General features: G+C 68.9%; 50 protein-coding genes, 1 tRNA gene and 1 other RNA gene (1 of these 52 only partly in view). 22 read left to right on the forward strand and 30 right to left on the reverse strand.

The window, feature by feature from the left end; translation table 11 throughout:
• Positions 1-201: 201 nt before the first annotated feature.
• The 5 genes from J7U37_RS18355 to J7U37_RS18375 form a co-directional block, all read right to left on the reverse strand.
• Positions 202-480 carry an exodeoxyribonuclease VII small subunit gene (locus J7U37_RS18355; RefSeq protein ID WP_056186867.1) on the reverse strand — a complete coding sequence of 93 codons (279 nt, stop codon included), beginning with the start codon at positions 478-480 and terminating at the stop codon, positions 202-204.
• A 187-nt stretch (positions 481-667) separates the two neighbouring features.
• Entirely contained in the window at positions 668-1195 is a 528-nt protein-coding gene (locus J7U37_RS18360) for a protein tyrosine phosphatase (protein WP_247636615.1), read from the reverse strand.
• Positions 1195-1797 (reverse strand): HD family hydrolase, encoded by a 603-nt coding sequence (locus tag J7U37_RS18365; RefSeq protein ID WP_056186873.1) that lies wholly within the window; start codon positions 1795-1797, stop codon positions 1195-1197. The genes J7U37_RS18360 and J7U37_RS18365 overlap by 1 nt, the downstream gene beginning before the upstream one ends.
• Positions 1794-2414: a DNA-3-methyladenine glycosylase I gene (locus J7U37_RS18370; RefSeq protein ID WP_247636616.1), complete on the reverse strand. Its 621-nt coding sequence runs from the start codon at positions 2412-2414 to the stop codon at positions 1794-1796. The genes J7U37_RS18365 and J7U37_RS18370 overlap by 4 nt, the downstream gene beginning before the upstream one ends.
• Before the next feature lie 70 nt (positions 2415-2484).
• Entirely contained in the window at positions 2485-3339 is an 855-nt protein-coding gene (locus J7U37_RS18375) for a folate-binding protein (protein ID WP_247636617.1), read from the reverse strand.
• 99 nt (positions 3340-3438) lie between these two features.
• Here J7U37_RS18375 and J7U37_RS18380 point away from each other — a divergent pair, with 99 nt between their 5' ends.
• Positions 3439-4776 carry a dihydroorotase gene (locus J7U37_RS18380; RefSeq protein ID WP_247636618.1) on the forward strand — a complete coding sequence of 446 codons (1338 nt, stop codon included), beginning with the start codon at positions 3439-3441 and terminating at the stop codon, positions 4774-4776.
• 133 nt (positions 4777-4909) lie between these two features.
• On the opposite strand, the gene J7U37_RS18385 is transcribed toward J7U37_RS18380, so the two are convergent.
• The 6 genes from J7U37_RS18385 to pdxH all read right to left on the reverse strand — a co-directional run bounded on the left by J7U37_RS18385 (position 4910) and on the right by pdxH (position 8934).
• On the reverse strand, positions 4910-5164 hold the full coding sequence (locus J7U37_RS18385) for a hypothetical protein (RefSeq protein WP_056186885.1): 255 nt from the start codon (positions 5162-5164) through the stop codon (positions 4910-4912).
• 161 nt (positions 5165-5325) lie between these two features.
• Positions 5326-5751 carry a TIGR02301 family protein gene (locus J7U37_RS18390; protein ID WP_247636646.1) on the reverse strand — a complete coding sequence of 142 codons (426 nt, stop codon included), beginning with the start codon at positions 5749-5751 and terminating at the stop codon, positions 5326-5328.
• Positions 5752-5813: 62 nt separating this feature from the next.
• Positions 5814-6290 carry an NUDIX hydrolase gene (locus J7U37_RS18395; RefSeq protein WP_247636619.1) on the reverse strand — a complete coding sequence of 159 codons (477 nt, stop codon included), beginning with the start codon at positions 6288-6290 and terminating at the stop codon, positions 5814-5816.
• Positions 6287-7432: a hypothetical protein gene (locus tag J7U37_RS18400; RefSeq protein WP_247636620.1), complete on the reverse strand. Its 1146-nt coding sequence runs from the start codon at positions 7430-7432 to the stop codon at positions 6287-6289. The genes J7U37_RS18395 and J7U37_RS18400 overlap by 4 nt, the downstream gene beginning before the upstream one ends.
• Positions 7425-8147 carry an SDR family oxidoreductase gene (locus J7U37_RS18405; RefSeq protein WP_056186898.1) on the reverse strand — a complete coding sequence of 241 codons (723 nt, stop codon included), beginning with the start codon at positions 8145-8147 and terminating at the stop codon, positions 7425-7427. Before J7U37_RS18405 ends, J7U37_RS18400 begins: the two co-directional genes overlap by 8 nt.
• Positions 8148-8331: 184 nt before the next feature.
• The gene (pdxH, locus tag J7U37_RS18410) at positions 8332-8934 is read right to left on the reverse strand and encodes a pyridoxamine 5'-phosphate oxidase (protein WP_280138740.1); all 603 of its coding nucleotides are present in this window, start codon (positions 8932-8934) and stop codon (positions 8332-8334) included.
• 199 nt (positions 8935-9133) lie between these two features.
• On the opposite strand from pdxH, the gene J7U37_RS18415 reads away from it, so the two are divergent.
• From J7U37_RS18415 to fabI, 3 genes are all read left to right on the forward strand, one after another.
• Positions 9134-9691: an RT0821/Lpp0805 family surface protein gene (locus tag J7U37_RS18415; RefSeq protein ID WP_247636621.1), complete on the forward strand. Its 558-nt coding sequence runs from the start codon at positions 9134-9136 to the stop codon at positions 9689-9691.
• A gap of 200 nt (positions 9692-9891) precedes the next feature.
• Positions 9892-10827 carry a DnaJ C-terminal domain-containing protein gene (locus J7U37_RS18420; protein ID WP_247636622.1) on the forward strand — a complete coding sequence of 312 codons (936 nt, stop codon included), beginning with the start codon at positions 9892-9894 and terminating at the stop codon, positions 10825-10827.
• 204 nt (positions 10828-11031) lie between these two features.
• On the forward strand, positions 11032-11874 hold the full coding sequence (fabI, locus tag J7U37_RS18425) for an enoyl-ACP reductase FabI (RefSeq protein WP_056186907.1): 843 nt from the start codon (positions 11032-11034) through the stop codon (positions 11872-11874).
• Between the two features lie 24 nt (positions 11875-11898).
• Here fabI and J7U37_RS18430 read toward each other — a convergent pair whose 3' ends face one another.
• Complete coding sequence (locus tag J7U37_RS18430) at positions 11899-12960, reverse strand: polyphosphate kinase 2 family protein (protein ID WP_247636623.1); 1062 nt, start codon at positions 12958-12960, stop codon at positions 11899-11901.
• 122 nt (positions 12961-13082) lie between these two features.
• Between J7U37_RS18430 and J7U37_RS18435 the strand changes: the two genes are divergently transcribed.
• The 4 genes from J7U37_RS18435 to J7U37_RS18450 all read left to right on the forward strand — a co-directional run bounded on the left by J7U37_RS18435 (position 13083) and on the right by J7U37_RS18450 (position 18453).
• Positions 13083-13670 carry a histidine phosphatase family protein gene (locus J7U37_RS18435; RefSeq protein ID WP_247636624.1) on the forward strand — a complete coding sequence of 196 codons (588 nt, stop codon included), beginning with the start codon at positions 13083-13085 and terminating at the stop codon, positions 13668-13670.
• 143 nt (positions 13671-13813) lie between these two features.
• Positions 13814-17902, forward strand: coding sequence for a Pls/PosA family non-ribosomal peptide synthetase (locus J7U37_RS18440; protein ID WP_348773005.1), 4089 nt, complete (start codon positions 13814-13816; stop codon positions 17900-17902).
• 60 nt (positions 17903-17962) lie between these two features.
• Positions 17963-18175: a DUF5397 family protein gene (locus J7U37_RS18445; protein WP_056186918.1), complete on the forward strand. Its 213-nt coding sequence runs from the start codon at positions 17963-17965 to the stop codon at positions 18173-18175.
• Positions 18175-18453, forward strand: coding sequence for a virulence factor (locus J7U37_RS18450; RefSeq protein ID WP_247636625.1), 279 nt, complete (start codon positions 18175-18177; stop codon positions 18451-18453). The genes J7U37_RS18445 and J7U37_RS18450 overlap by 1 nt, the downstream gene beginning before the upstream one ends.
• A gap of 120 nt (positions 18454-18573) precedes the next feature.
• Here the strand turns inward: J7U37_RS18450 and J7U37_RS18455 are convergent, their stop codons facing one another.
• The gene (locus tag J7U37_RS18455) at positions 18574-19230 is read right to left on the reverse strand and encodes an alpha/beta hydrolase (protein WP_056186925.1); all 657 of its coding nucleotides are present in this window, start codon (positions 19228-19230) and stop codon (positions 18574-18576) included.
• A 332-nt stretch (positions 19231-19562) separates the two neighbouring features.
• Between J7U37_RS18455 and J7U37_RS18460 the strand changes: the two genes are divergently transcribed.
• The 6 genes from J7U37_RS18460 to J7U37_RS18485 all read left to right on the forward strand — a co-directional run bounded on the left by J7U37_RS18460 (position 19563) and on the right by J7U37_RS18485 (position 26369).
• Entirely contained in the window at positions 19563-20723 is a 1161-nt protein-coding gene (locus J7U37_RS18460; protein ID WP_247636626.1) for a cysteine desulfurase family protein, read from the forward strand.
• Between the two features lie 67 nt (positions 20724-20790).
• A complete protein-coding gene (sufB, locus tag J7U37_RS18465) occupies positions 20791-22260 on the forward strand; it encodes a Fe-S cluster assembly protein SufB (protein ID WP_056186931.1) in 1470 nt (489 codons plus the stop codon).
• Positions 22261-22542: 282 nt separating this feature from the next.
• Entirely contained in the window at positions 22543-23295 is a 753-nt protein-coding gene (gene sufC / locus J7U37_RS18470; protein WP_056186935.1) for a Fe-S cluster assembly ATPase SufC, read from the forward strand.
• 2 nt (positions 23296-23297) lie between these two features.
• The gene (sufD, locus tag J7U37_RS18475) at positions 23298-24620 is read left to right on the forward strand and encodes a Fe-S cluster assembly protein SufD (RefSeq protein ID WP_247636627.1); all 1323 of its coding nucleotides are present in this window, start codon (positions 23298-23300) and stop codon (positions 24618-24620) included.
• A gap of 67 nt (positions 24621-24687) precedes the next feature.
• Entirely contained in the window at positions 24688-25932 is a 1245-nt protein-coding gene (locus J7U37_RS18480) for a cysteine desulfurase (protein ID WP_247636628.1), read from the forward strand.
• Between the two features lie 56 nt (positions 25933-25988).
• Positions 25989-26369, forward strand: a complete 381-nt coding sequence (locus J7U37_RS18485; RefSeq protein WP_055954150.1) for an SUF system Fe-S cluster assembly protein — start codon at positions 25989-25991, stop codon at positions 26367-26369.
• Positions 26370-26380: 11 nt separating this feature from the next.
• Here the strand turns inward: J7U37_RS18485 and J7U37_RS18490 are convergent, their stop codons facing one another.
• Positions 26381-26977 (reverse strand): Uma2 family endonuclease, encoded by a 597-nt coding sequence (locus J7U37_RS18490; RefSeq protein WP_247636629.1) that lies wholly within the window; start codon positions 26975-26977, stop codon positions 26381-26383.
• 177 nt (positions 26978-27154) lie between these two features.
• Here J7U37_RS18490 and J7U37_RS18495 point away from each other — a divergent pair, with 177 nt between their 5' ends.
• On the forward strand, positions 27155-27532 hold the full coding sequence (locus J7U37_RS18495) for an iron-sulfur cluster assembly accessory protein (protein WP_056481384.1): 378 nt from the start codon (positions 27155-27157) through the stop codon (positions 27530-27532).
• Between the two features lie 47 nt (positions 27533-27579).
• Here the strand turns inward: J7U37_RS18495 and J7U37_RS18500 are convergent, their stop codons facing one another.
• The gene (locus J7U37_RS18500) at positions 27580-28662 is read right to left on the reverse strand and encodes a GGDEF domain-containing protein (RefSeq protein ID WP_247636630.1); all 1083 of its coding nucleotides are present in this window, start codon (positions 28660-28662) and stop codon (positions 27580-27582) included.
• Between the two features lie 177 nt (positions 28663-28839).
• Positions 28840-30432 (reverse strand): DEAD/DEAH box helicase, encoded by a 1593-nt coding sequence (locus J7U37_RS18505; RefSeq protein WP_247636631.1) that lies wholly within the window; start codon positions 30430-30432, stop codon positions 28840-28842.
• A gap of 364 nt (positions 30433-30796) precedes the next feature.
• Between J7U37_RS18505 and J7U37_RS18510 the strand changes: the two genes are divergently transcribed.
• On the forward strand, positions 30797-31537 hold the full coding sequence (locus J7U37_RS18510; protein WP_247636632.1) for an aspartate/glutamate racemase family protein: 741 nt from the start codon (positions 30797-30799) through the stop codon (positions 31535-31537).
• A gap of 575 nt (positions 31538-32112) precedes the next feature.
• Positions 32113-32979 (forward strand): porin family protein, encoded by an 867-nt coding sequence (locus J7U37_RS18515; protein ID WP_247636633.1) that lies wholly within the window; start codon positions 32113-32115, stop codon positions 32977-32979.
• A gap of 192 nt (positions 32980-33171) precedes the next feature.
• Here J7U37_RS18515 and parE read toward each other — a convergent pair whose 3' ends face one another.
• The 7 genes from parE to J7U37_RS18550 form a co-directional block, all read right to left on the reverse strand.
• Entirely contained in the window at positions 33172-35232 is a 2061-nt protein-coding gene (parE, locus tag J7U37_RS18520; protein ID WP_247636634.1) for a DNA topoisomerase IV subunit B, read from the reverse strand.
• 254 nt (positions 35233-35486) lie between these two features.
• Positions 35487-37454 carry a PhoX family phosphatase gene (locus J7U37_RS18525; protein WP_247636635.1) on the reverse strand — a complete coding sequence of 656 codons (1968 nt, stop codon included), beginning with the start codon at positions 37452-37454 and terminating at the stop codon, positions 35487-35489.
• Positions 37455-37546: 92 nt separating this feature from the next.
• Positions 37547-38665 (reverse strand): CocE/NonD family hydrolase, encoded by a 1119-nt coding sequence (locus J7U37_RS18530; RefSeq protein WP_247636636.1) that lies wholly within the window; start codon positions 38663-38665, stop codon positions 37547-37549.
• Between the two features lie 446 nt (positions 38666-39111).
• Positions 39112-41904 (reverse strand): type I DNA topoisomerase, encoded by a 2793-nt coding sequence (gene topA, locus J7U37_RS18535; protein ID WP_247636637.1) that lies wholly within the window; start codon positions 41902-41904, stop codon positions 39112-39114.
• 158 nt (positions 41905-42062) lie between these two features.
• Positions 42063-43970, reverse strand: coding sequence for an AI-2E family transporter (locus tag J7U37_RS18540; protein ID WP_056183026.1), 1908 nt, complete (start codon positions 43968-43970; stop codon positions 42063-42065).
• A 124-nt stretch (positions 43971-44094) separates the two neighbouring features.
• A complete protein-coding gene (locus J7U37_RS18545) occupies positions 44095-44478 on the reverse strand; it encodes a response regulator (protein WP_056183028.1) in 384 nt (127 codons plus the stop codon).
• Between the two features lie 204 nt (positions 44479-44682).
• Positions 44683-44910 carry a hypothetical protein gene (locus J7U37_RS18550; RefSeq protein WP_056183242.1) on the reverse strand — a complete coding sequence of 76 codons (228 nt, stop codon included), beginning with the start codon at positions 44908-44910 and terminating at the stop codon, positions 44683-44685.
• Between the two features lie 259 nt (positions 44911-45169).
• Here J7U37_RS18550 and J7U37_RS18555 point away from each other — a divergent pair, with 259 nt between their 5' ends.
• The 4 genes from J7U37_RS18555 to ssrA all read left to right on the forward strand — a co-directional run bounded on the left by J7U37_RS18555 (position 45170) and on the right by ssrA (position 47421).
• A complete protein-coding gene (locus J7U37_RS18555) occupies positions 45170-46342 on the forward strand; it encodes a zinc-dependent alcohol dehydrogenase (RefSeq protein ID WP_247636638.1) in 1173 nt (390 codons plus the stop codon).
• Positions 46343-46525: 183 nt separating this feature from the next.
• Positions 46526-46717: a hypothetical protein gene (locus J7U37_RS18560; RefSeq protein ID WP_056183034.1), complete on the forward strand. Its 192-nt coding sequence runs from the start codon at positions 46526-46528 to the stop codon at positions 46715-46717.
• Positions 46698-47048 (forward strand): hypothetical protein, encoded by a 351-nt coding sequence (locus J7U37_RS18565; RefSeq protein WP_200935904.1) that lies wholly within the window; start codon positions 46698-46700, stop codon positions 47046-47048. The genes J7U37_RS18560 and J7U37_RS18565 overlap by 20 nt, the downstream gene beginning before the upstream one ends.
• A 5-nt stretch (positions 47049-47053) precedes the next feature.
• Positions 47054-47421: a transfer-messenger RNA gene (gene ssrA, locus J7U37_RS18570) on the forward strand.
• Positions 47422-47604: 183 nt separating this feature from the next.
• Here ssrA and J7U37_RS18575 read toward each other — a convergent pair.
• Positions 47605-48285, reverse strand: a complete 681-nt coding sequence (locus tag J7U37_RS18575) for a hypothetical protein (RefSeq protein ID WP_247636639.1) — start codon at positions 48283-48285, stop codon at positions 47605-47607.
• Positions 48286-48365: 80 nt separating this feature from the next.
• Positions 48366-48752: a hypothetical protein gene (locus tag J7U37_RS18580; RefSeq protein WP_056183249.1), complete on the reverse strand. Its 387-nt coding sequence runs from the start codon at positions 48750-48752 to the stop codon at positions 48366-48368.
• 469 nt (positions 48753-49221) lie between these two features.
• On the opposite strand from J7U37_RS18580, the gene J7U37_RS18585 reads away from it, so the two are divergent.
• Positions 49222-49298, forward strand: a tRNA-Arg gene (locus tag J7U37_RS18585).
• Positions 49299-49763: 465 nt separating this feature from the next.
• Here J7U37_RS18585 and J7U37_RS18590 read toward each other — a convergent pair.
• From J7U37_RS18590 to J7U37_RS18610, 5 genes are all read right to left on the reverse strand, one after another.
• Positions 49764-50018, reverse strand: a complete 255-nt coding sequence (locus J7U37_RS18590) for a hypothetical protein (protein ID WP_247636640.1) — start codon at positions 50016-50018, stop codon at positions 49764-49766.
• 163 nt (positions 50019-50181) lie between these two features.
• Positions 50182-50547: a hypothetical protein gene (locus J7U37_RS18595; protein ID WP_247636641.1), complete on the reverse strand. Its 366-nt coding sequence runs from the start codon at positions 50545-50547 to the stop codon at positions 50182-50184.
• A gap of 97 nt (positions 50548-50644) precedes the next feature.
• A complete protein-coding gene (locus J7U37_RS18600; protein WP_056486789.1) occupies positions 50645-53791 on the reverse strand; it encodes an efflux RND transporter permease subunit in 3147 nt (1048 codons plus the stop codon).
• Between the two features lie 25 nt (positions 53792-53816).
• Complete coding sequence (locus J7U37_RS18605; protein WP_247636642.1) at positions 53817-55538, reverse strand: efflux RND transporter periplasmic adaptor subunit; 1722 nt, start codon at positions 55536-55538, stop codon at positions 53817-53819.
• A 90-nt stretch (positions 55539-55628) separates the two neighbouring features.
• Positions 55629-56067, reverse strand: partial view of a hypothetical protein gene (locus J7U37_RS18610; protein WP_156633937.1) — the 3' portion only. It continues 77 nt past the right edge of the window; 439 of the gene's 516 nt are visible here — the last part of the coding sequence; its start codon lies beyond the right edge, outside the window; its stop codon occupies positions 55629-55631.

A 56067-nucleotide genomic window follows, 5' to 3' on the forward strand; every position in this document is an offset into this window, starting at 1 on the left:
GGCTCTCCGGCAACAGCCGCAGAGCCGCGGGCTCGGACAGACCGTCCAGGATCGACGGACCCTCCGACAGCCCCGACGCGGAGGACGCTGGCGAGGTTTCGCCCGTGGTTTCTTGCCGTGACACCGAACCAACCTCACGTCCGGAGGGAAAACATGCGCGCAATTGCTTGGCGCCAATGAAGAAGATCGACTTGCGCCAGGCTAGTCGACATCAAGCGGTGCGACGCCGGCCGCCTGACCGTCGGCACCGAGGGTGATCTTCTGAATGCGGGCCTCGGCCTTCTGCAGAAGGCCCTCGCAGTGGCGCTTCAGCGCCTCGCCGCGTTCGTAGATCGCCACGGATTCGTCGAGCGGCACATCACCCTTTTCCAAGCGACGCACGATATCCTCGAGTTGCTCCAAGGCTTTCTCGAACGGCAGGTCGAGGGCCGGCTCACCGGCACTGGCCGTCGACGCAACGGCGGGTCGCGTGACACTCATCCTAAACTACCCCTTGATTCTGTCGGTCTAAGCCGGTCGCCCCGAAGCCGGCAACCCGATCCCAGGAATCCGGCTTCGTTTCATGGTCCGGGCGGCCTTTGCGCCACACTCCCGCACAAGCCCGCAAAGATCCCGCCATGCGACACCAATGAGAAAATATTTTTGTACCCCTCTCAATGGCTTAGAATCATATCCGGACATTCGACATCAGGTTCAGGCTGAACGGCTCGCCCTCGAACGCATCGGCTCCGCGCCCGATCTCCGCGATGGCCGCGACCATGCGCCCGTCACGGCCGAGCAGACGATCGGCGATCGACACGAAAAGCGCATTCGGCGTCGCCGAGGGCGAGGCGATCCGCAGGGCGCGGGCGATCTCAGCCTCGTCGCGCTCGGGCGCCAGCGCACAGGCCGCGATGTAGGCCGCCGCTGTCGAGCGGCTGATCCCCGCATAGCAGTGGATCAGCAGGGGCTCCTTCCGATCCCAAGCTTCGGCGAAAGCGAGGATCGCGGCCACATGCCCGTCACCGGGCGTCACGTGTCCGTCCATCGGCGCGACGATGTCGCTGACCTCGACGACGCAGTGGCGTCCCTCCGCGATGCCGGCGGGCCGGGAAATTGCGGTTCCGACCTTCATCAGAGTCATCAGATGCCGGGCGCCAGACCCCCCGAGCGTCTCCGGCAACCGTGACAGGGGGCAGACCCGAAGGTACGGCATCAGGCGACCTCCGGCCCGACCAGGACGTCAAAGCGGGCGAGGAAGCGCGCCTGCGCCACGTCGCTCGACCACGGATCGAGCAGCGCATCAGCCTCCGGGGAGAGGGGCGCGCAAGCGTCGAAGATGGCATCGGCCTCGTCGCGAGAAAAGCCGGCGAGCCGGATGGCCTCGTGATAGGCCGCGCTGCCGTCCGCTCGCTTGACCAGCATGACCAGGTCTCGGCCAGGCTCAGGCAGGCCGAAGCGCTGCCGGATCGCGGCCAGGAGCCGACGCTCGACGGCCTTGTAGGAATCGCCGATGGCCGCTTTGAACGGCGAGATGATGTCGCCGACCACGTATTCGGGTGCGTCGTGCAGCAGGAGTTCGAGGCATGCGCCGGCGCCCAGGTCCGGTGCGAGGGCGCGGCCGATGGCTTCCACCAGCAGGGCGTGCTGGGCCACCGAGAAGACGTGCGGCCCCGCGGTCTGCCCGTTCCAACGGGCGACGCGGGCGAGCCCGTGGGCGATATCGGCGATCTCGATGTCGCGCGGAGACGGATCGAGCAGGTCGAGACGGCGCCCGGATAACATCCGCTGCCAGGCGCGCCCGCGATCGGCGCTCATGCCCGGCCTCCGAGGGTCGCGCAGGGTCCGTGGCGATGGCAGCCGACGAGGTGATCGTTGACGAGGCCCACCGCCTGCATGAAGGCGTGAACGATGGTGGGGCCACAGAACGCGAAGCCCTCCGCCTTCAGGGACTTCGCCATCGCCCGCGAGACCTGCGTCTCGGTGGCGATGGCGCTCCGGCTCGCGGCGCAGCCCTGGATCGGCACGCCATCGACGAAATCCCACAGGAAGGAGGCGAAGCCGGGTCCCCGGGCCTCGATGGCGAGGTAGGCACGCGCGCCCGCGATGGTGCCGACGATCTTGGCCCGGTTCCGGATGATGCCGGTATCCTGCATCAGGCGCTCGACATCGGCGTCGGTGAAGCGCGCGATGACCTCCGGATCGAAGCCCGCGAAAGCGCGGCGGAACCCCTCGCGGCGGCGCAGAATGGTGATCCAGGACAGACCGGCCTGGAAGCCGTCGAGGATGAGCTTCTCGTACAGGGCCCGGCCGTCGCGCTCGGGTACACCCCACTCGGTGTCGTGATAGGCCACATAGACGGGATCGAGCCCGGCCCACCAGCAGCGGGCGCAGCCGTCGGGATGATCAATCAGGCCGGAAACATCGGTGCGCATCGCCGAGGGTTTAGCCGGGTGACGGCTGCGCGTCGATGTCGGCCCATCAGCCCAGGGGGCAGGCCACACCTCAGCCGGCTTGGGCGACCTCGGGAAAACCGAAGGTGGCGAAGGCCGGCTTTTCCACGCCGATCAGGGCATGACCGGCGCGCAGAGGCTCGCCGGCCGCAAGGGCATCGGCGAGGCGGTCGAGGCGCAGAAGGCCGAGGCCACGCCGTCCGGCGACGCTGCCCACCGTGCCGAGCGTCCGCTGTCCGGCACTGATCTCAGCCCCCGTCTCCAGCCCATGGTCTGAGACCGCCACAAGGGGCACGATCCGGGTGCGGGCGGTGCCGCGATGCTGCATGCGTGAGACCACCTCCTGCCCGACATAGCAGCCCTTGCGGAAGTCGACGCCGCCGAGCTGATCCATCAGCGCCTCGTGCGGAAAGGCGTCGGACCAGGGAAAGTCGCGCCCACCCTCGGGGATGCCGCGGGCGATGCGATGCGCATGATAGTCAGCCTCCGTGGCATCGGCCGAGAAGGCCCCGGCTGCAAAGAACAGGCGCTCGCCGAGGGCGGCAAGGCGCCCGTCGTGGCGACGCAGCACGGTGGCGCTGGTTTCCGCACCCTCCCAGGCCGCGGCCACACCCAACGTCGGGTCAAGGGTGATCGCCACCTTGGCCCGCAATCGGTAGAGCCCAAGGCGCTTGGCGAGATCCGGTGCCCGCTCGGTGGCGACGTCGAGCAGGAACCCATCCCCGGCACCGCGGGCGATCAGGAAGTCGAACAGGATCTTGCCCTGGGGCGTCAGCAGGGCGCCCAGGCGGGCCTCGCCAGCCTCCAGGGTCTCGACGTTGCAGGTCACCACGCCCTGCAGGAAGCTCGTCGCATCCTCGCCCGAGACGGTGACGATGGCGCGGTCCGGCAGCAGGGCGATCGGCATGGCGGCTCCTTCAACAAGCGGCAGCGGCATTGCGCGCCGTCCGGGCCTGACATAAGCCGCCCGCGACCCCGTCTCAATGCGCATCCCGGGAGCTTCGGCATGGACCGGCCCTTCGACCTCCTCCTCACCGGCGGCACCGTGGTGAATCAGGACGGCGCCCACCGTGCCGACCTCGGCATCCGCGCCGGCCGTATCGCGTCGATCGGCGACCTTTCGGGCGCGACGGCCACGGAGCGGCGCGATTGCACCGGCCTGCACCTGCTACCCGGTGTCATCGACAGCCAGGTGCATTTCCGCGAGCCGGGGCTCGACCATAAGGAAGACCTCGAATCGGGCTCGCGGGCCGCCGTCATGGGCGGCGTCACGACGGTGTTCGAGATGCCGAACACCAACCCGCTCACCACCACCGCCGAGGCGCTGGCCGACAAGGTCGCCCGCGCCCATCACCGGATGCATTGCGACTTCGCCTTCTGGGTCGGCGGCACGCATGAGAACGCCCACCTGGTGCCGGAACTGGAGCGGCTGCCGGGGGCAGCCGGCATCAAGGTGTTCGTCGGCTCCTCCACCGGCTCGCTCCTGGTCGAGGACGATGCCGGCGTCACCGAGATCCTGAAGCGGACCCGCCGGCGCGCCGCCTTCCACGCCGAGGACGAACCGATGCTTCGTGCGCAGAAGGACCGGCGCGTCCCGGGCGATCCGTCCTCGCATCCGGTCTGGCGCTCGCCCGAAGCGGCCCTGAAGGCGACCCAGCGTCTCGTGCGCATCGCCCGGGCCACCGGTGCCCGAATCCACATCCTGCACATCTCGACGAAGGAGGAGATGGCGTATCTGGCCGAGGCCAAGGACGTCGCGACCTGCGAGGTCACGCCCCACCACCTCACTCTCGATGGCGACGAGGCCTATGCACGCCTCGGCACCCTGGTGCAGATGAATCCGCCGGTGCGGGGCGCCGACCATCGCGACGGAATCTGGCACGGCCTGTCGCAAGGCGTCGCCGACATCCTCGGCTCCGACCACGCGCCGCACCTGCTGGAGGAGAAGGCCAAGCCCTATCCGGATTCCCCCTCGGGCATGACGGGTGTGCAGACCCTGGTACCGATCATGCTCGACCACGTAGCGGCGGGGCGGCTGTCGCTGAGCCGGTTCGTCGACCTCACCAGTGCCGGCCCGAAGCGCCTGTTCGGCATCGCCCGGAAGGGACGCCTGGCAGTCGGCTACGATGCCGACGTGACGGTGGTCGATCTGAAGCGCCGCGAGACGATCCGCAACGACTGGATCGCCTCGAAATGCGGCTGGACCCCGTATGACGGCGTCACGGTCACGGGCTGGCCGGTGGGCACCCTGGTGCGCGGCAACAGCGTGATGTGGGACGGCGCGCTCACCGCACCGTCGCGCGGTGAGGCGGTGGTGTTCGAGGAAGCGCTGGCGCCGGCCTGAGCGCGAGCGCGTCGGCATCAACGAACTCGGAACCAACGAGAAGGGCAAGCGCGGATGCGCCTGCCCTGGATCTGCCGAGCTTGGCGATGTCGGCGCGGGAGGTGGTTACGCCTCCGACCTCACGCCTGGGATCTCAGTGCTGAGGACTCGTGGTGAAGGCGCCCCCGCGGATGCGGTCCGGAAACCCCTCGGCGTAGCGGGCGGTGGCCTCCTCGCCATAGGTCGTGACGAGCTCCTGAAACGCCGCGAACAGAGCGGCCTGAGCCATGCAGTCCCCATCGAGGCCATCGAGACAGCCTTCGGCGAACGCCTCCGAGACGTAGCCGAGCGCGGCGCGCTTGTCGTCGAGATCCGCCTCGAAGGGCGCGGAGACCGTATCCATGTGCATGGGCCACATCATCGTTGGGCCGGCGAACCAACCGGCCAGTGACCATGAGGATAGGGCGAGCCGCGGGGTTCGCAAAGCCAGGAATTGCGAAGCGGTTAACGCGGGCACTCAAATTCTTCGTTTCTGGGCGAGGCGCACGATCTGTGACCGCGCCGCATCACCTATCCGCCGAACCGGCTCGCCAAGGCGTACGACAAGCGCTCGCCCTCGGTGACGTACCGGGCGGCGGCCTCCGTGGCCGCGGGCGTGCAGACCCGGTAGGTCAGGCTGTAGCCGCGATATCCGCGGTTGTAGGCTCCGGCGAGGCGGTCGCGTCGGCCCGGGGTCACCCCTTCGGCCTCGATCAGGGCCTTCATGCGCGCCGGCCATTCCGGGGCATCCGCAGCACCGCAGAGGTCGCGCAGGAAGGCCAGAGAGCCGATGACCTCGGAGAGGCGCAGCAGGTCGCGGTCGTAGGGAGCCGGCGGCGGCTCGGCGGGCGGTGGCGGCTCCTTCTCCTTCTCGATCGGTTTCGGAGCGGACCGGGCCGAGCCGCCACGGGATTGCTGAGCCAGCCCCGCGTCCGGAACGGCCATCAGCACGGCCATCAGCACGGCGGGTCCGGCGAGCGTCGCCAGCCTGGCTCCACAAGCCCTGATGCCGCGAGCCTTCATGCCTCAGGCTCCGCCCGCGAGGCGGCCCGGGCGAAGGCCTCGCGGACAGTGTCGGCGAGGCCGGGCGTGGTCGCCAGTGTCTCGAGTTCGGCGAGCGTGGCCCACCGGACTCCGAGCGCCTCGGGTCCAGCCACCGGCTCGCCCCCGATCCACAAGGCCGCATGGGGATGGACGACGTAGTGGTGGCGGACGCGATCCGTGCCGTCCCGCAGGATGATCTCGGTGGGACTGAGCACGCCGATCACTGCAGCGTTAAGGCCGACTTCCTCCTGCAGTTCGCGCAGAGCCGCCTCGGCCAGAGCTTCGCCAGCTTCCACGAGACCGCCCGGAAGGGTCCACACGCCGCGCATCGGCTCGTTGGCGCGGGCCGCAAGCAGCACGCGCTCGTCGCGCAGGACGGCAATCGAGGTGCCGACGAAGGGGCGCGTCGGAAACAGCCGCGCCTGGGGATCGTCCGGATTTGCCCTGGTCACGGCGTCACCACGGCGATCCGGCCATCGGCGAGGCCCACCAGCATGCGGGCGGCGGGTCCCCGGCCGAGGCTGGCAAGTCCGAAGGCCGCAAGCCCCGGCAGCGGGATGCGCAGGCGCTCGCGGATGCCGTCCTTCAGGACCAGGATTGCGAGGGCGCTTCGGTCGGCCACCGGCAGGGCGAGTTCGGGCGGCCCGGCTCGCTCCGGCTCCACCAGGGCGGCAAGGTCGACCTCTCCCTCGCCCGGAGAGACGTTGGTGTAACCCGGAGCCTCGTGGACGCGGCGTAAGGCACCGGATTCCAGGGCCCAGAGCTGGAGCAGCCCGGCGCCCTCCGGGTTCGCGACGGCCGCGATCTGCGGTTGCCCGGCGCCGGCGAAATCCGCAATTCCCGCCGGCTTCAGCGGCTGACCGCCGGGTCCCGTCTCTTGAGCCGGACTGCGGGCCAGGAGCGACCAGGGGACGCCTGGTTTCGAATCGGGCTTCGCATCGGCTGGTGCCCGGCCGAACAGCGCCAACTCGGATGCTCCGGTGGTCGTGACAGTGACGGCGACGATGACGGGCTTCTCCGCGAACTGGGCGATGCGGGGGCGGCGCAGGGCGAACGCCGTATCGGGGGCGGCGGCCAGCGTCGTGGCGACGATCGGCACCGGCTTCGGGTCCCCGCCCATCGCCACGGGTTGACGCTCCCGGATGACCAGGCTCGCTGCCTGTTCGGGGCCGCCCGCGAGCCCCGGAACCGGGTTCGCCAGGTAAGCGCTCAGGGGACCCGAGACCGCGCGCCGCGAGCTGGGCAGGGCGCCGCGTGGAGTTTCCGCGGCGGCCAGGCCCTCGATCGCTTCGGCGCCCAGCAGGGTGGTGGCCACCCGTCCGTCGACCAGGCTGAGCGCGGCGCCTCCGCCATCGCCCCAGACCACCACGATGGGAGCCTCCTGCTCGATGCCGGTCGGATTGGGGTTGCGACTCCGGGCCAGCGGCAGGAGGCCCGAGGTCGCCACCGCGATGGCGACCTCGCTGCCCGGACCGCGCAGGGCCTTGGCCCGGAACGGCAGGTCGAGAATCGTCACGGAGGGTTCCGCGAGGGCTGGGGCGGTGAGGACCAGGAACGCGACGAGAAGCGCCGAGCGCGCGACCCGTTCAGACATGCTGGCCGCCGTTGATGTGCAGTTCGGCGCCGTTCACGTAGGACGACGCTTCGGTGCACAGGAAGTAGATCGCCTTGGCGACCTCGTCGGGAGTGCCGAGGCGGCGCTGCGGGATGCCGGCCACGATCTTGTCGGTGCCGGGCGACAGGATCGCGGTGTCGATCTCGCCGGGCGAAATCGCGTTGACGCGCACGCCGAGGGGACCGAAATCGCTGGCCATCTCACGGGTCAGGCCGGCCAGCGCCGCCTTGGACGTGCCGTAGGCGGCGCCCGCGAAGGGATGGACGCGCGAGCCGGCGATGGAGGTGACGTTGACGATGGAGCCCTTGGCGCGGGTCAGTTCCTCGCAGAGGCCTCGGGCCAGGAGCAGGGGCGCGAACACGTTGACCTGGAATACCCGCTGCCAATCCCCGAATTCGGTGGCGATGGCACCGAGGCGCTCGCCCTGCGGCCCTTTCGGCGAAATCCCGGCATTGTTGACGAGCGCGTGCAGAAGCCCCCCCTCGGCGGCGAGGCGTCCGGCCACCTCCTCGATGCCCCGCACCGTATCCTGCGGGTCGGAGAGATCGACCTGCAGGTGATCCTCCGGTCCCATCTCCCAGGGGCAGTTCTCCGGGAAGGGGTGCCGGGAGCAGGTGATCACCCGCCATCCGGCAGCCGAGAAGCGCTTCACGGTGGCATGCCCAATGCCACGGCTCGCTCCCGTGAGCAGCATGACGCGCCGGCGTTCGTTGGATGAAGCCAAGACCGTTCCTTCAGGATCGGGAGACGTCCGGCAGGCGAAAACGCCGGACGACCTCCACGCCGCGTTCAGGTCTAAGCGGCGCGGGGTCTAAAATCCAGGGTCCTGCCGCGACGCAGCAAGACGATGATCCGCGGCTCTACGGTGATCCGCGGCTTTAAGGATAGAGCCGCGCCCCGCGCCAGCCCTCGCCGTCGCGGGTGAAGCGGACCCGGTCGTGCAGGCGGAACGCCCCGTTCTTCCAGAACTCGATCGAGACCGGCGCGATGCGAAAGCCCGTCCAGTTCTCGGGACGCGGGACCGGTCCCTCGCCATAGCGCTCCGCCAGGGCCGCCACCTCGCGTTCCAGGGTGGCGCGATCGGCGAGGGGGCGCGACTGTCGGCTCGCATGGGCTCCGAGGCGACTGTTGCGCGCCCGGCTGGCGAAGTATGCATCCGCCTCCTCGGGGGTGACGGGGGTCACCGGCCCACGGGCACGGACCTGTCGGCCGAGGCTCTTCCAATGCAGCACCAGGGCGGCCTGCGGGTTCTGGCGCAGTTCGTCGCCCTTGGCGGAATCGACGTTCGTGTAGAACACGAAACCGTGCGCATCGACGCCCTTCAGCAGCACGACGCGGACGTCCGGCAGCCCGTCCGATCCGGTCGTCGCCAGCGCCATGGCGTTGGGATCATTGGGCTCCGACGCCTCGGCCTCGGCCATCCACGCGGCGAACAGAGCCCACGGGTCGGCGGCACGCGTGAAGTCGCCATTGGGACCCAGGGGGTCCGGGCCCGAGTTGGGGGATGCGGGATCATCGATCCTTAACCGTTCCAAGGCGTAATCCTGTGGTGAGATCCGGGTCGGGGGCACCGACGTGGGACACGAGCGTTATCGGCCCAACACGTCGTTGAGATCAGGTGTAATGCGTCGGCGCGACTGTAAAGCCCAGGCCGTACGGGACCGTGCGGCAAGAGACGATATGGCTCAAGCCGATATGGCTCGGGAGCACGACCGGGACGGGCGTATCCTCGCCGGGGAGCGACTCGTCAGACTGGAACGCTGGGCCTCGGCCCTTGCTTTGACGGCCTTGCTCGGTCTGGGCGGCTGCGGCCTGCCGATCATCACCTTCCAGGGTGAGGAGACGGCGGAGGCCGGACCGAAGGCCCCGAAGGTCGCCCGCGCCAGTACCGTCCTGCCCGACGAGCCGATCAGCACCGGCAGTATCGACAAGCGTCCGCTCGGTTTCGGCAACGATCTCGGTGCGGAGGATTGGCGAAGGGCGCATGCGGCGCTTTCCGTGGCGCTCGATCCGCAGGGCAATGGCCGCCCGGTGAAGTGGGACAACCCGGAGACGACCCTGCGTGGCTCGGTCAACCCGACCGGCCTGCCCTACGTGGCCAACGATCTCGTCTGCCGCGACTTCCTGGCCTCCGTCATCACACCGGCGGGCAGTCGCTTCGTGCGCGGCACGGGGTGCAAGCCGTCGGGTGGAGACTGGACCCTGACCCGGATTCGGGCTGCGAAATCGGCAGCCTGATCGAAACCCGCCGTGCGGGAGCCGGACTCCCGGCCCGATCGGGATCAGAGTACAGCTCCAGGCGTTGACGGCGCGCGATTCGAGGCGAATTCTCGCGCGAGACCGTTGCAGAGAAGCAACAGGCCGTCCACATGACCGACGAATCCGAAGGCGCCGGGCCATCGCCCGGCCTCAGGCGGCACCGAGAATTCTGAAGACCGATGCGAAATCCCTATGACGTGCTGGGTGTCCCCAAGGGCGCCAGCGAAGCCGATATCAAGAAGGCCTACCGCAAGCTCGCCAAGGCCTACCATCCGGACCGCAACCAGGACGACGCCAAGGCGAAGGACCGCTTCGCGGAAGCCAACAGCGCCTACGAGATCCTGGGCGATGCGGGCAAGCGCGCGCAGTTCGATCGCGGCGAGATCGACGCGGACGGCAAGCCGCGCGCCACCGGCTTCGAGGGCTTCGGCGGGTTCGGCGGACGCGGCGGTGGCGGTGGCGGCTTCGATTTCGAGAGTGCCGCCCGCGGACGCGGCCCAGCCGGCGGCGGCGGCATCGGCGAGGACATCTTCTCGCACCTGTTCGGCGATGCCTTCCGGGCTTCCGGCGCCGGCCCGAGCGGTGGCCCGCAGCGCGGTCCGGTCAAGGGCGAGGACGTCGCGGCCGAGCTCAGCGTCACGCTGGAACAGGTTGCCAGCGAGGAAAAGCTGCGCCTGTCGCTGCCGGGTGGGCGCGATGTCGACGTGGTGGTGCCCCGGGGCGTGGTCGATGGTCAGACTATCCGTCTGCGTGGCCTCGGCAATCCGGGCGGCCTGCGGGGAGCGCCGGGCGATGCGCTGCTCACCATCCGCATCCTGCCGCATACCCGCTTCACCGTGGAGGGCGCCGACCTGCGCGCCTCGGTGGAGGTACCCCTGGAGGACGCGATCCTGGGCGGCCCGATCCGCGTGCCGACCCTCACCGGTGCCGTGGAGATGAAGATCCCGCCCATGACCGGGTCGGGGCGCACGTTCCGCCTCCGGGGCAAGGGCCTGCCGAAGAAGGACGGAACCCGGGGCGATCTCCTCGCCGTCACGGCCGTGATGCTGCCGAGCCAGGAGGATGCGGCGCTCGTCGAGTTCGCCCGCGCGCGCCGCGCTGCCAAGGCCGGGTGAGTTAAGCCCGGCGGAACCAAGATCAGCTGAGCATGCCCCCCCGCGGATCGGGTGTCCCAACCCATCCGCGACGGCCTCCCGGCGCTGTCAGGTCCCGGACTTCCGTCCCAGGCGCGGCTCCGCTAAGGATGCCCGGCGCGAATACGCCGATCCGTCGCCCGACGGGACCGTCGGCGCGCGCCACGGCTCTCGCTCAGGTGACACATGGCGGACACGCACCCGGTTCACGATCACGTCGGCGGACTTCTCGCCGGCAAGCGCGGCCTGGTGCTCGGTGTCGCCAACAACCGCTCGATCGCCTGGGGCATCGCCAAGAGTGCGGCCGCCCACGGCGCCAAGCTCGCCTTCACCTACCAGGGCGACGCCCTGAAGAAGCGCGTCGAGCCCCTGGCCCGTGAACTCGACGCCCACGTGGTCGGGCATTGCGACGTCACCGATCCGGCTTCGATCGATGCGGTCTTCGCTGCGGCCGCCGAGGTGTTCCCTGAGGGGATCGACTTCGTCGTCCATTGCATCGCCTTCTCGGACAAGGACGAACTCACGGGCCGCTACGTCGAGACCTCGGAGGCGAACTTCACCAAGTCGCTCCTGATCTCGTGCTACTCGTTCACGGCGGTGGCCCAGCGCGCCGAGAAGCTGATGCCGAACGGCGGCTCGCTCCTAACCCTGACCTATTACGGCGCCGAGAAGTGGATGCCGCACTACAACGTCATGGGCGTTGCCAAGGCCGCCCTCGAGGCCTCCGTGCGCTACCTTGCCGCCGATCTCGGCCCTTCGAAAATCCGCGTCAACGCGATCTCGGCCGGCCCGATCAAGACGCTGGCCGCCTCCGGCATCGGCGACTTCCGCTACATCCTGAAGTGGAACGAGTACAACGCCCCCCTGCGGCGCACCGTGACCATCGAGGAAGTCGGCGAGACCGCCACCTACCTCGTCTCGGACATGAGCAAGGGCATGACCGGCGAGATCCTCCACGTCGATGCCGGCTACCACGTCGTCGGCATGAAGAACCCGGAAGCCCCGGATCTCAGCCTCGACAAGGACTAGCGCCCGGCGATTGGCGGTCCACGCCTAATCCGGCACGGTCATTCCGGCGATGTTGGCCTGCGCTTCCGGAAACCGCGGGTCCATCGCCTCCAGGGTGTCGGCGATGGTGCGGGCGATGAGGAGGTTGCGGTACCACTTCCGGTTGGCCGGCACCACGTGCCAGGGCGCCTGCGGCGTCGAGCATTCGGAGAGCGCATCGGCGAAGGCCGCCTGGTAGGCGTTCCAGGCCTTGCGCTCGACGAGGTCGGCAGGGTCGAACTTCCAGTGCTTGTCCGGGTTCGCGATGCGGGCCTCCAGCCGCTCCTTCTGCTCGTCCTTCGAGATGTGGAGGAAGAACTTGAGCACGGTGGTGCCGGCCGCGCTGAGCATCCGCTCGAAATCATTGATCTGGTCGTAGCGCGCCCGCCAGACCGGCTCCGGCACGAGATCCTTCACCCGCACCACGAGGACGTCCTCGTAATGGCTGCGGTTGAACACGTTGATCATGCCGCGTGCCGGCGCCTTGGCGTGGTAGCGCCACAGGAAGTCGTGGTCGCTCTCCTCGGCGCTCGGCACCTTGAACGACCAGACCCGGCAGCCCTGCGGGTTCACGCCCTCGAACACCGCCCGGATGGTGCCGTCCTTGCCGCCGGTGTCGATGGCCTGGAACACCACGAGCAGGCTGCGCTTGTGCTCGGCATAGAGCCGCTCCTGCAGGGCGACGATGCGGGCGCGCTCGGCGGCGAGTGCCGCCTTGGCCTCGTCCTTGTCGAGCCCGCCATCCGTATTCGCATCGATCGCGTCGAGGTCACACCGTGAACCCGGCCGTACCGTGACGATGCCCTTCGCCGCCGGCGCGAGCGCTGGGCCCGGAGGGGGCTCGGCGTGGGGGGCCAGGCCTTCCGTCTCTCGAGCCCACAGAGCGGAGGAGGGCGGCCGATGGCCGGGGTGGCGCGCCCGGGTCTTGCCACCCTGCTCGCGGGTCTTGCCACCCTGCTCGCGGGTCTTGCCGCCCTTCTTGCGGTGCGAAACATCACGTTGCGGCGCGGAAGCGTCCGTTTCCCCGGGACGTTGGCCCTGCCCGTGCTTGCCGTGGCGCTTCGACATAATGAGACTCGCTCGCTCGGTTGGGGGCGGGGAACGGCGGCCGCCGGCATGCAGGGCCAGGATGTGAGTGCGAAAACGAATTCCCGGCTCGGCCGTTCCAGCCTGCGGCGGGGCCTGAGACGGTGACCCCGATCTACTTCATCCGCCATGGACAGACCGACTGGAACGCGGAAGGGCGCCTCCAGGGGCAGCGCGACATCGCTCTCAACGCCGAGGGCCTGCGTCAGGCCGAGGACGTGGCCCGGCGCCTCGCGGCCGTGGCGGAGGCCGACCTCGCCACGATGGACTATGCCGCGAGCCCGCTCGCGCGGACCCGGCGCACGATGGAGACCCTGCGGGCCGCCCTCGCTTTGCCGCCGGAGGGCTATCGTCTCGACCCCCGGCTGAAGGAGATCAGCTTCGGAACCTGGGAGGGCTCGACCTGGGCCGAGATCCGCCGGCGCGACCCCTCCGGTGCGGCGGCCCGGGACCGCGACCGCTGGGGTTATCGCCCGCCGGGCGAGACCGGAGAAAGCTACGCCATGCTGGTGGAGCGCGTGACTCCGGTGGTCACCGGCCTGACGCGCCCCACCGTGATCGTCGCCCATGGCGGCGTGGCCCGGGCGATCCTGGTGATCCGCGGGCATCTCGGGGTGCGGGACGCCCCGCGCATCGGCATCCGCCAGGGCAGCGTCCTGGTGCTCGACCGGGCCGGATGGCGCTGGGCCTGACCGGCCTCGTCCTGCGCGTTCAACCCCGGTTCAAGCCTGCCCCCCAAACGTGCTAGACGCGCCGTGATTTCGGCGCGATCCGGGCGCCTACCCGGCCAAAAGGACGGCCCTCGATCGATCGGGGGCCGACAGCGGAGCAGCGGATGAGCAGTCTCGCCGAGACGACCCGGCCCCGGGCGGAAACGCGCGGGCCTGAGGACGAGGTTTCTTCCGTCGTATCCGGAGCCTCCGCCATGCTGCGCGGGCCGGCGCGGCCCGACCTCATCCGCGACGAGGTGCTGGGCGAGATCTTTCGCGAGAGCGCCCGGGCACGGGGTAATCACCCGGCCCTCATTGATGGCGCGCAGGCCGGCGTCGACGGAACCCATCCGGTCCTGACCTACGGCGAGGTCGAGGCGCAGGCCGCCGCGATCGCACGCGGGCTGTCCCATCGCGGCATCGGCCCGGGCGACGTCGTCGGCCTCTGGATGGCGCGCGGGACCGACCTGCTGATCGCCCAGATCGGCATCACCCTGTCGGGCGCCGCCTGGCTGCCGTTCGATGCCGAGGCCCCGGCCGACCGGGTCGCGGTCTGCCTGGAGGATGCCGCCGCCAAGGCGCTGCTGGTCTCGCCCGCCCTGGAAGCCCAGGCGCCAGCCGGCACCCCGGCAGTGACCGTGGCGGCCCTGGCCGCCGGAACGCCACGCGACGCGACCGTGCCCGATCTGCGGACCCTCGGCCTGACGCCGGATCATCCGGCCTACCTGATCTACACTTCGGGCTCGACCGGCGTGCCCAAGGGCATCGTCATCAGCCACGCCAACATCTGCCACTTCCTGCGCTCGGGCAACGCGCTCTACGGCATGCGCGCCGACGACGTGGTGTTCCAGGGCGCCTCCGTCGCCTTCGATCTCTCGATGGAGGAGATCTGGGTGCCCTACCTGGTGGGCGCGACCCTGTTCGTCGCCTCGCCGGCCATGATGGGCGATGTCGAGGCCCTGCCCGGCATTCTGGCCCGGGCCGGCGTCACCGTGCTCGATACCGTGCCGACCCTCCTGGCGATGATCTCCCAGGACCTGCCCACCGTGCGCCTCGTGCTGCTCGGGGGCGAGGCCCTGCCCGAGCCCCTGGTCGCCCGCTGGGCCACGCCCTCGCGAAAACTCTTCAACACCTACGGACCGACCGAGGCCACGGTGGTGGCCACCGCCGCCGAGATGCGCCCGGGCGTGCCCGTCACCATCGGTGGCCCGATCCCGAACTATTCGGTGTACGTCGCGGGCGAGAACCTGGAGCTTCTGAGGCCGGGCCAGCAGGGCGAACTCCTCATCGGCGGTCCGGGCGTGGCGAAAGGCTATCTCAAGCGCCCCGAACTGACGGCGGACAAATTCATCGCCAACCCGTACGACTCGGACGGGACCGACCCGCTGCTGTACCGCTCCGGCGATGCGGTCTCCCTCGATGCCACCGGCAACATCGTGTTCCACGGCCGGATCGACGACCAGGTCAAGATCCGCGGCTTCCGGGTGGAACTCGGCGAGATCGAATCCCGCATCCAGGTCCTGCCCGGCATCAACCAGGCGGCGGTGGTGCTGCGCCAGGACGACGGTGTCGACCGCCTCGTCGCCTTCCTGGTGCCCGACCGCGGCACCACGATCGACAAGGCCGCCCTTCGGCAGACGCTGGCCGGGCAGATGCCGCCCTACATGGTGCCGGGACATTTCGAGACCGTGGAGGTCCTGCCCCGCCTGACATCCGGCAAGGTCGACCGCAAGACCCTGCGCATCGCCACCCTGACGGTGGCCGACACCAGCGGCGAGCAGGAGCCTCCGCGCAACGAGACCGAGGCGGCGCTGCTCGCCGCCGCCAACCGCATCTTCGGCAACCAAGCGATGCCGTTCGACGGCGACTTCTTCGCCGATCTCGGCGGCCATTCCCTGCTCGCCGCCCGCTTCGTCGGGGCGGTGCGCGAGGTGCCGGCGCTGGCCGCCATCACCCTGCAGGACGTCTACGGCCAGCGCACCCTGCGGGCCATGGCCGACACGCTCATCGCGCGGACCGGCGGCGCCGGCACCGAGATGGCGATCCGCGATCTCAGCTTCCCGGCGCCGTCCCTGAAGCGTCGCTTCCTCTGCGGCCTCGCGCAGGCGGCGGCCCTGCCCTTCGTCATCGCGCTGGCGACCGCGCAATGGCTCGGCATCTTCGTGACCTACCTGCTGCTCACCGGCGGCAGCCTCGGGTTCTTCGGCGAACTCGCCGTGATGCTGCTGGTCTATATCGGCATCAACGCCGTGACGGCCACGATCGCGGTCGCGGCCAAGTGGTTGATCCTCGGGCGCACCAAGCCCGGGCGCTATCCGCTCTGGGGCACCTACTACTATCGCTGGTGGCTGACGCAGCGCCTGACCCCGCTGGTCCACATCAAGTGGCTTCAGGGCTCGCCCGCCATCGCGTTCTACCTGCGCATGCTCGGCGCCGAGATCGGCAAGGACGCCCTGATCTCCGACATCGAGGTCGGTGCGCCGGACCTGCTCAGCATCGGCGCGGGCGCCTCGCTGGGCGGCCGTCTCGTCATCGCCAATGCCGAGGTGGTGGGCGACGCGCTGATCATCGGCCGCGTGGCGATCGGGGCGGACGTGGCGATCGGGGCCTCCTGCGTCATCGGCCCCGACACGGTCATCGGCGACCATGCCGAGATCGGGGACCTCACCACCATCCCGACCGGCACGCGGGTCGGCGCCGCCGAGATCTGGGACGGGTCCCCCGGCCGCAAGGTCGGCGAGGCCGACCCGTCGGCGCTGCCCGCCCCCGCCACGGCCTCGCCCCGGCGGCGCTTCGCCTTCGCGGCGCTCTACACCTTCCTGCTGGCGGCGATTCCCGCCATCGGCCTGCTGCCGATCTTTCCGGCCTTCTACCTCTTCGACCAGATCAGCGATTCGCTCGGCGACATCACCGACATCGATTATCACTGGTACCTGCCGCTGCTGACCTGGCCGACCGCCATGCTGATGACGGCCGGCACCGTGCTGCTCATCGCGGGCATCCGCTGGCTGGTTCTGCCGCGGGTGTCGTCGGGGACCTACTCGATCTACAGCGGCTTCTACATGCGCAAGTGGGCGGTGGCCCTGGCCGCCGAGGTCACGCTGGAGACCCTCTCGTCCCTGTTCGCCACCGTCTACATGCGGGCCTGGTACCGCCTGATGGGCGCCCGCATGGGGCAGGGGGCCGAGATCTCCACCAATCTCGGCGGGCGCTACGACCTCGCCGATATCGGCGCGCGCAATTTCGTCGCCGACGAGGTGGTGTTCGGCGAGGAGGAGATCCGCCGCGGCTGGATGACGATGCACGAGGTTCACACCGGGGCGCGCGTCTTCGTCGGCAACGACGCCGTGGTGCCCCCCGGCACGGTCATCCCCGACGACGTCCTCATCGGCATCAAGTCGAAGCCGCCGGCCAACGCCCTGATGAGCCCGGGCGACACCTGGTTCGGCTCCCCGCCGATCAAGCTGCCCTCCCGGCAGCGGGTCGATCTCGGCTCGAACACCCAGACCTACGAGCCCGGCGTGGGCCCGAAGCTCCGGCGCGGCATCTTCGAGGCGTTCTCGACCTCGTTCTCGCCGATGCTGTTCATCAGTCTCGCGATCTCGGCGATCGATTTCTACTTCTATCCGGCCATCCTGGCCGAGAACTGGACCGGCCTCGCGGTCAGCTTCGTCGCCGTGTCCGTCGCCATCGCCTTCATCCAGTCCTTCACTGTCATCGCGGTGAAGTGGCTGCTGATGGGTGTCTACAAGCCCGGCATGCAGCCGATGTGGTCCTGGTGGGCCATGCGCACCGAGGCCGTCGCGGTGCTGTACTGGGGTTTGGCCGGCAAGGTGCTGCTGGAGCACCTCGTCGGTACGCCGTTCCTGCCCTGGATGCTGCGGCTGCTCGGCGTGAAGGTGGGCCAGGGCGTGTGCATGCTCACCACCGACATCACGGAGTTCGACTGCGTCACCATCGGCGACTACGCCACCATCAACCGCACCTCCGCTCTCCAGACGCACCTCTACGAGGACCGCATCATGAAGGTCGGCCGGGTCGTGGTCGGCCGGGGCGTCTCGGTGGGTGCGTTCTCGACGGTGCTGTACGACACCAAGGTCGGCGACTACGCCCGCCTGCGCCCGCTCACCATCGTGATGAAGGGCGAGTCGATCCCGGCCCATTCGGAGTGGGAGGGGGCGCCGGCGGTGCCGGTGGTGCACGCGAAGGCGTGAGGGTGAGGATCGGGTTCGTTCAGCGCTAGGCGGTCATGGGAATCACTGTAGGATACCCGCATGAACGACATGGCGCCCGCCTCATTCCCGAACGTCCAGGCCCTCATCGGGACTTGGCGGCGCTTCGGGCAGGTCGGCCCCGTCTACGAGATCGTCAGCGTGGGTGACGCACTCGCGGGCGGCGATCGAATGATGCGGATTCGCGTGCTGGAGACCTGCGAGGAGGTCGATTACCGGCTCGCGGACATCCTGGACGATCCCCGGGAGCGCTGATGTTCGCCATCGCGTTCGACCTCGTGGTCGCGGAGGCGCAAGCTCACCATCCCAAGGGCATATCGCAGGCCTACAGCGACATCCGCACGACGCTCTCGGGCCACGGCTTCGATTGGGTGCAGGGAAGCCCCTACACCAGCAAGGACGAGGATCTGGCGAGGCTGTTCTCTGCCATCGCGGCCCTGAAGGGGCTCACGTGGTTCTCGCGCTCGGTCCGGGATCTGCGGGCCTTCCGCGTCGAGCAAGGGTCGAATTTCACCGCCTTCATCAAAGCGTAGGCTCGACCGACATCCTGCACGTCTCGCGTTGGGGGAAGCCGGCCGCCCCCGCATAAAAACCGGCGAAGCCGAGGGCTCCGCCGGTATTCGCTTCCCGATCGCCGCGCCTCGGCGTTGGCCTTAGGCGGCCTCTGGCTTCGGGCCGAGACGCTTGTCGAGGTAGGTGTCGACGGTCTGGGTCAGTTCGTCGACCTTGCCGTCGAAGAAGTGGTTGGCGCCCTCGACCATCTGGTGCTCGATGATGACGCCCTTCTGGGTCTTCACCTTCTCGATCACCGGCATGACCTCGCGGGCCGGGGCGACCCGGTCCTCGGAGCCGTGCACGAACAGGCCCGAGGACGGGCAGGGGGCCAGGAAGGTGAAGTCGTAGCGGTTGGCCATGGCGGCGATCGAGATGAAACCCTCGATCTCGGGCCGGCGCATCAGCAATTGCATGCCGATCCACGACCCGAACGAGACGCCGGCGATCCAGCAGGCGCGGGCCTCGGGATTGACCGACTGCACCCAATCGAGGGCGGACGCCGCATCCGAGAGTTCGCCGGTGCCGTGATCGAACGCGCCCTGGCTGCGGCCGACGCCGCGGAAGTTGAAGCGCAGGGCCGCGAAGCCGCGATTGGCGAAGGTGTAGAACAGATTGTACACGATCTGGTTGTTCATCGTGCCCCCGAACTGGGGGTGCGGATGCAGCACGATCGCGATCGGCGCGCCCTTCTTCTTAGGCGCCTGATAGCGGCCCTCGAGACGACCGGCGGGACCGGTGAAGATGACTTCGGGCATGGCAACCAACACTCCTGGGCGGATACCGCGATCGGGCATCGCGCGGGGGATCGCCGGCTCGACGGGACGACGCGCGGATCCGAACGCCGGGGCAAAGCCGTGAAGCGTGCCTTGACTCGTCCGGCCACGAACCTAAAAGCGCTCTTAGAACAATTCTAGCTGACTAGAATTGTTCTAAACAAGCGCCGTTCGAGCCAGCTTCGGATCGGCGCGTTCCCCGCACGTCGGGCGACCGGAACACGTATCGTGCCCGCGCCTTAGCATGATCGTGGGGGGCAAAAGCAAGGATTTGTCGCGTTCGCACTTGACGCCACCAGTGGTTTTTCGTCCGCATGACTGCACGCCGCGCCTATCTCGACCACAACGCGACCTCACCGGTTCGACCGGAGGTCGCGGCTGCCGTGGCGCGGGCGCTTACCCTTCCGGGCAATCCGTCCTCGATCCACGCCGAGGGCCGCGCCGCCCGCGCCGCCCTGGAGGCGGCACGGGCCGCGGTCGCTCGGCGAATCGGGGCGGGCACGGGTCGGGTGGTGTTCACCAGCGGCGGGACGGAAGCCGCCAACGCGGTCCTGTCCGGCGCCCTGGCGCGCACCGGCCAGGCGGCTCCGACGCGCCTACTCGTCGGCGCCACCGAGCACCCCTGCGTCGCGGCCGGGCACCGATTCCCGGCCGACGCGGTCGCGGTGATCCCGGTGGATGCATCCGGGGTGATCGACCTCCCGGCCCTGAAGGGTCTGCTCGACCGGCATGCCGAGACCGATCTCCTGATCTCGGTCCATGCCGCCAACAACGAGACCGGCGTGATTCAGCCGCTCCAGGCGATCGTCGCCCTGGCCCGCGCCCATGGTCGCGCCCTGGTGCATTCGGATGCGGTGCAGGCGGTCGGCAAGATCCCCCTCGACATGAGCGCGCTCGGCCTCGACGCCCTGACCCTGTCGGGGCACAAGTTCGGTGGTCCGAAGGGGACCGGTGCCCTGGTGCTCGCCGAGGGCGTGACCCTGAACGCCGCGTTCCTGCGCGGCGGCGGCCAGGAGGCGCGCCTTCGCGGCGGCACCGAGAACGTTCCGGGCCTCGTCGGGCTCGGCGTGGCGGCCGACCTAGCCGACCCGGCGCTGTCGGACCGTCTTGGCATCCTGCGCGACGGCATCGCGGACGCTCTGTGCGCGAGCGCGCCCGGGTGTGTCGTGTTCGGCGCCGGTGCCCCGCGCCTGCCCAACACCCTGTGTTTCGCGGTTCCGGACCTCGACGCCGCGACGGCGCTGATGGCCCTGGATCTCGCCGGCGTGGCCCTCTCGTCGGGCTCGGCCTGCGCCTCCGGCAAGGTCGCCCGCTCGCCGGTCCTCGCGGCCATGGGCGTCGCCCCTGCGCTGGCCGCAGGGGCGCTGCGCGTGAGCCTCGGGTGGAACAGCACCGAAAGCGACGCCGCGCAGTGTCGCGCCGCCTGCGAAAGGCTGGTGGCGACCCTATATCGTCGGCAGGGGCGCGCGGCATGAGCGCCGCTTTCCCAAGCCATCTCACCAACACCCGGTCCTTGACGCCGGGCATGTCAGGAGACGCCTAATGCCTGCAGTGCAGGAAACCATCGATCGCGTCCGCTCGATTGATCTCGATCAGTACAAGTACGGATTCGAGACGACCATCGAGATGGAGAAGTCCGCAAAGGGCATTTCCGAGGATGTCATCCGCTTCATCTCGGCCAAGAAGGACGAGCCCGAGTGGATGCTGGCCTGGCGCCTCGACGCCTACAAGCGCTGGCAGACCATGCAGGAGCCCGATTGGGCCCGGGTCTCCTATGACAAGGTCGATTACAAGGACATCTACTACTACGCGGCGCCGAAGCGCCCGGCGGCGATGTCCCTCGACGAGATCGACCCCGAGATCCTGAAGACCTACGAGAAGCTGGGCATTCCCCTTCGCGAAGTCGAGGTGCTGGAGGGCATCGCCCCCGAGCGCCGGGTGGCGGTCGACGCGGTGTTCGACTCGGTGTCGGTGGCCACCACCTTCAAGGCCGAGCTGTCCAAGGCCGGCGTGATCTTCATGCCGATCTCCGAGGCGATCCGCGAGTATCCGGACCTCGTCAAGAAGTATCTCGGCTCGGTCGTGCCCGTGACCGACAACTTCTTCGCGACCCTGAACTCGGCGGTCTTCTCCGATGGATCGTTCGTCTACATCCCGCCGGGCGTGCGCTGCCCGATGGAGCTGTCGACCTACTTCCGCATCAACGAGCGCGACACCGGCCAGTTCGAGCGCACGCTGATCATTGCCGACAAGGGCTCCTACGTCTCGTATCTCGAGGGCTGCACCGCTCCGAAGCGCGACGACAACCAGCTCCACGCCGCCGTGGTCGAACTGGTCGCTCTCGATGACGCCGAGATCAAGTATTCGACCGTCCAGAACTGGTACCCGGGCGACAACGAGGGCAAGGGCGGCATCTACAACTTCGTCACCAAGCGCGGCGATTGCCGCGGCGCCAACTCGAAGATCTCGTGGACGCAGGTCGAGACCGGCTCGGCGATCACCTGGAAGTACCCGTCCTGCATCCTGCGCGGCGACAATTCCCGCGGCGAGTTCTACTCGATCGCGGTGTCGAACGGCATGCAGCAGGTCGATTCCGGCACCAAGATGATCCATCTCGGCAAGAACACCACCAGCCGGATCATCTCGAAGGGCATCTCGGCCGGGCGTTCGCAGAACACCTACCGGGGCCTGGTCTCGGCGCATCGCAAGGCGACGGGCGCGCGCAACTTCACCAATTGCGATTCGCTCCTCATCGGCGATCAGTGCGGCGCGCACACCGTGCCCTACATCGAGTCCAAGAACGCGTCGGCCCAGTTCGAGCACGAGGCCACCACCTCGAAGATCTCGGAAGACCAGATGTTCTACTGCCAGCAGCGCGGCCTCTCCAATGAGGAAGCGACCGCGCTCATCGTCAACGGCTTCGTCCGCGACGTGCTGCAGCAGCTCCCGATGGAGTTCGCCGTCGAGGCCCAGAAGCTGATCTCGATCAGCCTCGAAGGCTCGGTGGGCTAAGCGTCTCGTCGTGACATACGAAAAGAGCACGCTGAGAGCTGCGCATATTCACAGTTCTCAGCATGCCAAAGAGGTCAGAAGTAGTTCTATATGCGGGTGCTTCTTTTGCCTCAGCATATTCCCACCGGCCGAGATTAGGGACTGGCTTCCTCGCGAGGAAACCGCCTTGTGTCCCCGGTGTAACATCGATGCTGTGATCGGCGATTGTTCGGGCTTTCCGGCCGGGAACATCGCGTTCCTCGAAGCGATGCACAATGAATGGTTTGAAGGACTTAGACTAAAATGATCGAAATCAAGAACCTGACCGTCGCCATCGAGGACAAGCAGATCCTCAACGGCCTCAACCTCACCGTGAACGACGGCGAGGTCGCCGCCATCATGGGCCCGAACGGCTCGGGCAAGTCGACCCTGTCCTACGTCATCGCCGGCAAGGAAGATTATGAAGTCCTCGACGGCGAGATCCTGCTCGACGGCGAGAACATCCTCGAGATGAGCCCCGACGAGCGCGCCGCCTCGGGCGTGTTCCTGGCCTTCCAGTACCCGCTGGAGATCCCGGGTGTCGGCACCATGACCTTCCTCAAGGCCACGCTGAACGCCCAGCGTCGGGCCCGCGGCGAGGGCGAGCTCTCCACCCCCGACTTCATCCGGAAGGTGAACGGGGCGGCCGAGAAGCTCGAGATCAACAAGGAGATGCTCAAGCGCGCCCTCAACGTCGGGTTCTCCGGCGGCGAGAAGAAGCGCATGGAGATCCTGCAGATGGCGCTCCTGGAGCCGAAGTTCTGCGTCCTCGACGAAACCGATTCCGGCCTCGATATCGATGCCCTGCGCATCGTCTCCGGCGGCGTGAACGCCCTGCGCGCGCAAGGGCGCTCGTTCCTCGTCATCACCCACTACCAGCGCCTGCTCGACTACATCGTGCCGGACGTCGTCCACGTGATGTCGCAGGGCCAGATCGTGAAGTCGGGCGACAAGGACCTCGCCAAGGCCCTCGAAGCCTCCGGCTACGCCGAGTACCGCACGGGCGAGGCCGCCTGATCATGGCCGACATCACCCCGCTCCGCACCGCGGCCGAGACCGGGCTGTCCAAGCTCTTCGAAGCCACGAAGATGAAGTACCCCACGGGCGTCTCGATCGCCCGCGAGGAGGCCTTCCGCTACTTCGAGGCGGTCGGCCTGCCGACCCGCCGCGTCGAGGCCTTCAAGTACACCGACCTGCGCTCGGCGTTTCGCGATGCCGCGCACCCCGCCGACATGCCTTCGGCCGAGGTCGCGAAGGCGGCCGTGGCCGATGCGAAGGGCTTTGCCGGGATCGAGGCCGTGCGCCTCACCTTCGTCAACGGCCATCTGATCGAAGCGGAATCCGATCTCGGTCGCATTCCGGCCGGCATCACCGTGACCTCCCTGAGCCGGGCACTCACCGAGGGCCATCCTCACCTCGATCGGTTGACGCCTGTCCGTCAGGCCTCGGAGAACCCGATCTATCAGCTCAACACCGCCTTCCTGGCCGATGGCGTGCTGATCGCGGTGGAGGCCGGCGCCAAGGTCGAGACCCCGCTGCACCTGCGCTTCGTCGGCACCGGGACGGAGGCCTATTCGACCGCCACCCGCGCCCTCGTGGTGCTGGGGGAGGGCGCGGAGGCTCTGGTTCTGGAGAGCCATGAAGGACCGGACGGGATCGCCTACCAGCCCAACGACGCCCTCGACGTGACGGTGGCCGACAACGCCACCTTCCGGCACGCGCGCCTGAACGCGGAAGGGCGCGAGGCCGTGGCCCTGTCGACCCTGTCCGTCAAGCTCGGCGCCGCATCGGCCGTCGAGACCGTCAATGTGGTCGTCGGCGGCGTCCTCTCGCGCCACCAGGTCTACCTGAACTTCGCCGGCGCCGACGCCCGCGCGGTGGTGAACGGGGCGGCCATGCTCAACGGGCGGCAGCTCGCCGACACCACCTTCCTGGCCGACCATGCCGCCACCGGCGGGGTCAGCCGCGAGCTGTTCAAGACCGTGGTGGATGGCGAGGCCACGGGCGTGTTCCAGGGCAAGATCATCGTCCAGCAGGCGGCCCAGCAGACCGACGGCAAGATGATGTCGGCCTGTCTCATCCTGTCCGACGAAGGGCAGATGATGAACAAGCCCGAGTTGGAGATCTTCGCCGACGACGTCGCCTGCGGCCACGGCGCCACCTGCGGCGCCCTCGACGAGGACCTGCTGTTCTACCTGATGCAGCGCGGATTGCCGAAGGCCGAGGCCGAGAGCCTGCTGGTCCAGGCTTTCCTCGGGGCTGCCATCGAGTCGGTCAGCCACGACGGCGCCCGCGAAGCGCTGATTGGCACCATCGAGGCGTGGCTGAAAGCGCGGGGCTGATCGCACCCCGCAACGCCCCTCTCCCGCAGGGAGAGGGGCGCGCGTCCGACACCACACAGGTCCCCGCATGAACGCACCCGTCCCGAATATTCCCTACGACGTCGAGGCGATCCGGGCTGAGTTCCCGATCCTCGGCGAGAAGGTCTATGGCCGGCCGCTAGTCTATCTCGACAATGCGGCCTCGGCGCAGAAGCCGCGCGCGGTCATCGACGCGATGGTGGCCTGCATGGAGACGGGTTACGCCAACGTCCATCGCGGCCTGCACTTCATGGCGAATGCCGCCACGGAGGGCTTCGAGGGCGCGCGCGAGACCACCCGGCAGTTCCTGAACGCCGAGTCCACCGACGAGATCATCTTCACCCGCAACGCCACCGAGGCCTACAACCTCGTGGCTTCGTCGATGGGCCTGCTCGGCCAGATCGGGGAGGGCGACGAGATCATCCTGTCGATCATGGAGCACCATTCCAACATCGTGCCCTGGCACTTCCTGCGGGAACGGCGCGGCGCGGTGATCAAGTGGGCGCCGGTGGACGATTCCGGCAACTTCCTCATCGAGGATTTCGAAAAGCTCTTCACGCCGCGCACCAGGATGGTGGCGATCACCCATATGTCGAACGTGCTCGGCACGGTGACCCCGGCGGCCGAGATCGTGCGCATCGCTCACGCGCACGGTGTGCCCGTGCTCCTCGACGGGGCGCAGAGCGCCGTGCACATGCCGATCGACGTGAAGGCGCTGGATTGCGACTTCTTCGTCTTCACCGGTCACAAGGTCTACGGCCCCACCGGCATCGGCGTCCTCTACGGCAAGAAGGCGTGGCTGGAGCGGCTTCCGCCCTATCAAGGGGGCGGCGAGATGATCCGCACGGTCTCCCAGGACAGCATCACCTACAACGACCCGCCGCACCGGTTCGAGGCGGGTACGCCAGCCATCATCGAGGCGGTCGGCCTCGGGGCCGCGCTGGAGTTCATGATGCAGGTCGGCCGCGACCGCATCGCGGCGCACGAAGCCTCGCTGCTGGCCTATGCCCAGGAGCGTCTCGGCGCCATGAATTCCCTGCGGATGATCGGCACGGCCGAGGGCAAGGGTGGCGTCATCGCCTTCGAGATGAAAGGGGCGCACGCCCATGACATCGCCACGGTGATCGATCGCTACGGTGTCGCGATCCGGGCGGGGACGCATTGCGCGATGCCGCTGCTGACCCGCTTCGGCGCCACCTCGAGCTGTCGCGCCTCCTTCGGCCTGTATAACACCACCCAGGAGGTGGACGCCCTGGCCGAGGCGCTGGCCAAAGCCGAGATGATGTTCGCCTGACCGATTCTGGAGCGGCCCGGCCGCTCCCCGCCATCGCGAGACCAGGACAGAGACCCATGAGCGATTCAGCCATCACCGGGGGGGCCAACACCCCCACCATCGCGAGCGACTCGGCGATCCCGCCGGAGGAGCTCGATCGCCTGACCGACGATATCGTGGTCGCCCTGAAGAGCGTCTACGATCCGGAGATCCCGGCGGACATTTACGAGCTCGGCCTGATCTACAAGGTGGACATCGCCGACGACCGCAAGGTCGCCATCGACATGACCCTGACGGCCCCCGGCTGTCCCGTGGCCGGCGAGATGCCGGGCTGGGTCGAGACCGCCGTGGCCGCCGTGCCGGGCGTCCAGTCCTGTGCCGTCACCATGGTGTTCGATCCGCCGTGGGACCAGAGCCGCATGTCGGACGAAGCCCGCGTCGCCCTCGATATGTGGTAGCGGACGCGCGGTCAGCCCTCGCTGGCGAGATCCCGGCGCGGCGGGAAGACGGCGCCATCATAGATATCCGCCATCGCCAGCGTCGCGCCGATGGCGGCCATGTCGATGACAGCGTCCAGGCCCTCGAAGGTCTCGATCTCCCAGTCATCTCCGATGCGCCGGTACAGCAGAGCCTGCGGCTTCAGCGTCTCCACGAGAAGGATGTAAGCCAAGGTCGGGTGACGCTTGTACTCCTCCACCTTGCGAGTCTGGTCGATCGTGGTGGTCGAGGGCGACGCGACCTCCACGACGAGCTTGGGTTCGCGTGCCTCGTAGGGATCCGGCACCAGGGGGGCGCACTCGACCATCACGTCGGGCCGACGCAAGCCCCGGATGCTGGTCCGGATCGAGATATCGGCCGTCGTCGGGCGGCAGGATTTCCCGCGCAGTTGCATTCCCAAACTGACGATGATGTTCACCGTCGCGCGATCGTGCTGCATACTTGCCCCGGTCATCATCCGGTGCCGCGGCACTGGATGACCATCGACAAGTTCGTAGAGTTCGTCCTGATCGCGCTGCCAGACGAAGAAGTCTTCGGGCGTCATGGTGAGGCGTACGGCATCGGCCATGGTGATCCCTCCGTCCGGCCACCCTATCATGCAACATCGATCCGATGCGCATCAGGCCAGCGCGCTTCAATCCATCTGCGCACGATGGATAGACCCCGGCCTCCGCAATCCCTATCTTAACCGGGTTCCACCACCCTCACCCGCCCGGGCCTTGAACCCGGCTGTCGGAGAGACATCATGGCATCGAAGTTCAAGGTCCTGTCGCTGACCGACGCGGCAGCCGATCGGATCAAGGCGATCATCGCGGATGCGGACCAGCCCATCGCGGGTGTCCGGGTCGGCGTGAAGAACGGCGGCTGCGCCGGCATGTCCTACACCATGGAATATGCCGAGGCGCAGAAGCCCGGCGAGGACAAGGTCGAGGACCGCGGCGTCACCGTCTTCGTCGATCCTAAGGCGCTGCTGTTCCTGCTCGGTACGCAGATGGACTTCCAGACCAGCAAGCTCGCGTCGCAATTCGTGTTCAACAACCCGAACCAGACCTCGGCTTGCGGCTGCGGCGAGTCCGTGGCGATCACGCCGGTGAATCCCGAGGCCGTGCTGGCAAGCGCCTGAGCGCGTCGAGCCCGGTCCGTCACTCCGGGACCGTCAGGCCGGGACCATCAGGCAACGTTCGGCAGGTTCCGGTCTAAGACGGCGTCGGCCGGAATCCCGTCGGCGTCGTCCACCGTGCGGTTTCGACCGTCGCGCTTGGCCCTGAACATGCACTGGTCGGCACGCTCCAGGAACGACACGGCCGTATCGCCCGGCTGGTGCATCGCCAAGCCGAGGGAAATCGTGATCTTGCCGAGCGACTCGCCGGTCGAGCGCTTCACCAGTTCGCGTGCCATCACGCTGGTGCGAACCGTCTCGGCGATGGCATAGGCCGCCGCCCGCCCGGTATCCGGCAGCAGCATGGCGAATTCCTCGCCGCCGAAGCGGGCCAGGATCGCCCCGGCCTTGACGTGCTCGCGCATGACCAGGGCCACGAGGCGCAGGACCTGATCGCCCGTGATGTGACCGTAGACGTCGTTGAAGCGCTTGAACGAATCGACGTCGATGACGATCAGGCAGGCCGGCGTGGCCGCCGAGGCGCCTCGGACCAGTTGGCCCAGGCTGTCCTCGAAGTGCTTCCGGTTCGACAGGCCGGTGAGCGGATCGGTCAGGCTCTCCAGGCGCGTCGCCTCCAGGGTCTCGCGAAGGGCCTCGATCTCGCGCCGGCTCTCGCGCATCCGGGCCTCGAGGGTGCGGTTGTTGGCGGTCACCTCGCGGGTTGTCGCCACCAGAGCGGCGACGACTTCGCGCACGCTGCTGGTCTGGTTCGACGGCATGCCGTCGAGATCCTGCGTCAGGGTCCGCAGGGAAGCCGCATATTGCGCGGAGGACCCGAGCGAGAGGTCCAACACCTCCATCACGCCGGCAATTTCCGAGAGCACGCTGCTGCTGGCCCTCTCGGTGGCGGCCGAGAGGCGTGCCGGATCGAGATAGCTCGCGTAGAGGCTCTCGATGTCCTGGCCGGTCAGGCACCCGGACGCGCCCGTGAGGCGTTTCAAGGCATCGTTCATGTGCGGATACGTGCCGGCGACGTAGGCGTACCAGACGGCATAGGAATGCGGCGTCGCCGAGGGACCGTAATCCCGCATCAACGCGTTGGCGCGCTCGGCCAGCGCAAAGCTCCGTTCGCGGTCGCCGTGTATCCCGTCCATGATCCGCCCAACTGTCCCGCCCCCCCGGTCGTCTCACAGGGTGGCGCATCTCCGCGTTTTGATCGTTTTACGGAAATGTTCGTGCAGAGGCCGTTAAGGGCTCGGACGAAAGGCCATTTCGGCTCTCGAGAACGGTTGGCGTACCGATCTCGTCGCGCTCCATTCTCTCTCGACGGGTTATTTGGACGGCTTGACCACCGCCGGACGCAGGAGAAACGCCGGCACGTGCGAGCCGAGACCGATCGGGGTATCGCCGTCCTCCTCGTCGCCGCGACGGCGGGCCGGCGGGCGTCGATCGTCGCGCGAACGCTCGGCCGTCCGCTCGGGGCGGGGCGACCGTGGCGGCGTCTGCTGTGGCGCAGGGGCGGCGGCCACCACGTCCCGCTCGGCCTCCGCCGCGGGTGCGGCGCGCTCGGGCGCGGCGCGGCGCGGCGCGGCCCTGCGGCCGCCCGCCTCGGCACGGCCCTCCCGCTTCGGCGGCCGGCTCTCCGCCTTGCCCTCGGCAGGCGCACGGCCTTCCTGATTACGAGCTTCCGGATTGCGGCCTTCGCCACCGCGGACCCGCCGGCCCGTGCCGGTCTTGCCGCGATAGCGGGTGCGCGTCGACTCGCCCTCCTCGGACGGTACCGATACGGGAACCGAAACGAGGTCGCCCTCCGCCCAGGGAATCGGCTGCCCGATCAGCGCCTCGATGGCGTGGAGCGAGCGCTCGTCGGCCCGGCTCACCAGGGTGAAGGCGTGCCCGGCGCGACCCGCGCGCCCGGTCCGGCCGATGCGGTGCACGTAGTCTTCCGGGTGATGCGGGACGTCGAAGTTGAAGACGTGGCTCACGGCCGGGATGTCGAGGCCGCGCGCCGCCACGTCGCTCGCCACCAGCAGCGGCACCTCGCCGGAGCGGAAGCCGTCGAGGGCGATGGTGCGGGCGCGCTGGTCCATGTCGCCGTGCAGGGCCGCCACGTTGAAACCGTGGCTGGCCAGCGACTTCTGCAGCAGTGCCACGTCGCGCTTGCGATTGCAGAAAATGATGCCGTTGTTCAGGTCCGCCTCGCCGCGGATGAGGCGGCGCAGCAGGTCGCGTTTCTCGTGGCCTTCGGAACTCGTCGCCACGAGCTTCTGCACGATGGTCGAGGCGGTGGAGGCGGGACGCGCCACCTCGATCCGCTGCGGCGTGTGCAGGAACATGTCGGCCAGCCGCTCGATCTCCGGCGGCATGGTGGCGGAGAAGAACAGGGTCTGGCGGGTGAAGGGCACCATCTTCACGATGCGCTCGATGTCCGGGATGAAGCCCATGTCGAGCATGCGGTCCGCCTCGTCGATGACGAGCAGCTCGACGCCGGTGAGCAGCAGCTTCCCGCGCTCGAAATGGTCGAGCAGCCGGCCCGGCGTCGCGATCAGCACGTCGGTGCCGCGCATCAGCTTGGCATCCTGCTCGGCGAAGGAGACGCCGCCGATGATCAGCGCCACGTTGAGCTTGTGGTTGATGCCGTAGCGGTCGAAGTTCTCCACCACCTGGGCGGCGAGCTCGCGGGTCGGCTCCAGGATCAACGTGCGCGGCATGCGCGCCCGGGCGCGGCCGTTCTCGAGCAGCGTCAGCATCGGCAGCGTGAAAGCCGCCGTCTTGCCGGTGCCGGTCTGGGCGATGCCCAGAACGTCGCGGCGTGCGAGCACGTGAGGGATGGCCTGGGCCTGGATCGGCGTCGGCTCGGAATAACCGGCCGCCGTGACGGCCTGGAGGACCTTGTCGCTCAATCCGAGGTCGGCAAAAGACATATTCTATGAGAACCGTTGCGCGCGGGAATGGACCAACCGGCGCGGAGGACATCGACACGGCGACGGCTGGCTCAAGGGCGGCTTCGACACACGACCCGCCGCGCACACGCGTTGCGGGGACACTTAGGGCCTTGCACGGCCTTGTCAATCGAGAGCCCCCGTCCGCACAGGCTTATCCGCAACGCGGTGCGCGAATCGGGCTCGCCCCTTGGCCACCTCCTTGGCCGCATCCTTGGCCGCTCCCCTTGGCCGGCCCCTTGCGTCGAGGCGGACGCCCGAGACCCGGCCTGCGCCGGTCCGTCCCACCTCCCACGCGACCGCCACCTGAGACGCAGCATCCCCCTTACCGAAGGTCCGACCGGTCTTGCGCATCCTCCTGATCAATCCGAACACCACCCCGGCGGTCACGGACCTCGTGGCGCGGCACGTGCGCACCATCGCGGGGGCGGCGGCCACCATCATTCCCGTCACGGGGCGATTCGGCGCCCGTTACATCGCGAGCCGCGCGGCCTCGGCCATCGCGGCCCATGCCGCCCTCGACGCCCTCGCCGAGCACGTCGCAGGCTGCGATGCCGTCTATCTCGCCTGCTTCGGCGATCCGGGTCTTGCCGCCCTGCGCGAGGTCTCGCCCGTGCCGGTGATCGGCATGGCGGAGGCGGCCTGCCTGGCTGCCAGCGCCGGAAGCCGACGCTTCGCCATTGTCACCGGAGGGGTCCTGTGGGGGCCGATGCTGACGGAGTTCGTCACCGGCATCGGCCTCCGCGACCACCTGACCGGCGTGCGCACCGTTGCTCCGACCGGGGGTGAGATCGCGGCAGACCCGGAGGCGGCCCTCGGTGCGCTCGCGGCGGCCTGCACCGCCTGCGCCACGCAGGATGGGGCGGAAGCGGTCATCCTAGGCGGCGCGGCCCTGGCCGGGCTGGCTGCCCGCATCCAGCCGGACGTGCCGGCGCCCGTGCTGTGCTCGGTGGAGGCCGGGACCCGCGCCGTTCTGATCGCAAGCGCGGCTCCCGAGACCCACGGTTGCACACGGAAGGTCCCGACGCCGGCTCTCGCGACCCTCGGCCTCGCCCCCGCCCTATCAGCGCTGCTCGGGCGCATCTGAACTCCGCCGCATCATCTCGGTCCCTCGTTGGCTTGCGCCGCAGCCATCACAAACGCGTCAGCCGCGGCCCCTGCGAACCGAGCGACAGCGCGGTCGAGACGCGATCCAGAAGGCCGCCCAACCGCGAAGAAAGGTCCGCCCGCGACCACGTTCCCACAGGCGAGTTCTTTCCCCGAGCGAGTTCGTTCGGAATACACGCCAGCGAATTCCCGGATGACCGAACCTCGTCGCCGGCGACGATCCGCGGCAATATGGGTCCCTTCAAGCCCCAAACAGGCATTAAAACGCAAAAATCCCCCTTGCGAGGCAGGATCGTGCCGATAATTCAGATCTGAAGAAAGTCTTTCTCGGCCCCTTGAATCCAGCAATTGATGCACAGGGGCGAGTTCCTGTGTTGAGCTGGATGTGCGTGATGGCACGATCGCGAGAAGGCAAAAATGACGGCCCACTAACCTTTACCCTTCTTTGACATCTGCGCTCCTAAGAGATGACCTTGTTGCAGGAAAGCGACAGACCTCGCATCGGCCAGGGACTACAAGCGCGCCGGCTCTCGCCAATCAGGACCAGGTAAAACAATGAAAAGACTGCTTCTCGCCTCCACTGTGCTCGCCGGCCTGACTGCCGTCGCTTCGGCCGCGGATCTTCCGCGCCGCGCGGCTCCCCCGGTGTTCGTGCCGGTGCCGGTGTTCACCTGGACCGGCTTCTACGCTGGTTTCAACGCCGGTTACGGCTTCGACGCCTCCAGCCGCGACACCAACGTCTACAACAACGTGTTCCCGAACCTCGTGCGTGGCCCGAACGGCCTCGTCGGCGCCGGCGGTCCGTCGCAGGTCGCCTACTCGAACAACTCCAACGAGGGTTTCACGGGCGGCGGTCAGATCGGCTACAACTACCAGTTCACCCCGGGTTCGGGCGTGGTCGTCGGTATCGAAGCTGACGCCCAGTACGTCGACTTCGGCCGCAGCCGCAACAACTCGATCCTGACCCCCGGCTTCACCGCCGTCCCCGGCGTCACCTTCGTCGATCCGCGCGGCACCGCCAGCCTCGACTACTTCGGCACCGTCCGCGGTCGCCTCGGCTACGCCTTCGACCGCACCCTCGTGTACGGCACCGGCGGCTTCGCCTACGGCGCCGGCAGCAACGAGCGTTCGTTCGGCGGCTTCCGCGGCAACGACGACTTCCGCACCGGCTGGGCCGCTGGCGGTGGCATCGAGTACGCGCTCCCGACCGACTCGTTCCTGAACTTCTTCCGTTCCTCGGCCGTCACGCTCAAGGTCGAAGGCCTGTACGTGAACCTCGAGAACAACAACCGCAACGCCGGCGTCTACGCCTACGACACCAACAACGTCCTCTACCGCCAGCCCGGCTTCTCCAACCGCAACAGCGGCACCGAGTTCGCCGTCGTCCGCGCCGGCCTGAACTACAAGTTCGGCTCGTACTAGGACCCGATCCGGCGGCATCTCGCGCGACCCGTTCGAGTCGCGCGAGACTTCCTCCAACAGGAAAGCCCGGCCTCGCGGCCGGGCTTTCTTGCGTCCGGCCTCTTCTTCCGTCTGAACCCCAGCGAACGAAGGCGCCGACCGATCACCGGCCGCGCCCCTCCGGAGGTCCGAACGGGCGGGCACAATCCAGCCTCAGATGTCGAGTTCCGCCCCGTCGGCGAAGGCGGCGCGTTCGGAAATGAAGGTGAAGCGGGCCTCGGGCTTGTTGCCCATCAGGCGCTCGACCGCATCGCCGGTGGAATCGCGCGCCTCGTCCAGAACCTCGACCCGCAGCAGCGTACGCTTCTTCGGGTCCATGGTGGTCTCCTTCAGCTGCGCCGGCATCATCTCGCCGAGGCCCTTGAAGCGGCCGATCTCGACCTTGCCGTTCTTGAATACCGTCTTGATCAGCTGGACCTTGTGATCGTCGTCGCGGGCATAGGCGGTCTTGGCGCCCTGGCTGATCCGGTAGAGCGGCGGGATCGCCAGATAGAGGTGACCGCGATCGATGAGCTTGGGCATCTGCCGGTAGAAGAACGTGATCAGCAGCGAGGCGATGTGGGCGCCGTCGACGTCGGCGTCCGTCATGATGATCACCTTCTCGTAGCGAAGGTCTTCCGAGCGGTAGCCGGTGCCGGTGCCGCAGCCGAGCGCCTGGGTCAGGTCGGAAATCAGCTGGTTGGCGCCGAGTTTGTCGCGGCTGGCCGAGGCCACGTTCAGGATCTTGCCGCGTAGGGGCAGGATCGCCTGGGTGGCGCGGTCGCGCGCCTGCTTGGCCGAACCGCCGGCCGAGTCACCCTCGACGATGAAGATCTCCGAGCCGGCCATGCCGGCCTTGGAGCAATCGGCGAGCTTGCCCGGCAGCCGCAGCTTGCGGGTGGCGGACTTGCGCGCAACCTCCTTCTCCTGCCGCCGGCGCAGGCGCTCCTCCGCCCGGTCGATCACCCAGTCGAGGAGCTTATTGGCCTGGGCCGGGGAGGCGGCGAGCCAATGGTCGAAGGCGTCGCGGATCGCGGTCTCGACGATGCGCGAGGCCTCGACGGTGGCGAGCTTGTCCTTGGTCTGGCCCTGGAACTCGGGTTCGCGGATGAACACCGAGAGCATCGAGGCGCAGGTCGCCATCACGTCGTCGGTGGTCACCGCAGTCATGCGCTTGGCCTGGCCGACGCGCTCGGCATGCTCGCGCAGGGCCCGCAGCAAGGCGACGCGCAGGCCGCTCTCGTGGGTGCCGCCCTCGGCGGTCGGAATGGTGTTGCAGTAGGAAGCCGAGACACCGTCGTCGGTGACCATCCAGGCGACGGCCCATTCGAGGGAGCCGTGCCCGCCCGGCTTGGTGATCTTGCCCGAGAAGATCGCGTCGGTGACGAGTTCCTTGCCCTCCAGATCGCGGGCGAGATAGTCGCGCAAGCCCCCGGGGAAACGGTGCACGGTCTCGGCCGGCACGTCGTCCAGGCCCTCCAGCAGGGCAGGGGCGCAGCGCCAGCGGATCTCGACTCCGCCGAACAGGTAGGCCTTGGAGCGCGCCATCTTGAAGAGGCGGCGCGGGTCGAACTTGAGGGCGCCGAAGATCTCGGCGTCGGGATGGAAGCGGACCCGCGTCCCGCGCCGATTCTGCACCCGGCCGACGGTTTCCAGCGGCCCCTGCACATGTCCGCGCGAAAAGGTCTGGCGATAGAGGGTCTGGCTGCGGGCGACCTCGACCTCGAGTTCGTCCGAGAGGGCGTTGACCACCGAGATGCCGACGCCGTGCAGACCTCCGGACGTCTCATAGACCTTCGAGTCGAACTTACCGCCCGCGTGCAGGATGGTCATGATGACCTCCAGGGCGGACTTGGTGGGGTATTTCGGATGGGGATCGACCGGGATGCCGCGGCCGTTATCGGTGACCACGAGGTGGCCGCTCTCCTCCAGCTCCACCTCGATGAAGCTGGCATGGCCCGCCACCGCCTCGTCCATCGAATTGTCGATCACCTCGGCGAAGAGGTGGTGCAGGGCGCGCTCGTCGGTGCCGCCGATATACATGCCGGGGCGGCGGCGCACCGGCTCCAGCCCCTCCAGCACCTCGATGTCGGAGGCGTCGTAGCCGGCTTCGGCCGAGACGGGCGGAAGCGGCGCCACGGCGTCGAGCTTGCGTCGCTCGGCGGGCTTTGAGGCAGGGGGCTTCGGCGCGGGAGGCTTGCCGCCGGCGAAGAGATCGCGTGCGGGGTCGCTCACCGGAGCGCCTCGCGCCGGGGATGGTGAGGCCGCGGGCTTCGCGGACCGGATCGCAGAGGGAGACCGTGCAGCATTCGCCTTCATCCTCTCACCATACCGGAACAAACCGGAAACAGAAAGGGGTTCCCGTCTCGCAGGGGCTGGGGCTCGGAGCCTCCGCCGCACGAAACGTACCACCCCATGACATGGTATGGGGGTGGTTAAGAAGGCCTCACCGTGGCGGAGCCGCCTTCCGGGCGGGACAGCCCGATCTTTCAGGTCCCGACGCGGCCACCGCCCCGCTTCGTGATCGCCACCACGGCGGGGCGCGGCGGCATCGCCGGGTCGAAGTCGGGCCAGCGGGTGGCGGGCGCCTCGAAGGTGGCGGGTACGGCCTTCGGGTCCTCCTCGTCGGCCTCGCCGGGATGCTGCACGGCCACGAAGAAGGTGGTGTCGTCGGGGGTGAAATAGGGGCCGCACATCTCGGCGCCGTCGGGCACGCGGAAGAAGTGCTTGCCCGTGCCGCGGCCCGCCCCTTCGGTCTCCATCGCCCAGATGCCGTCGTTGCGGCCGGTGCGCGAGGGGGCATTGCCGTCGGTGGCGACCCAGAGCCGGCCGAGCCCGTCGACGGCGCAATTGTCCGGCATGCCGAACCAGCCGTTCGTCGTGGTGGCGGACGAGAAGGTGGCGCCCACCGCAGCGATACCGGGGTCGCCGCAGCGGACCAGGATTTCCCAGGTGAAGCCCGTGGCGGCGTTGTCGCCGTCGTCGGGGGTGAGTTCGACGATGTGGCCGAATCGGTTGTCGGCGCGGGGATTGGCGGCGTCCGTCTGGTCGGCCTTGCGCTTCCCGTTGTTGGTCAGCATCACGTAGACCTTGCCGGTCTTGGCGCTGGCCTCGACATCCTCGGGCCGGTCCATCTTGGTGGCCCCGAGCCGGTCGGCGGCGAGCCGGGCGCCGATCACCACGTCGGCTTGGGAGGCAAAGCCGTTCTCGGGCGTCAGCGGCCCTTCGCCGAACACCAGCGGCATCCAGGTGCCGCGCCCGTCGGCCTCGAAGCGGGCAACGTGGAGCGTGCCCGCATCGAGGAGATCGCGGTCGCCGCTGTCGGCCCGCCCGGCGGTGACGAACTTGTAGACGTAGTCGAAGCGCTCGTCGTCGCCCTGGTAGATGACGTAGCGGCCGTCCCGGGCGACGATGCCGGCGGCGCCCTCGTGCTTGAAGCGGCCGAGCGCCGTACGCTTCTTCGGGGTCGATTGGGGATCGAACGGGTCGATCTCCACCACCCAGCCGAAGCGGTTGGGCTCGTTGGGCGCGCGCGAGACGTCGAAGCGCTCGTGGAATCGGCCCCACGCATAGGCGCTGGCGGGCAGGTTGAAGCGCTTGTGGTTGGGGGCCTCGGGCGAAGCCTCCGGCAGCGTGCCGGAGAAATAGTAGTTGATGTTCTCCTCGCAGGTCAGCCAGGTGCCCCAGGGCGTCGTGCCGCCGGCGCAGTTGTTGATCATGCCGAAAACCGCCCGCCCGCCGGGGTCGGCCGCCGTCTTCATCCGCTCCGTGCCGGCGGCGGGGCCGGTCAGCATTATCGGAGTCTGCGCCGTGATGCGGCGGGCATAGGGCGAATCCGGCACCACCGCCCACCGGCCATCGGTGCGGCGGATCTCGATGACCGAGCCGCCATGGGCCGCCATCTCGATGTCGACGAGGTCCCGGGTCATGCCCTTGAACGCGGCCGCCCGAGTGTCCTGGCGCCCCAGGCCGGGGAACATCAGTTCCTCGTTGGTGTATTCGTGGTTGACCACGAGGAGGCCGTGCGCCGCCGGGTCGGCCGCCCCCGGCATCGGAAAGTAGCCGACGAAGTCGTTGTTGTAGCCGAACTGCTGGGCCTGGGCCGCCGCCGATTGCTGGTGCGGGTCGAAGGCCGGCGCACCGGGCAGCACCGGGTCACCCCAGCGGATCAGGATGTCGGCATCGTGCCCGGCGGCGACGTGATGGTGCGCGTCCGACCCGGCCTCGATTTCTTCGAACGGAAAGCGCGCGCTGGCCGCCTGGGCCGCACCGGCGGCCAGTGCACGCGGCGTCACCACCGCCGCGATGGCGCCGACGCCGAGCAGCCCGCGCAGGAGGTCGCGCCGGTCGAAGCGCGCCGCCACCACGTCGCCGAAGGTCGGGTTGGCGCTGGCGTTCGAGCCGCGATCCTCGGCGGCCTCGGCGGCCTGCGAGCGGGTTCGCGTCGGTTCGGTCATGGGGCGGTCCGTAGAGGCTGGCGGCAACCTCACCCGTTAACCCGATCGCATGGCACAGGTGTGACGGCCCGGATCGTGACGGGCGTCCGGGTTCATGGATCGACCACATAGGCGTCGTCGACGGCATGGAGCCGGCAGATCGTGCCGGTGGCACGCGCACAATTCGCGAGGGCGCCGTCGCGCGCCTCAAGAGCCGAAACGCGTCCGGTGCGCCAGCCATATCCGCCCGTGGCGGACACGGCAAAGGCCTTGCTGCCGGGGCTGTCGAGATAAGTCTGGAAAGCGGCCCGCCCGGCAGCGCCGAGGGATTGCGGAGGCTTCAGCGACGAGGGTGTCGAAGGACGGACCGCCGGGAGATGAAGACCCTGCCGGACCAGGAACGCCTCGACGATGGGCATCCAGATGTCCCGACCGTTCGGAGCCGAGAACAGGGCGTGACCATCCGACCCGAAGGCCGGAGCGGCGACGAAGCTGACCTGCCCGCCAGCGTCCTGAAAGGCCGCACGGAACCGCCGCGCCAGAGCCGGCCCGAAATAGCGGTCGTTCTCGGTATAGATCCACAGCATCGGTACGTGCGACCGTCGTCCGAAGGTCCCGAAGGCGCGAACCAGCGCGTCCTCGTCACAGACCGAGTCGGGTGCGCGCGAGCCGCGGCCGCCGGCGAAGCTGATCGCTGCCACGAGACCGGAGGGTGGATCGGCCGTGAGCGCCACGGTGGCGAAGCCTCCGGCCGATTGCCCCACCGCGACGATCCTGGCGATATCGACATCATCGCGGCGGGTCATGAACGCGATCGCCGTCCGGATATCGGCCGCGCCCGCCCGAGCCGATCGGGCGTAATCGGCCTTCTCGCAGGGCCCGGAGCCTTCTGCCCAGGGTCCGACCGAGGTGCCGTAGCCCCGACGCAGCACACTCACGGCGACGAAGCCGCGCCGGGCGAACGCCACCAGTTGCGGCATCATCCCGCGCGCGCTCATGCCGGGGCGGTCGCGCGCCTCACGGGGTGATCCGTGGCTGAGGATGACGAGAGGATGCCGGCCGCCACCGAGCGGGAGCACCATGACGGCCTCAAGGCTGCCGCCCTCCTGCGCCGCAATCGGTATCCGTAGATCGACGCCGGCATAGTCCGCGGCCCGAAGCGGCGCGCCTGCAACCCAAAGCGCGGCGAGTCCCCCAAGACCCACCAACCGGAACATCACCCAAACGTGCATGGGGCATTCCGCCGTCGATCGGAGGACAGGATGGCTGGACGAAGGGCCTTGGCCCAAGCTCGGGCAGCCTGGCCTCACCCCGTCCGGAACGCAACCGTTCCGGGTCTTCCGTCCTCCACCGAACGTGTCCCTGCGACGGGGGCGGTCCGTGAAGGCGCCCGGCGACCGTCGCCGACCATCAAACTCACCCGGCAGAGCGATGACACGTGTGGACCGCCCCGGAAGCGGCAGGGCGCGCGGGCGGCACGCCAGGACGGCTCTGCGTGCGGATCGGCGCCGCCATCGACCTCCACGACCGCCAGCCCCCGACGGGTACGGCCCGGAATCAGCCAGGAACCGAAGCGGACCGTTGCCGTTCGGGAGAGCGCCCCGGCCCGCGACCGAGAGGTTTGTCAGGAAACCTCAGCGGTCGCGGGGTGGGACGCAGCCGATGCCGGAGCGGGTGCTCACGCCTTCTTGCGGGCCGCCGCCGTGGGCGTGTCGGCGGCGCTTTTCGCCGGCTTTTTGGCCGCAACCGCCTTCGCCGTCGACTTCGCGGCCGGTTCATCGCTGTCCGCCGCCTTCTTCGCCGGCGCCTTCTCGGCGGCCGCTTTCTTGGCCGGCGCCTTCTTGGCCGCAGCCTTCTTTGCCGGCGCCTTCTTGGCCGGCGCCTTCGCACCCGCAGCCTTGCGCGCCGGAGCCTTCTTCTTGCCCCCGCCCGCGGCTTCCCGCGCGGCGATCAGCTCCAGCGCCTGGGCGAGCCCGATCTCCTCGGCCGCCAGAGTCTTGGGCAGCGTCGCGTTGGTGCTGCCGTCGGTGACGTAGGGGCCGTACTTGCCCGACTTGACCACGATCGGCTTGCCGGTCTCCGGGTGCTCGCCGAGCGCGCGACCGGGATCGGAGGCCGGACCGCGCCGGCCGCCGCCCTGCTCCTTGGCCACGATGAGGTCGATGGCCCGGTTGGCGCCGATCTCCAGCACGTCGTCGTCGCGCCCGAGATTGGCGTACATCTTGCCGTGCTGCACGTAAGGTCCGAAGCGGCCGAGATTGGCCAGGATCGGTTCGCCGGTCTCCGGGTGCCTCGCCACCTCACGGGGAAGCGACAGCAGCTTCAGGGCCATGTCCAGGTCGACCGAGGACGGGCTGGTGCCCTTCGGGATCGAGGAGCGCTTGGGCTTCGGGGCCTCCTTCTCCGTCGAGGCCTCGCCGAGCTGGACGAAGGGACCGAAGCGGCCGTCCCGCACTGTCACGGGCAGGCCGGACGCGGGATCGTTGCCGAGCACGCGGGTGCCCGGCTGGCCGCCGTTCTCCGAGGAGCCCTCACCGTCGCCCTCGACGCCGGAGGCGGCGAGCTGACGGGTGTACTTGCACTCCGGGTAGTTCGAGCAGCCCACGAAGGCGCCGAACTTGCCGAGCTTGAGAGAGAGCTGGCCCGAGCCGCAGGTCGGGCAGGTCCGTGGGTTCGAGCCGTCGGCCTTCTCGGGGAAGATGTGGGCGCCGAGCAGGTCGTTGAGGGCATCGAGCACCTCGGTGACGCGCAGTTCCTTGGTGCCCAGGATCGCGGCGGAAAAATCACGCCAGAAATCGCGCAGCACCTCGCGCCAGTCGATCTCGGCGTTGGAGACCCGGTCGAGCTGGGTTTCGAGCTCGGCGGTGAAGTCGTACTCCACGTAGCGCTTGAAGAAGCTCTCAAGGAAGCCGGTGACGAGGCGGCCCTTGTCCTCCGCCACCAGGCGCTTCTTCTCGATCCGCACGTATTCGCGGTCGCGCAGGGTCTGCAGCACGGCCGCGTAGGTCGAGGGCCGGCCGATGCCGAGCTCTTCCATGCGCTTGACGAGGCTGGCCTCGGAGTAGCGCGGCGGCGGCTCGGTGAAGTGCTGGGTCGAGGCGATGCGCTCGCGCTTGAGCGGATCGCCCGCGCTCATCGGCGGCAGGCGCCGGCCGTCCTCGTCCTCCTCGTCGTCCTTGCCCTCCTGGTAGAGGGTGAGGAAGCCGTCGAACTTCACCACCTGGCCGGTGGCGCGCAGCTCCAGCTTGCGCGGGCCGACCTGGGCGACGATGTCGACCGTGGTGCGCTCCAGCTCGGCCGATTCCATCTGGCTCGCCACCGTGCGGGTCCAGATCAGCTCGTAGAGCCGGGCCTGCTCGGCATCGACGGTGCGGGCCACCGTCTTCGGCAGGCGGCTCATGTCGGTGGGGCGCACGGCCTCGTGCGCCTCCTGGGCGTTCTTGGCCTTGACGCTGTATTTCCGCGGCGCACCCGGCAGATAGCGCTCGCCGTATTCCTTGCCGATCACCCGGCGCACGTCGGCGATGGCTTCGGGCGCCATGTCGACGCCGTCGGTCCGCATATAGGTGATCAGGCCGACCGTCTCGCCGTCGATCTCGACGCCCTCGTAGAGCTTCTGGGCGGCCCGCATGGTCTGGGCCGGCGCCATTCCGAGCTTGCGCGAGGCCTCCTGCTGCAGGGTCGACGTGGTGAAGGGGGGTGCGGGGTGGCGCTTGGCGGGCTTGGCCTCGACGCTGGCAACCTGGAAGGTCGCCAGTTCGAGGTCGCGCTTGAACGCCGCCGCCTCGTCGCCGGTGCCGACGTCGAGGCGCTGGATGCGCTTGCCGTCGGCGCCGGTGAGCCGGGCCTCGAAGCTGGCGCCGGTCTCCGTCGTCAGGGTCGCCACCAGCGACCAGTACTCGCGGGGGCGGAAGACCTCGATCTCGCGCTCGCGCTCGCAGACGAGGCGGAGCGCCACGGATTGCACGCGGCCGGCCGAGCGGGCGCCGGGGAGCTTGCGCCACAGAACCGGCGAGAGGTTGAAGCCCACGAGGTAATCGAGCGCCCGGCGGGCCAGATAGGCATCGACCAGGGCCTGGTCGATCTGCCGGGGCTGGCGCATGGCGGTCTCGACCGCCGCCTTGGTGATGGCGTTGAAGGTCACCCGCTCCACCGGTATGCCCTTGAGGGCGCGCCGGGCGGTGAGCGCCTCGACCACGTGCCAGGAGATCGCTTCGCCCTCGCGATCCGGATCGGTGGCGAGAATCAGGCCGTCGGCGCCCTTGAGCGCCCTGACGATATCGGAGACGCGCTTCGATCCCCGGTCGTCGAGCTCCCACAGCATGTGGAAGTCGGCCTCGGGATCGACGGAACCGTCCTTGGCCGGAAGGTCACGGATGTGGCCGAACGAGGCGAGAACCTCGTAATCGCGACCGAGATACTTGTTGATCGTCTTGGCCTTGGCCGGCGACTCGACGACGACGACTTTCATGTGCTGGTACTAGCCTCTCGTCAGGGCCTGACCCACAGCAACGACCGTTCGCAGATTGTGCGGGGGGCGTCGCCACCCGTCCGGAGAGGGGGTCGGCGCCGGGGAGAAGTGGGTCAACCCTGGGGGGAAGTCAAATGATCGGTCCCGCCGCACCGGTCTCACCCTCGTTTGGCGAAGGTCAGGGCTGCATCGAGGGCACCGTTCAGGGTGGTCACGAGCACGTCGGCCGAGAGGGTCCGCCGCAGGCGATCGAGGGAGGCGGGATCGCGCTCGCGCCAGAAGCCGACCAGTACCCGCACGCCGGGAATCGCCCGCCGCGCCTGGCGGACGTTGAGCCGGATCTGCGACAGGCTGACGGGCTCCAGGTAGGAGAAGCACACCAGGGCGATGCCCCCGAGGTCGTCCGGCACCGCCCCGCGGCGCAGGTCCGCCATCGACATCACCTGCGCGGCGAGGCCGTGGCGGTCGAGGATCTGGCCGAGCATGGACGTCGCCGCCTCGTCGAAGGGGCCGCGGCTCGAGACGCAGAGCACGGGCCGGGCCGCCCGCCAACGCGGCGGGAGTTCGTCCGGGCGCAGCACCATGGCGGCGACCTGCCGGTCCGGCCCGATGGCCGCGAAGGCCGCCGACGTCTCCGAATTGCCCGCCGCCTTGGTGGCGGAGCCGCCCTTCCGGCCCGCCGGCACGGTCCCGAGCCGGGTGACGACCGCCCGCAGAGCGGTGCCGACCTCGTCCTGCCGGGTCCGGTCGAGGGTCCCGCGCGAAAGATCCTCCTGCGCCATCAGCAGGCCGGCCAGCACCACCTCGTCGTAGTAGGTGACGAGGGCGCGCGCCTTCAGGAACATCCGGCCCTGGTCGATCGCCTCCTCGGGATCGCCCGCCAGCATGCGCTGGTAGAAGATCTCGGGCGGCGCCAGGGCCGGCCGGTCGCCCAGGATCACGTCCAGGAACCACAGGCGCTCGATGTGCCGGCCCAGAACCACGAGGCAGACGGTGATCGGCGTGGCCAGCACCAGGCCGATCGGCCCCCACAGGAACGCCCACAGGGTGGCGGCCAGGATCACGGCGATCGGCGAGAGGCCGGTGGAATGGCCGTAGAGCAGGGGCTCGATCACGTGACCGGCGATGGGCTCGACCACGACGAAGAGGGCCGCCGTGGCGATGACCATGCTCCAGCCGGGATCGACGGCGGCGGCCACGATCAGCGGCAGCAGGGCGCTGATCGCGGCGCCGATATAGGGCACGAAGCGCATGATCGCGGCGAGCACCCCGAACAGGATCGGGTTCGGCACCCCGATCCACCACAGCCCGACGCCGATGACGATGCCGAAGGCGATGTTGAGGATGAGCTGGGCCAGGAAGAACCGGCTGAGACGGGCCGCCGCGTCGTCGATGGCCGCCGTGGTCCGCCGCAGATCGCCCGAGCCGGCCAGGCGGATCGCGCGGTTCCGCAGATCCTCCCGCTGCAGCAGGATGAAGATCGTGAAGATCAGGATCAGGCCCGTGGTGGCGAGCGGATGCAGGATCGGCCCCACCACGGCGCCGAGGGTTCCGAGGAGCCCCGCCTTGGCGGAGGCGATCTGCACGTGGAGGGGATGGGCGAGACTGCCGGCGCTGCCCTCGGGGGTCGTGTTCTTCAGGTCCGGCTGTAGCTCGGCGCTGAGGTCCTGCACCATGTCGACCATGCGCGAGAGCGTGCCGCTCCCGGCCGTCGCCTCCTTCAGGGAGGCGATCTTCTCCCGCATGGTGACCTGATAGCGGGGCAGGTCCGAGGCGAGCTGCGCCGTCTCGTTGGCGATCAGGAGGGCGACACCGAGGAGCGCCCCGAAGGCGGTGAGCACCACGACCAGTACGGCGAGCGCCCGCGGGACCCGGATGCGGCGCAGGAGCCTCACCCCCGGCACCAGGACGAAGCTGAGCAGGATCGCCAGCGTCACCGGCACGAAGATGTCGCGCCCGAGATAGAGCGCCGCCGCGATGGTGATCACGAGGAGGCAGGAGGCCAGGGTCGTGAAGACCGGCATCGCCTGCCGCAGCAGGCGGGCGGTGATGGGATCGTCGCTCATGGATGGGCCGGGTCTCGTGGGGGTGAGCGACGCTGGCGCCGACGATCGGATGTCGGGCGGGACGGGCGACGAAGGGGCGGATGAGGGTCGGGCGAAGCCTGGGACGGGACGGGAGCGGCCGCCTTCAGGGCACCGCGGGCGCCTGCGGTCCGACGGCGGCGTTGATCTGCGTCAGCAGCTTGGAGAAATCCACGGGCTTCGGGTGGTAGTCGTTGCAGCCGGCCTGAATCGCCTTGTCGCGGTCGCCCGACATGGCATGGGCGGTCAGCGCGATGATCGGGATACCCTTGGTGTCGCTGCCGGATTTCAGCACCCGGGCCGCCGACCAGCCGTCGAGAATCGGCAGGTTCATGTCGAGGAGGATGACGTCGGGCTGTCCGGTGCGCGCCTGCTGCACGCCGGACTCGCCGTCATGGGCGAGGATCACGTCGTAGCCGCGCCGCTTCAGCCGGCGGGACAGGAAGTCCCAGATCTCCTCGTGATCTTCCACCAGCAGGATTTTCGCCATTGCCCCTGAACCCCTCGAACGTCGCCGGCATCATCACCGCGCAGCCCATCGCACGCCGGACACGCGCCCGGATACCGGTGCCCGAGCAAGACATCAGCCCGGGCCGTCGTGTGAACGCACGATGCGCCGGAACGGTCCATGGCATGCCACGCGATCGCGCGACACAGGGTCCGCGCCGTACCGGCCTGCCTCGATGCGACGCGATCAGGGGAGGGTGGGCGCCGGCGCCGGGCGATCGAGGCTCGTCTGGGGGCGACGATCGCTCAACGGCCCCTGGGTGCCCGGCAGGAGGCCGCTGTCCTGCAGCCAGATCATCAGGATGATCGAGGCCAGCAGGGTCGCGAACGAGGTCAGCCGGCCGATGTAGCGGCGGCGGACGACCATCAGCACCAGGGTCGCGAGCAGCACGAGGGACAGGACGAGGATCAGCATGTGGCCTTCCCGGGCACGCATTCCGGCGCGAATCCGGAGGCCAACGGGACGCAGGCGCCACCCGTTCCCCCCGGCCGGTCCCGCGGAGAAGACCGGGATATCGCAAGAAGCCGCCGGAGAACCGAAAAAATCGCCGGGGAACAAGGCCGCCGGGCCGGACCTTCTCGCGAAGGGCAGCCCCTTTCGAGGGCTCCCCCTCTCCCCACAACCAGCCCTGCCCACGCGCAGGAACCCGGTATCGGCCGGATGGAGATCCGCGATGAAGGCATTGTGCTGGCACGGCAAGGGCGACATCCGCTGCGATACGGTCCCGGACCCGCAGATCGAGGATGCGCGCGACGTCATCATCAAGGTGACGAGCTGCGCGATCTGCGGTTCGGATCTCCACCTGATGGACGGCCAGATGCCCACCATGGAGTCCGGCGACGTGCTCGGCCATGAGTTCATGGGCGAGGTGGTCGAGGTCGGGGCCGGCTTCACCAAGTTCCGCAAGGGCGACCGCATCGTGGTGCCCTTCAACATCAATTGCGGCGCGTGCCGGCAGTGCCGGCTCGGCAACTGGTCGGTCTGCGAGCGCTCCAACCGCAATGCCCAGATGGCGGCGGCCCAGTTCGGCTACACCACCGCGGGCCTGTTCGGCTACTCGCACCTCACCGGCGGCTACGCGGGCGGACAGGCGGAATACGTCCGCGTGCCGATGGCCGACGTCGCCCCCATGAAGGTGCCGGACGGCATGGACGACGAGTCGGTCCTGTTCCTCACCGACATCCTGCCGACCGGCTGGCAGGCCGCCGAGCATTGCGAGATCAAGGGCGGCGAGATCATCGCGGTCTGGGGCGCCGGTCCCGTCGGCCTGTTCGCGATCCAGTCGGCCAAGATCATGGGCGCCGAGCGCATCATCGCCATCGAGACCGTGCCCGAGCGCATCGCGCTGGCCCGCCGCTACGGCGCCACCGACGTGATCGACTTCATGCAGGAGGACGTCTTCGAGCGCATCCAGGAGATCAGCAAGGGGCAGGGCGCCGACGGCGTCATCGATTGCGTCGGCATGGAGGCCACCGCCGGCCACGGCATCGCCGGGATGCTCAGCACCCTGCAGGAGAAGCTGACCTCGACCGAGCGTCCCTACGTGCTGGCGGAGGCGATCAAGGCGGTGCGGCCCTGCGGCATCGTCTCGGTGCCGGGCGTCTATGGCGGGCCGGTGCCGATCAACATGGGCTCGATCGTCCAGAAGGGCCTGACCCTGAAGAGCGGCCAGACCCACGTGAAGCGCTACCTCGAGACGCTGACGAAGCTGATCCAGGAGGGCCGGTTCGACATGACCGCGATGATCACGCACCGCTCCGCCGACCTCGCCGACGGCCCCGACCTCTACGAGACGTTCCGCGATAAGAAGGACGGCTGCGTGAAGGTGGTCTTCCACCCCAACTGAATCGCATCGGACCGGAACCACGGCTCGATCGTATCGATCCCGCTCTAACCCGGTGCCGGCAAAGATCGGAACCGGGTCGCACGCTGAATCTCGGCGCGCGATCCGAGGACACGACAGGATATCTCCGTCGTTCTGCTCCCCTGTGCATTGCCGGTCGGCCCCGGCATCCGCTAAAGCCCAGTCATGTCAGACTTGGATTCTCTCCTCGAACGCCTCAAGGACGCTCAGAGGACGCTCATCCTCGAAGCCGCGAAGATCGCCATGCTGCCGCCCGACAGCATGCTGCGGCGCATCGCCGACCTCGAGAACACCATCGCGGCGGTCGAGGCCCTCATCGAGGAACAGGCGCATCGCCGTGGCCGCGCGGCCGAATAGGGCCGGCCCACCGCTGGAAACCCCGGACGGGCGCTACATCGTAGTGCGCGGCCGCCTCTGGCGCCGGACGCGGCCCGACCTCGACCCTGCGCGCCGAGAGGCGCTGGTGGCGGCCCTGATGGACGGGCGCCGGGCCGTGAAGACCGCCAAGGCCGCAGGGGACGGCGGTGCCCTCGCGCAGGCGCGGGCCGCTGTCGATGCCGCCAAGCACGGCCTCGGCGAGCGCGGCCCGGTCTGGTGGACCGACGGGACGCCCGACCTCAACCGGCACATGGCCCGCAACACCCCCTATGCCGACTGGTACGCCGAGGCCGTGGGTGCGGCGGGATAACGCAGCATCTGGACCCGCCGGGTGATCGCGCGTATATCGGACCTGCGGTTGATGACCGGTTCGTAATAACGTTTCAGGACCCGGAGGGCAGTACTCCGGCGCCTCCACCATAAGCCCACGAGCGCCAGCGCCGGTGGGTTTCTGATGGGGGCGAAATAGGATCGACTGGGCGGTAAAGGGATCGCGAGTTCGCTTGCACTTCGGTGCAGGACGATGCGGCTGTCGGTAAGGACTCGACCGGTTCGACGCAGGCAACCCCTGTTTCGGGCATTTGGCCAAAACTCTAAATGCCAACGATAACGTTGTCATGGATGCCCGCCTCGCGGCGTAAGCATCTTGCGGTAGGGTAACCGTCGAAACAGAACCCGGGGCTTCGGCTCCGGGACCCACCTTTTCCCGGACGTCGCGCATCGCGCGACGGGGCGTATGCCACCGGACCTGAAAAAGCCCCGACGCCGATCCGGCGCGGGGCTTTTTCTTGGGCTCGATGGTCTTGCGACCCGAGGCCGGGTCGAACGACCACCCCAGAGAGAGGGTGGCCGTCCGGATCAGCCGATCAGACCGGCGTGGTCGGGTAGGCACGCACGCGATTGCGACCCTCGACGGTGCCTCCGAGCGCATTGCCCGGAATCGCGTCCGGCGAGGTCGCAGCGGCGGCCTGCGGCGCGGTCCAGCCATCGGCGCGCCAGTTCTGCGCGCGCTCGTCCACGTCGATCGAGCCGTGCTCCTCCAGGATGTCCATCACGCGGGTGGCGTGCGCCTGATCGGCCCGGACCGTTACCAGGGTGCCGCCGCGGCGCACGCCCTCGCTGTAGGTGTGGGCATCCGTCTCGCTCAAGCCGGCCCCGGTCAAGCCGCCCGCGAGACCGCCGGCGGCCGCACCGATGCCGGCGCCGGTCAGCGTCGCCACCAGCCATCCGGCGGCCACCACCGGGCCGACGCCCGGGATCGCCAGGAGGCCGAGGCCGGTCAGGAGGCCGGCGGCCCCGCCCAGGACCGTGCCCACGGTCGCGCCCGCGCCCGCGCCGGTGCTGGCCTTCTCGGGGGTGTCCCCATGCGTATGCGGATCGAGGTCGGTTGTGGTGGTGGTGCCGAGACGGCCGGCGTGGCGGTCGCCCTCGTTGTTGCTCACGATGCTGATGTCGGAATGCGAGACGCCGGCGGCCTCCAGCTTGGAGACGGCGGTGCTGGCGTCATCGTAATTGTCGTACAGGGCGGTGATGGTCTGCTGGGCCATGGGATGAATTCCTCTGGGAAAGCCGATCGGGGAGAGCCGCGCGGAGCGGGAGACGTGCTCCGGTCGCGCGGCGCGATGCGCTACTGCGCGGCGACGTTGCCCTTGAAGTCGACACCAACCTTGACGGGCTTGCCGTCCAGCATCGCCTGGCCGCGCCAGATGCCCTTGTCGTCCTTGGTCAGGCCCTTGACGTCCTTGTAGCCCGCCTCGGTGAGACGGTGATGGGTCTGGGCCTCGGTGAAGCTGTTGGCGCCTTCCTCGAGCTTGGCGTTGGCGGCGGCCTTGGTGGTGGCGGGCTTGGTCGCGTCGGGCTTGTCGGTGTTGGGCCGGGTCACGGCCTCCTGGCCGCCCGACGTGGCGCTCGACTTGGCGTCCGGAGCTGGGGTGCCGGTGACAGTGGTCTGTGCGAATGCCGGCCCCGCGCCGAGGACCGACAGAAGGGCGAGGGTGGTCAGGGAGCGTTTCACGGCATTCTCCTTGGAAGGCATCTGAGAACCGCCGATCCGGTACGGAACGTCCGAAGCAGCGAAAGTCCCTCTCAATCCCGCGAGACCGCAAAGCGTTCCCGGATGCACGTCAAGAATAGCAGCCCGAATGGCCGACACGTTCCGATCGGAAAAAGGTTCCTTCATGATCTGACACGATACATCAAATGAAACGGCAAGCTGATCCTGCGCCGGCGAAAGTCATTCCTGCAACAAAGATCGCTCGTGAACCCTCAAGCTCTCTGTTCGCTCGCCGGGAACACGCCTATCCGCTGCGAAGAGCTGGACCCGGACGCTGCCGGAGCCCAAGCGCGAAGCGCCGCTGCCCACGCCCCGGGTCCCGAAATCCGGCCGGCGCGAAAAACTTGTCCGGCCAGGGTTGCCAGGGCAAAACGGAGCCTCTAAACACCCGCTCACACCGGGGCGGCGCCTACCAGCCACCCGGTCGCAGGCGCCCGTAGCTCAGCTGGATAGAGCACCAGACTACGAATCTGGGGGTCAGAGGTTCGAATCCTTTCGGGCGCGCCATTTACCTTATCCAATACATCTCACAGTCGTAACGATCTGGCTGGGTCGCTGGTGCGCGTAGGCGCTCCACCGCTGCGTCGGGCGTTGACGTCAATCCGGTGCGGATCGTGGGAGCCGAGATCGCGAAGTTTCGGTTGCTGGCGACAGATCGGCAGGACCGTCCCGTACAGACGCGGGTGATGCGGTCGCGCAGGGGGCGCAGGCCTGCGGCGGCGCGGAACCAGGCCTGATATTCGGTATGACCCGATATCGCACATGTCCTGCCGGCGGGGTCGGACGGGCTCGGACGGATGACGCCCGGGATCGCGTCGGGACGGCGTATCGCCGGTCCATCTTCCCAATATTCAGGCGCGTCCTCGCGAGGGCGGGTGGTCGGCGCGGATGACCGCGCCGGCGAAGGCTTTTGCCTGCCAGATCCGACCTGAATCCCTAGGCCCGGTTCTGCGGGCAGGGCGGGGGCTGGTTTCAGTGGCTGTGCTTGCTCGCCGGCGCGGTGTCCTTGGGCTGGTGGTGATGCCCCTCGTTGGCCGCGGGCGCCTCGGCCGGCTTCTTCATGGCGTCCGGGGCGGTGGGGCTATGCCCCGGTCCGCCCGCGGTGCCGCCGCGGTTGGGCGTCGGCTGGGTCTGCTGCTCGGCATTCGCGTTGCCCTGGTCGTCGGCCAGAGCCGGGGAGGCGGCGGCGAGAGCGACCAGCAGGGGGAGCACGGTGGTGAACGTCATGAGGTGACTGCCTTGGTTGTTCGCGTTGGCGTGATCAGAGCCGTCTCGGCCGCCTGACCGGTGGTTCGCAAACGGGAGACGCGCCTGCGCGCGTGTCCCTCTGCATCCCTGTGCGGGATCGTCCGGCGCCGTCCGACCGCGCGTGCGGCGGATGCGCGAGGCCTCAATGCAATTTGCCGTTGGCGGTCGCGCCGTCGGGTCCGGTGAGCTGGACCGCGCCCTTCGGACGCTCCCCGAGCGCCATCGGCGCCGTGCCGGAGAGACGATTGCCCTCGGCCGGCGCGAGGGGGATGCGGGTGGCCTTGCCGCCGAGGACGAGGATCGCCGCGCCCTTGAAGCCGCCCGCCGGCACCGGTTCCTGCTTGGCGTTCGTGACGAAGAGGTCGACGGTCTCGCCCTTGGCGACCAGTTCGACGTGATACGCGCCGACATCCGTCGTCCGGCCGCCATGCTGGCCGGCCGCCTCGTGCGCGTCGGCCGCCACGGCCGTCAGCAGGCCGGCGAGCAGGGTCATCGTCCATCGCATCATCGGTTCTTTCCTCGTCGGGTGGCCGTGTCAGATGGCCGTCTCGGGTAGCTTGGTCGGGGGGGGTGGCTTGGTCGGGCGGCTTGGTCGGGTGGCTGGATCAGAACGCCTCGACCTGTCGGGGCTTGGCGCCCTCCGGAAGAGGGGCCTCGGCGGCTTCGGCCTGGGCCGCCCGCAGGCGCTCCAACGGCGCCCGCCCGAAGCGCAGGAACAGGACCGGCGTCAGCACCGTGTCGAGGAGGGTCGCGCTGATCAGGCCGCCGAAGATGGTCACCGCGACCGGGTGCAGGATCTCCTTGCCCGGGGTCGCGGCGTCGTAGAGCAGCGGCACCAGGGCCACGCCGGCCGACAGGGCGGTCATCAGCACCGGCGTCAGGCGCTCCAGGCTGCCCCGCACCACGAGGTCGCGCCCGAACGGCATGCCCTCGTGCAGCGACAGGTTCAGGTAGTGGCTGATCTTCAGGATGCCGTTGCGGGCGCTGATGCCCGTCAGGGTGATGAACCCGATCATCGACGCCACGGAGAGCGGCTGCCCCACCAGCCACAGCGCGAGCACGCTGCCGATGAGGGCGAGCGGCACGTTGCCCATGATGATCAGCGCCAGCACGGCCGAGCGGTAGCGGCTGTAGAGGATGGCGAAGACCAGGGCGAGGGACAGGGTGGACAGGGCCGCGATGGTGCGGCTCGCCTCCTCCTGCGCCTGGAAGGTTCCCTCGAGCTTGGCGAAGAACCCCGGGGGAAGCTTGGCCTCGGCCACCTGCTCGCGAATGGCCGCCACGATGGTGCCCATGTCGCTGTCCCCGTTGGTGTTGGCCTGCACCACGACACGGCGCCGGCTGTTCTCCCGCAGGATCTGGTTGGGGCCGTCCGTCTCCCGGATGTCGGCGATCTGGCGCGCCGGCACCCAGCCGGACGGCGTCTCGATCAGGAGGTCTTTGAGCCCTTGCGTCGTGCGCTGCCCTTCGGGCAGACGCAGGAGCACGTCGAAGCGCTTGTAGCCGTCGGCCACGGTCGAGACGACGCGCCCGTTGGAGAGGCGGCTGAGCTGGTCCACCACGGCCGAGGGCTGGACCCCGTAGAGGGCGGCCCGGGTGTAGTCGACCCGGATCTCCAGCTGCGGAATGCGAACCTGCTTCTCCACCTGAAGGTCGACGAGCCCGGGAATCCTGGCCATGCGTTCGCGCAGATCGTTGGCCACGCTGCGCAGGGCATCGAGATCCTCGCCGAAGATCTTCAGGGCTAGCTCGGCCCGCACGCCGGAGAGCATGTGGTCGAGGCGGTGCGAGATCGGCTGCCCGACATTGATCGACACGGGAAGCTGGGCCAGGCGCTGGCGGATGTCGGCGATCACCGCATCCTTGGAGCGACCGCCCCCCTTCAGCTCCACCTCGATCTCGGAGGAATGGACGCCCTCGGCATGCTCGTCGAGTTCGGCCCGGCCGGTGCGGCGGCCGACCGCGCGGACCTCGGGGATATCCAGGAGCAGGCGTTCGGCGATCAGGCCGACGCGGTTGCTCTCGGACAGCGAGATCCCCGGGTTGAACGTCGTGTTGACGGTGAACGAGCCCTCGTTGAAGGGCGGCAGGAAGGCGCGCGGCAGGTTCCAGGCGACGATGCCGGCCACCGTGACGGAGACCGCCACCGTGGCGACCAGCACGCCCTGGTGCCGGAAGGCGACGTCGAGCAGGCGGGCATTGCCGCGCTTGAGCCACCGCAGCAGGGCGCTGTCGTGCTCCGTCAGGCTCTTGAGGCCCGGCAGCAGGTAATAGGCCAGCACCGGCGTCAGGGTCAGCGACACCACGAGGCTCGCCAGGATCGAGATGATGTAGGCCTGGCCCAGGGGCGCGAACAGCCGGCCCTCGATGCCCGACAGGGCGAACAGCGGCACGAACACGAGCACGATGATCATCGTCGCGTAGACGATGCCGGAGCGCACCTCCGAGGACGCCGCCACCACCACGTCGAAGGTCGAGCGCGGCGAGCCGGCCGCCCGGTTCTCGCCGAGCCTGCGGAAGATGTTCTCGACGTCGACCACCGCGTCGTCGACGAGTTCGCCGATGGCGATGGCGAGCCCGCCGAGGGTCATCGTGTTGATCGACAGGCCGGCGAGGTGGAAGGCCACCGCGGTCGCCAGGATCGAGACCGGGATGGCGGTGAGCGAGATGGCCGTGGTGCGCACGTTGAGCAGGAACGCGAACAGCACGATGGCCACCACCACGATGGCCTCGACGAGCACGCGCTCGACATTGGCGATCGAGGCCTCGATGAAGTTCGCCTGACGGAACAGGATCTGGTCGGCCTTGATGCCGTTCGGCAGGGTTGCGGTGATCTCCTTCAGGGCGGACTCGATCTCGCGCGTCAGCTTGACCGTGTCGACGTCGGGCTGCTTCTCGACGGAGACGATGACGCCGGGCTTGCCCATGTAGCCGGCATCGCCGCGCTTCACCTTCGCCGCGAAGGAGACGTCGGCCACCTGGCGCAGGTAGACCGGGGCATCGCCGACATTGGCGACCACGACGCTGCGCAGGTCGTCGAGGCTCATGGTCCGGCCGATGTTCCGGATCAGGAATTCGCGGGCGTACTGATCGGTGAAGCCGCCGCCCGCATTGGTGCCGAACTGCGCCAGGGACGATTCGAGCTGGGCATTGGTCACGCCGAGTGCCCGCATCACCGCCACGTTCGGACTGACCCGGAACTGGCGCACCTCTCCGCCGATGGGAATGACCTGGGCCACGCCCGGGATGGTGAGGAGCCGGGGACGCAGGATGAAGTCGGCGACTTCGCGCATCTCCATGGGGGTGGCCGTCTCGCTGGTGACGCCCACCAGCAGGATCTGCCCCATGATGGAGGAGATCGGCCCCATCTGCGGGGTCACGTTCGGCGGCAGCTGATCACGCACCAGGGTGAGGCGTTCGGCGAGCTGCTGCCGGTTGCGGTAGATGTCGGTGCCCCAGTCGAATTCGACGTAGACGATCGAGAGACCGACGCCGGAAACCGAGCGCACCCGGCTGACGCCGGGCAGGCCGTTCATCCGGGTCTCGATCGGATAGGTGACGAGCTGCTCGACCTCCGGCGGGGCGAACCCCTCAGCCTCGGTCATGATCGTGACCGTCGGTTTGTTCAGGTCGGGAAACACGTCCACCGGCAGCCGCGTCGCCGTGAAGGCCCCGTACAGGATCAGGACGGCGGCGACCGCGAGGACGAGGAGGCGATTGCGCAGGGACTGCGTGACGAGAAAGTTGAACATGGCCTTGCCTCCTCAGCGGACTTGCTCAGCGGACCTGATCGAGGAGTTCGGCACCTTCGGTGACGATGCGCCTGCCCGCGCCGACCCCTTCGGCGACGAGCACGTTGGTCCCGTCGAGGGGCTCGACCCGGACCGGACGGGCCTCGAAACGCTCGGCGGCGACGTGCTCGTAGACGATCGCCTGCCCGTTCCCGGAGCGGATGACGGCGGCGCGCGGAAGGGCGAGGCCGGACTGTTCGGTATCGGTGCCCGCCAGCACGGTGAGGAACTGCCCGACCCGCAGCCCGCTGGTGCTGCCCTGCACGGCGAACTGGACCGGAAGGGCCTGGTTTCGGTCGGCGAGGCCCGCGCCCTTGTAGACCAGGGACAGGGTGCGCCCGTCGGCGAAGCGGGCCGTGGCGTTCTGGGCCGTGGTCAGGGCGTCGAAGCTGAGCGCCTCGACCCACAGGCGGTCGGGGTCCACGATCTGGAACACCATGGCGCCGGCCGCCGCCATCTGGCCCGCCACCGCGGAGGCCTGCGCGATCACCCCGTCGACGGGTGCGACCAGGGCCTCCGGCTGCAGCCGCACCTTGTCGAGGGCCGAGCGGCGGTCCCGCGCTCCCTGCAGTTCGGAGAGGGCGTCGTCGAGCTGGGTCTGGGCGACGGCCCCGGTGGTTGCGAGCTTACGATAGCGATCCACCCGCCGCGCGAGGACGTCGATCTGCTGGTCGAGCTCGCCCTGGCGCTGGCGCATGTCCGAGACGTCGATGGCCTGGACCGGGGGCGTCACGTAGGCGAGCACGTCCCCCTTCTTCACGATCGTGCCGAGCCGCGGGAAGAGCCCGGAGGGCGGCGGCGACAGGCGGCCGCCCACCGAGGATTGCACGACGCCGCTGGCGTTCGGGTCCGGAATGACGCGGGCCGGCAATTCGACGGTGCGGTGGAAGGTGCCCTGCTTCGTCAGAGTGGTGCGCAGGTCGAGGAGGCGCTGGGTCGGCTTGGGTACGAACACGGAGCCGTCGGGCAGGCGCTGGGCGAGGTCCGTCGCGGCTTTTCCGGGACCCGGCAGGGCGGCCCCCGTCACCGGCGCGCCGTGATCCTCGTCGCCGTGGGCGAAGGCGAGCGTGCCCAGGGCCAGGATGACGGCCAGGGCCGCGGCCAGCACGGCCCCCAGCCTCAGGCTGCGCCGCGCCCGCGTCAGTCCGGTGACCAGCACCCCGAGGAGGAAGGCGCCCGCTGCGATCAGCATCGGGTTCTGTGCGCCGAGGCGCGCCTTCAGTTCGGCGACCGGAGAGGCCATCCCCTCGGACATCGGCCCGCCGGTGGCCGCCGCGGTCGCCGAAGACGCCCCCGCCTTCGGCATGGACAGCGGCACGGTGAGGATGTCGACCACGTCCCCCGCGCTGACGGTCACCAGCAAGTCGTGCAGGCCCGACTTGGCGAGCCACGGCACGGGCAGAGCGTAGGCCCCGTCCGCCGTCTTCTCGGCCGTCTGCTGGCCGTCCGGCGTCTCCGCCGTCAGGACGGCGTCCCGGACGGGCTGGTTCGTCCGGAAGTGGTCGAGGTAGAACGTCACCGAGGCATCCCGCAGGATGGCGGTCAACTCGAAGGCATCCGAGACGGCCTCGCCGCGCGGGGCGACGGACGTCAGCACCAGCGCGGGCGTGGCCCCGTCGTCGTGCCCCTCATGAGCCTGCGCGGGACCAGCCAGCGTACCGACCAGCAGCCACACCGCGCCCAGGGCGGCGGCAATTCGAAAAACCATGGGAGAAGCTTCCTCGCGTTCAAATCCCGGGCGTGCCCCCGCCTTTGGCGGGCACGATCCGACCGTCGAGCGCCTCGGGGGCGCCGTTCGTTACGCGCGGAGTCTGGGGGGCCTGGAGAGCGTCTCGGGTCCGAGACCGCGGCGGCGATCGACCTGCCGGGAGACGCGGACCACCCGTCCGTAGGCGAGCGTCGGCAAGGTGGCCGTGGCCGACAGGATGCCCGACGCGCAGCAGATCGGGGTTCCGCAGCGGGTGCCCGTGCACGGACCGGAGCAGCAGCCCCGCCCCGTGTCGTCGGAGATCAGCACCGCCACACGGACCACGGCCGCAGCGCCGAGCAAGACCTCTTCACTGAGGAGGGCTTTCTCACCAAGCAGGGCTTGTTTGCTGAGAAAGGCTTGGTCGCCGAGCACGGCGGGCATTCCCGAACCGACGGTCACCGCCGTGGCGATGTCGGGCGTTGCGGACGCGCCCGCCGGCGCGCTGGGCGCCTCCGCCGTCGTCAGGGCGGCCGTATCCGCAGGGTGA

Origin of the sequence: Methylobacterium sp. 37f, from assembly GCF_023093475.1 — a bacterium.
Lineage (GTDB): Bacteria > Pseudomonadota > Alphaproteobacteria > Rhizobiales > Beijerinckiaceae > Methylobacterium.

What these genes read in the sequence shown, in the direction of transcription:
- sufC (WP_056186935.1), top strand. Translation starts at nt 22,543, where the DNA reads ATGATCGAAATCAAGAACCTGACCGTCGCCATCGAGGACAAGCAGATC.
- J7U37_RS18600 (WP_056486789.1), bottom strand. Translation starts at nt 53,791, where the DNA reads ATGTTCAACTTTCTCGTCACGCAGTCCCTGCGCAATCGCCTCCTCGTC.
- J7U37_RS18440 (WP_348773005.1), top strand. Translation starts at nt 13,814, where the DNA reads ATGAGCAGTCTCGCCGAGACGACCCGGCCCCGGGCGGAAACGCGCGGG.
- J7U37_RS18405 (WP_056186898.1), bottom strand. Translation starts at nt 8,147, where the DNA reads ATGCTGCTCACGGGAGCGAGCCGTGGCATTGGGCATGCCACCGTGAAG.
- J7U37_RS18490 (WP_247636629.1), bottom strand. Translation starts at nt 26,977, where the DNA reads ATGGCCGATGCCGTACGCCTCACCATGACGCCCGAAGACTTCTTCGTC.
- J7U37_RS18360 (WP_247636615.1), bottom strand. Translation starts at nt 1,195, where the DNA reads ATGCCGTACCTTCGGGTCTGCCCCCTGTCACGGTTGCCGGAGACGCTC.
- J7U37_RS18595 (WP_247636641.1), bottom strand. Translation starts at nt 50,547, where the DNA reads ATGATGCGATGGACGATGACCCTGCTCGCCGGCCTGCTGACGGCCGTG.
- J7U37_RS18515 (WP_247636633.1), top strand. Translation starts at nt 32,113, where the DNA reads ATGAAAAGACTGCTTCTCGCCTCCACTGTGCTCGCCGGCCTGACTGCC.
- J7U37_RS18480 (WP_247636628.1), top strand. Translation starts at nt 24,688, where the DNA reads ATGAACGCACCCGTCCCGAATATTCCCTACGACGTCGAGGCGATCCGG.
- J7U37_RS18495 (WP_056481384.1), top strand. Translation starts at nt 27,155, where the DNA reads ATGGCATCGAAGTTCAAGGTCCTGTCGCTGACCGACGCGGCAGCCGAT.
- J7U37_RS18555 (WP_247636638.1), top strand. Translation starts at nt 45,170, where the DNA reads ATGAAGGCATTGTGCTGGCACGGCAAGGGCGACATCCGCTGCGATACG.
- J7U37_RS18500 (WP_247636630.1), bottom strand. Translation starts at nt 28,662, where the DNA reads ATGGACGGGATACACGGCGACCGCGAACGGAGCTTTGCGCTGGCCGAG.
- J7U37_RS18370 (WP_247636616.1), bottom strand. Translation starts at nt 2,414, where the DNA reads ATGCGCACCGATGTTTCCGGCCTGATTGATCATCCCGACGGCTGCGCC.
- topA (WP_247636637.1), bottom strand. Translation starts at nt 41,904, where the DNA reads ATGAAAGTCGTCGTCGTCGAGTCGCCGGCCAAGGCCAAGACGATCAAC.
- J7U37_RS18375 (WP_247636617.1), bottom strand. Translation starts at nt 3,339, where the DNA reads ATGCCGATCGCCCTGCTGCCGGACCGCGCCATCGTCACCGTCTCGGGC.
- J7U37_RS18415 (WP_247636621.1), top strand. Translation starts at nt 9,134, where the DNA reads ATGGCTCAAGCCGATATGGCTCGGGAGCACGACCGGGACGGGCGTATC.
- J7U37_RS18450 (WP_247636625.1), top strand. Translation starts at nt 18,175, where the DNA reads ATGTTCGCCATCGCGTTCGACCTCGTGGTCGCGGAGGCGCAAGCTCAC.
- J7U37_RS18460 (WP_247636626.1), top strand. Translation starts at nt 19,563, where the DNA reads ATGACTGCACGCCGCGCCTATCTCGACCACAACGCGACCTCACCGGTT.
- J7U37_RS18385 (WP_056186885.1), bottom strand. Translation starts at nt 5,164, where the DNA reads ATGCACATGGATACGGTCTCCGCGCCCTTCGAGGCGGATCTCGACGAC.
- J7U37_RS18400 (WP_247636620.1), bottom strand. Translation starts at nt 7,432, where the DNA reads ATGTCTGAACGGGTCGCGCGCTCGGCGCTTCTCGTCGCGTTCCTGGTC.
- J7U37_RS18365 (WP_056186873.1), bottom strand. Translation starts at nt 1,797, where the DNA reads ATGAGCGCCGATCGCGGGCGCGCCTGGCAGCGGATGTTATCCGGGCGC.
- J7U37_RS18550 (WP_056183242.1), bottom strand. Translation starts at nt 44,910, where the DNA reads ATGCTGATCCTCGTCCTGTCCCTCGTGCTGCTCGCGACCCTGGTGCTG.
- sufD (WP_247636627.1), top strand. Translation starts at nt 23,298, where the DNA reads ATGGCCGACATCACCCCGCTCCGCACCGCGGCCGAGACCGGGCTGTCC.
- J7U37_RS18390 (WP_247636646.1), bottom strand. Translation starts at nt 5,751, where the DNA reads ATGGCCGTGCTGATGGCCGTTCCGGACGCGGGGCTGGCTCAGCAATCC.
- J7U37_RS18560 (WP_056183034.1), top strand. Translation starts at nt 46,526, where the DNA reads ATGTCAGACTTGGATTCTCTCCTCGAACGCCTCAAGGACGCTCAGAGG.
- J7U37_RS18530 (WP_247636636.1), bottom strand. Translation starts at nt 38,665, where the DNA reads ATGCACGTTTGGGTGATGTTCCGGTTGGTGGGTCTTGGGGGACTCGCC.
- J7U37_RS18355 (WP_056186867.1), bottom strand. Translation starts at nt 480, where the DNA reads ATGAGTGTCACGCGACCCGCCGTTGCGTCGACGGCCAGTGCCGGTGAG.
- J7U37_RS18455 (WP_056186925.1), bottom strand. Translation starts at nt 19,230, where the DNA reads ATGCCCGAAGTCATCTTCACCGGTCCCGCCGGTCGTCTCGAGGGCCGC.
- J7U37_RS18420 (WP_247636622.1), top strand. Translation starts at nt 9,892, where the DNA reads ATGCGAAATCCCTATGACGTGCTGGGTGTCCCCAAGGGCGCCAGCGAA.
- J7U37_RS18430 (WP_247636623.1), bottom strand. Translation starts at nt 12,960, where the DNA reads ATGTCGAAGCGCCACGGCAAGCACGGGCAGGGCCAACGTCCCGGGGAA.
- J7U37_RS18590 (WP_247636640.1), bottom strand. Translation starts at nt 50,018, where the DNA reads ATGACGTTCACCACCGTGCTCCCCCTGCTGGTCGCTCTCGCCGCCGCC.
- J7U37_RS18505 (WP_247636631.1), bottom strand. Translation starts at nt 30,432, where the DNA reads ATGTCTTTTGCCGACCTCGGATTGAGCGACAAGGTCCTCCAGGCCGTC.
- J7U37_RS18605 (WP_247636642.1), bottom strand. Translation starts at nt 55,538, where the DNA reads ATGGTTTTTCGAATTGCCGCCGCCCTGGGCGCGGTGTGGCTGCTGGTC.
- J7U37_RS18525 (WP_247636635.1), bottom strand. Translation starts at nt 37,454, where the DNA reads ATGACCGAACCGACGCGAACCCGCTCGCAGGCCGCCGAGGCCGCCGAG.
- fabI (WP_056186907.1), top strand. Translation starts at nt 11,032, where the DNA reads ATGGCGGACACGCACCCGGTTCACGATCACGTCGGCGGACTTCTCGCC.
- sufB (WP_056186931.1), top strand. Translation starts at nt 20,791, where the DNA reads ATGCCTGCAGTGCAGGAAACCATCGATCGCGTCCGCTCGATTGATCTC.
- J7U37_RS18545 (WP_056183028.1), bottom strand. Translation starts at nt 44,478, where the DNA reads ATGGCGAAAATCCTGCTGGTGGAAGATCACGAGGAGATCTGGGACTTC.
- J7U37_RS18575 (WP_247636639.1), bottom strand. Translation starts at nt 48,285, where the DNA reads ATGGCCCAGCAGACCATCACCGCCCTGTACGACAATTACGATGACGCC.
- J7U37_RS18540 (WP_056183026.1), bottom strand. Translation starts at nt 43,970, where the DNA reads ATGAGCGACGATCCCATCACCGCCCGCCTGCTGCGGCAGGCGATGCCG.
- J7U37_RS18445 (WP_056186918.1), top strand. Translation starts at nt 17,963, where the DNA reads ATGAACGACATGGCGCCCGCCTCATTCCCGAACGTCCAGGCCCTCATC.
- J7U37_RS18485 (WP_055954150.1), top strand. Translation starts at nt 25,989, where the DNA reads ATGAGCGATTCAGCCATCACCGGGGGGGCCAACACCCCCACCATCGCG.
- J7U37_RS18380 (WP_247636618.1), top strand. Translation starts at nt 3,439, where the DNA reads ATGGACCGGCCCTTCGACCTCCTCCTCACCGGCGGCACCGTGGTGAAT.